General features: G+C 40.8%; 46 protein-coding genes and 1 tRNA gene (2 of these 47 running past the window's edge). 26 read left to right on the top strand and 21 right to left on the bottom strand.

The features are described 5' to 3' along the window. On the bottom strand, nt 1-2,290 hold the 5' portion of the coding sequence (locus tag ACFQZX_RS07745) for a S8 family serine peptidase (RefSeq protein ID WP_377113381.1). 1,442 nt of this gene lie to the left of the window's left edge; 2,290 of the gene's 3,732 nt are visible here — the first part of the coding sequence; it begins with the start codon at nt 2,288-2,290; the stop codon falls past the left edge of the window. A gap of 399 nt (nt 2,291-2,689) precedes the next feature. On the opposite strand from ACFQZX_RS07745, the gene ACFQZX_RS07740 reads away from it, so the two are divergent. Both ACFQZX_RS07740 and ACFQZX_RS07735 read left to right on the top strand, forming a co-directional pair. Continuing rightward, nucleotides 2,690-6,325 carry a T9SS type A sorting domain-containing protein gene (locus ACFQZX_RS07740; RefSeq protein ID WP_377113378.1) on the top strand — a complete coding sequence of 1,212 codons (3,636 nt, stop codon included), beginning with the start codon at nt 2,690-2,692 and terminating at the stop codon, nt 6,323-6,325. A gap of 19 nt (nt 6,326-6,344) precedes the next feature. Beyond that, the gene (locus ACFQZX_RS07735; protein ID WP_377113375.1) at nt 6,345-6,572 is read left to right on the top strand and encodes a hypothetical protein; all 228 of its coding nucleotides are present in this window, start codon (nt 6,345-6,347) and stop codon (nt 6,570-6,572) included. Nucleotides 6,573-6,641: 69 nt separating this feature from the next. Here ACFQZX_RS07735 and ACFQZX_RS07730 read toward each other — a convergent pair whose 3' ends face one another. Next, complete coding sequence (locus ACFQZX_RS07730; RefSeq protein WP_377113372.1) at nt 6,642-7,262, bottom strand: DUF4136 domain-containing protein; 621 nt, start codon at nt 7,260-7,262, stop codon at nt 6,642-6,644. A gap of 79 nt (nt 7,263-7,341) precedes the next feature. Continuing rightward, a complete protein-coding gene (locus ACFQZX_RS07725) occupies nt 7,342-8,991 on the bottom strand; it encodes an NAD+ synthase (RefSeq protein WP_377113369.1) in 1,650 nt (549 codons plus the stop codon). A 70-nt stretch (nt 8,992-9,061) separates the two neighbouring features. On the opposite strand from ACFQZX_RS07725, the gene gldB reads away from it, so the two are divergent. Continuing rightward, nucleotides 9,062-10,108 carry a gliding motility lipoprotein GldB gene (gldB, locus tag ACFQZX_RS07720; RefSeq protein WP_449288927.1) on the top strand — a complete coding sequence of 349 codons (1,047 nt, stop codon included), beginning with the start codon at nt 9,062-9,064 and terminating at the stop codon, nt 10,106-10,108. 75 nt (nt 10,109-10,183) lie between these two features. Here gldB and ACFQZX_RS07715 read toward each other — a convergent pair whose 3' ends face one another. The 3 genes from ACFQZX_RS07715 to ACFQZX_RS07705 form a co-directional block, all read right to left on the bottom strand. Beyond that, complete coding sequence (locus ACFQZX_RS07715) at nt 10,184-10,372, bottom strand: hypothetical protein (protein WP_377113363.1); 189 nt, start codon at nt 10,370-10,372, stop codon at nt 10,184-10,186. Nucleotides 10,373-10,441: 69 nt separating this feature from the next. Next, on the bottom strand, nt 10,442-11,437 hold the full coding sequence (locus tag ACFQZX_RS07710) for an NAD-dependent epimerase/dehydratase family protein (protein WP_377113360.1): 996 nt from the start codon (nt 11,435-11,437) through the stop codon (nt 10,442-10,444). 352 nt (nt 11,438-11,789) lie between these two features. Beyond that, nucleotides 11,790-13,274, bottom strand: coding sequence for an alpha-amylase (locus ACFQZX_RS07705; RefSeq protein ID WP_377113357.1), 1,485 nt, complete (start codon nt 13,272-13,274; stop codon nt 11,790-11,792). Between the two features lie 75 nt (nt 13,275-13,349). Between ACFQZX_RS07705 and ACFQZX_RS07700 the strand changes: the two genes are divergently transcribed. The 4 genes from ACFQZX_RS07700 to ACFQZX_RS07685 all read left to right on the top strand — a co-directional run bounded on the left by ACFQZX_RS07700 (nt 13,350) and on the right by ACFQZX_RS07685 (nt 16,140). Continuing rightward, entirely contained in the window at nt 13,350-13,706 is a 357-nt protein-coding gene (locus ACFQZX_RS07700) for an MmcQ/YjbR family DNA-binding protein (protein ID WP_377113354.1), read from the top strand. Between the two features lie 67 nt (nt 13,707-13,773). Further along, complete coding sequence (locus ACFQZX_RS07695; RefSeq protein ID WP_377113351.1) at nt 13,774-13,962, top strand: YtxH domain-containing protein; 189 nt, start codon at nt 13,774-13,776, stop codon at nt 13,960-13,962. 187 nt (nt 13,963-14,149) lie between these two features. After that, nucleotides 14,150-15,736 (top strand): sensor histidine kinase, encoded by a 1,587-nt coding sequence (locus ACFQZX_RS07690; protein ID WP_377113348.1) that lies wholly within the window; start codon nt 14,150-14,152, stop codon nt 15,734-15,736. Further along, complete coding sequence (locus ACFQZX_RS07685; protein ID WP_377113345.1) at nt 15,736-16,140, top strand: response regulator; 405 nt, start codon at nt 15,736-15,738, stop codon at nt 16,138-16,140. Before ACFQZX_RS07690 ends, ACFQZX_RS07685 begins: the two co-directional genes overlap by 1 nt. Before the next feature lie 33 nt (nt 16,141-16,173). On the opposite strand, the gene ACFQZX_RS07680 is transcribed toward ACFQZX_RS07685, so the two are convergent. From ACFQZX_RS07680 to ACFQZX_RS07665, 4 genes are read right to left on the bottom strand one after another with little or no spacing between them, the layout of a single operon-like run. Further along, on the bottom strand, nt 16,174-16,512 hold the full coding sequence (locus ACFQZX_RS07680; protein WP_377113343.1) for a hypothetical protein: 339 nt from the start codon (nt 16,510-16,512) through the stop codon (nt 16,174-16,176). A gap of 15 nt (nt 16,513-16,527) precedes the next feature. Beyond that, a complete protein-coding gene (locus tag ACFQZX_RS07675; RefSeq protein ID WP_377113340.1) occupies nt 16,528-18,504 on the bottom strand; it encodes an OmpA family protein in 1,977 nt (658 codons plus the stop codon). 18 nt (nt 18,505-18,522) lie between these two features. Continuing rightward, a complete protein-coding gene (locus ACFQZX_RS07670; protein ID WP_377113337.1) occupies nt 18,523-19,527 on the bottom strand; it encodes a PorP/SprF family type IX secretion system membrane protein in 1,005 nt (334 codons plus the stop codon). Between the two features lie 34 nt (nt 19,528-19,561). After that, on the bottom strand, nt 19,562-28,507 hold the full coding sequence (locus ACFQZX_RS07665) for a gliding motility-associated C-terminal domain-containing protein (RefSeq protein WP_377113335.1): 8,946 nt from the start codon (nt 28,505-28,507) through the stop codon (nt 19,562-19,564). A 243-nt stretch (nt 28,508-28,750) separates the two neighbouring features. Here ACFQZX_RS07665 and ACFQZX_RS07660 point away from each other — a divergent pair, with 243 nt between their 5' ends. From ACFQZX_RS07660 to lpxB, 9 genes are all read left to right on the top strand, one after another. Further along, nucleotides 28,751-29,137: a hypothetical protein gene (locus tag ACFQZX_RS07660; protein ID WP_377113333.1), complete on the top strand. Its 387-nt coding sequence runs from the start codon at nt 28,751-28,753 to the stop codon at nt 29,135-29,137. Between the two features lie 219 nt (nt 29,138-29,356). Further along, the gene (locus ACFQZX_RS07655) at nt 29,357-29,851 is read left to right on the top strand and encodes a hypothetical protein (protein ID WP_377113331.1); all 495 of its coding nucleotides are present in this window, start codon (nt 29,357-29,359) and stop codon (nt 29,849-29,851) included. A gap of 74 nt (nt 29,852-29,925) precedes the next feature. Further along, entirely contained in the window at nt 29,926-30,630 is a 705-nt protein-coding gene (locus tag ACFQZX_RS07650; RefSeq protein WP_377113329.1) for a sensor histidine kinase, read from the top strand. Beyond that, on the top strand, nt 30,627-31,286 hold the full coding sequence (locus ACFQZX_RS07645; RefSeq protein ID WP_377113327.1) for a response regulator transcription factor: 660 nt from the start codon (nt 30,627-30,629) through the stop codon (nt 31,284-31,286). Before ACFQZX_RS07650 ends, ACFQZX_RS07645 begins: the two co-directional genes overlap by 4 nt. Nucleotides 31,287-31,518: 232 nt before the next feature. Continuing rightward, nucleotides 31,519-31,776 carry a hypothetical protein gene (locus tag ACFQZX_RS07640; RefSeq protein ID WP_377113324.1) on the top strand — a complete coding sequence of 86 codons (258 nt, stop codon included), beginning with the start codon at nt 31,519-31,521 and terminating at the stop codon, nt 31,774-31,776. A 30-nt stretch (nt 31,777-31,806) separates the two neighbouring features. Then, on the top strand, nt 31,807-34,359 hold the full coding sequence (locus ACFQZX_RS07635; RefSeq protein ID WP_377113322.1) for a hypothetical protein: 2,553 nt from the start codon (nt 31,807-31,809) through the stop codon (nt 34,357-34,359). A gap of 102 nt (nt 34,360-34,461) precedes the next feature. Next, on the top strand, nt 34,462-35,235 hold the full coding sequence (gene surE / locus ACFQZX_RS07630; RefSeq protein WP_377113320.1) for a 5'/3'-nucleotidase SurE: 774 nt from the start codon (nt 34,462-34,464) through the stop codon (nt 35,233-35,235). Then, nucleotides 35,228-35,488: a hypothetical protein gene (locus tag ACFQZX_RS07625; protein ID WP_377113318.1), complete on the top strand. Its 261-nt coding sequence runs from the start codon at nt 35,228-35,230 to the stop codon at nt 35,486-35,488. Before surE ends, ACFQZX_RS07625 begins: the two co-directional genes overlap by 8 nt. Before the next feature lie 2 nt (nt 35,489-35,490). Further along, nucleotides 35,491-36,609: a lipid-A-disaccharide synthase gene (gene lpxB / locus ACFQZX_RS07620; RefSeq protein ID WP_377113316.1), complete on the top strand. Its 1,119-nt coding sequence runs from the start codon at nt 35,491-35,493 to the stop codon at nt 36,607-36,609. Between the two features lie 70 nt (nt 36,610-36,679). Here the strand turns inward: lpxB and ACFQZX_RS07615 are convergent, their stop codons facing one another. Both ACFQZX_RS07615 and ACFQZX_RS07610 read right to left on the bottom strand, forming a co-directional pair. Next, nucleotides 36,680-36,832: a hypothetical protein gene (locus ACFQZX_RS07615; RefSeq protein ID WP_377113314.1), complete on the bottom strand. Its 153-nt coding sequence runs from the start codon at nt 36,830-36,832 to the stop codon at nt 36,680-36,682. A 196-nt stretch (nt 36,833-37,028) separates the two neighbouring features. After that, a complete protein-coding gene (locus tag ACFQZX_RS07610; RefSeq protein WP_377113312.1) occupies nt 37,029-37,205 on the bottom strand; it encodes a hypothetical protein in 177 nt (58 codons plus the stop codon). Nucleotides 37,206-38,036: 831 nt separating this feature from the next. Here ACFQZX_RS07610 and ACFQZX_RS07605 point away from each other — a divergent pair. Together ACFQZX_RS07605 and ACFQZX_RS07600 are read left to right on the top strand one after the other, a co-directional pair. Beyond that, a complete protein-coding gene (locus ACFQZX_RS07605; RefSeq protein ID WP_377113310.1) occupies nt 38,037-39,644 on the top strand; it encodes a Na+/H+ antiporter in 1,608 nt (535 codons plus the stop codon). 181 nt (nt 39,645-39,825) lie between these two features. Next, nucleotides 39,826-39,899: transfer RNA gene (locus ACFQZX_RS07600), tRNA-Ala, on the top strand. A gap of 256 nt (nt 39,900-40,155) precedes the next feature. Here the strand turns inward: ACFQZX_RS07600 and ACFQZX_RS07595 are convergent. From ACFQZX_RS07595 to ACFQZX_RS07565, 7 genes are read right to left on the bottom strand one after another with little or no spacing between them, the layout of a single operon-like run. Beyond that, the gene (locus tag ACFQZX_RS07595) at nt 40,156-41,019 is read right to left on the bottom strand and encodes a leucine-rich repeat domain-containing protein (RefSeq protein WP_377113308.1); all 864 of its coding nucleotides are present in this window, start codon (nt 41,017-41,019) and stop codon (nt 40,156-40,158) included. A 13-nt stretch (nt 41,020-41,032) separates the two neighbouring features. After that, nucleotides 41,033-41,530: a hypothetical protein gene (locus ACFQZX_RS07590; protein ID WP_377113306.1), complete on the bottom strand. Its 498-nt coding sequence runs from the start codon at nt 41,528-41,530 to the stop codon at nt 41,033-41,035. Nucleotides 41,531-41,556: 26 nt separating this feature from the next. Next, nucleotides 41,557-42,327, bottom strand: coding sequence for a hypothetical protein (locus tag ACFQZX_RS07585; protein WP_377113304.1), 771 nt, complete (start codon nt 42,325-42,327; stop codon nt 41,557-41,559). 24 nt (nt 42,328-42,351) lie between these two features. Then, on the bottom strand, nt 42,352-43,449 hold the full coding sequence (locus tag ACFQZX_RS07580; protein WP_377113302.1) for a hypothetical protein: 1,098 nt from the start codon (nt 43,447-43,449) through the stop codon (nt 42,352-42,354). 2 nt (nt 43,450-43,451) lie between these two features. Then, nucleotides 43,452-44,309, bottom strand: a complete 858-nt coding sequence (locus ACFQZX_RS07575; protein WP_377113300.1) for a class I SAM-dependent methyltransferase — start codon at nt 44,307-44,309, stop codon at nt 43,452-43,454. After that, nucleotides 44,302-46,056: an FAD-binding protein gene (locus ACFQZX_RS07570; protein WP_377113298.1), complete on the bottom strand. Its 1,755-nt coding sequence runs from the start codon at nt 46,054-46,056 to the stop codon at nt 44,302-44,304. The genes ACFQZX_RS07575 and ACFQZX_RS07570 overlap by 8 nt, the downstream gene beginning before the upstream one ends. Before the next feature lie 36 nt (nt 46,057-46,092). Continuing rightward, entirely contained in the window at nt 46,093-47,139 is a 1,047-nt protein-coding gene (locus ACFQZX_RS07565; RefSeq protein WP_377113296.1) for a helix-turn-helix transcriptional regulator, read from the bottom strand. 189 nt (nt 47,140-47,328) lie between these two features. Here ACFQZX_RS07565 and ACFQZX_RS07560 point away from each other — a divergent pair, with 189 nt between their 5' ends. The 3 genes from ACFQZX_RS07560 to ACFQZX_RS07550 all read left to right on the top strand — a co-directional run bounded on the left by ACFQZX_RS07560 (nt 47,329) and on the right by ACFQZX_RS07550 (nt 50,081). Next, a complete protein-coding gene (locus ACFQZX_RS07560) occupies nt 47,329-48,783 on the top strand; it encodes an RtcB family protein (RefSeq protein WP_377113294.1) in 1,455 nt (484 codons plus the stop codon). A gap of 91 nt (nt 48,784-48,874) precedes the next feature. After that, the gene (locus ACFQZX_RS07555) at nt 48,875-49,498 is read left to right on the top strand and encodes a DUF5343 domain-containing protein (RefSeq protein ID WP_377113292.1); all 624 of its coding nucleotides are present in this window, start codon (nt 48,875-48,877) and stop codon (nt 49,496-49,498) included. Continuing rightward, nucleotides 49,491-50,081: a Swt1 family HEPN domain-containing protein gene (locus tag ACFQZX_RS07550; RefSeq protein WP_377113289.1), complete on the top strand. Its 591-nt coding sequence runs from the start codon at nt 49,491-49,493 to the stop codon at nt 50,079-50,081. The genes ACFQZX_RS07555 and ACFQZX_RS07550 overlap by 8 nt, the downstream gene beginning before the upstream one ends. A gap of 687 nt (nt 50,082-50,768) precedes the next feature. Here the strand turns inward: ACFQZX_RS07550 and ACFQZX_RS07545 are convergent. Continuing rightward, complete coding sequence (locus ACFQZX_RS07545; protein ID WP_377113286.1) at nt 50,769-51,593, bottom strand: S1 family peptidase; 825 nt, start codon at nt 51,591-51,593, stop codon at nt 50,769-50,771. Nucleotides 51,594-51,797: 204 nt separating this feature from the next. Between ACFQZX_RS07545 and ACFQZX_RS07540 the strand changes: the two genes are divergently transcribed. From ACFQZX_RS07540 to ACFQZX_RS07530, 3 genes are all read left to right on the top strand, one after another. After that, on the top strand, nt 51,798-53,381 hold the full coding sequence (locus ACFQZX_RS07540; RefSeq protein WP_377113283.1) for a TROVE domain-containing protein: 1,584 nt from the start codon (nt 51,798-51,800) through the stop codon (nt 53,379-53,381). Nucleotides 53,382-54,113: 732 nt separating this feature from the next. Continuing rightward, nucleotides 54,114-54,869 (top strand): nucleotidyltransferase domain-containing protein, encoded by a 756-nt coding sequence (locus ACFQZX_RS07535; RefSeq protein WP_377113281.1) that lies wholly within the window; start codon nt 54,114-54,116, stop codon nt 54,867-54,869. Then, nucleotides 54,866-55,939 carry a DNA polymerase beta superfamily protein gene (locus ACFQZX_RS07530; protein WP_377113279.1) on the top strand — a complete coding sequence of 358 codons (1,074 nt, stop codon included), beginning with the start codon at nt 54,866-54,868 and terminating at the stop codon, nt 55,937-55,939. The genes ACFQZX_RS07535 and ACFQZX_RS07530 overlap by 4 nt, the downstream gene beginning before the upstream one ends. Before the next feature lie 54 nt (nt 55,940-55,993). Here ACFQZX_RS07530 and ACFQZX_RS07525 read toward each other — a convergent pair whose 3' ends face one another. Then, on the bottom strand, nt 55,994-56,413 hold the full coding sequence (locus tag ACFQZX_RS07525; protein WP_377113276.1) for a hypothetical protein: 420 nt from the start codon (nt 56,411-56,413) through the stop codon (nt 55,994-55,996). Nucleotides 56,414-56,490: 77 nt separating this feature from the next. On the opposite strand from ACFQZX_RS07525, the gene ACFQZX_RS07520 reads away from it, so the two are divergent. Together ACFQZX_RS07520 and ACFQZX_RS07515 are read left to right on the top strand one after the other, a co-directional pair. After that, nucleotides 56,491-56,907 carry a hypothetical protein gene (locus ACFQZX_RS07520; RefSeq protein WP_377113274.1) on the top strand — a complete coding sequence of 139 codons (417 nt, stop codon included), beginning with the start codon at nt 56,491-56,493 and terminating at the stop codon, nt 56,905-56,907. A 145-nt stretch (nt 56,908-57,052) separates the two neighbouring features. Beyond that, nucleotides 57,053-57,671 carry the 5' portion of a tetratricopeptide repeat protein gene (locus ACFQZX_RS07515; protein ID WP_377113272.1) on the top strand. The gene runs 161 nt beyond the window's last position, so only the first 619 of its 780 coding nucleotides appear in the window; the start codon lies at nt 57,053-57,055; its stop codon lies off the right edge, out of view.

Below are 57,671 nucleotides of genomic sequence, written 5' to 3'. Positions count from 1 at the left end.
CAAAATTTTTAAGCCGCACGGTTACCGCTACTGATGCCTCACAGATAACACCCGCATCGCTGTTTACGATAGCAATTGCGCCGGCATCTTTAGCAGGTTTTAAAAACTCAATGCGGTAATCCTGCGTTTCACCTTTAGCATAACCACCGCATGCATTTATACTTTTCGGGTCTTCTGTTTCATTCAAGACTATTCTCAGTCTGCTTATGTTACCCGGTATAACACTGCCTGGCACTGTGATATTCCCCGAGTAAACACCGTTTGCACTTATTACTCCGGTTGTAGCCACAAGTTCATTTTCATCAAAAGTGCCGCTTCCATCCCAATCGGCAAATATTTTAGCGGCCTTGTTAAAGTTTGCACCACAAGTACCCAGTAAAACACTAAACGGATAAGTTTTACCTGCCTCCAATTGCAAAGCGATGCCGGTATAATCGGTATAACCAGTACACCCGCCTCCGGCTGTCTTATTGATATTTGCTAAGGTAAAGTTGACGATCTTAGAATCTGATGTCGATTTTGGAGCAGATGCACAATAAACCTTTCCCCCTGTACCAGTTGCTATCAATGAATAAGCCTGGCTCCCGGTTCTTAGTGTACCTTTATGTGAAACAGTTATAACATATTTTTTTCCGGGCACAGCATTGGCAATATATACCTGTTCTATATTATCCCTTATATTATCGCCTAATGTTGCGGCGGCGGATGGCTTATCGGGGGTTAAGACCCATGGATTATAAGTTTGCTCGCCATCGCTTATACGCAGGTCCAGGTCGTTCACCAGTTTTGGTGTACGATCATTTATAGTAGTTCCCTGGGTTGGTGTACCTTCCGGGTCTGTCCAGGAGATGGTAACAGATAAAGGGCCGTCGCCGGATGCAATTACCTCGATGGTTTTTGTCTGTCCTTGCACAAGATTATTTTCATTTATAATGCTTTTATTGCCATTATCGGTTATTGCCTGCGCCGCTTTTTTTGCGTCAAGCAATCCCCATCCATAAATATAATCGGGCCCTGTGTTTCCTGCATCAAAAGCGGTATGGCAGGCCAGGCCTTTTAAGGTAGCGGCTCTCATAAATGTTCCCGAATGCTTTTGCGCGTAATATTCCTGCAGCAGGTAAAGCGACCCGGTTATATTGGGTGCCGCCATTGATGTACCTGATAAGGTTACGTATGAGCTTGCTTTTTGCGAACCTGTAGAAACCACGTTTTCACCATCACCAACTATGTCCGGCTTTATCCGGCCGTCATCTGTTGGCCCCCAACTGCTAAAATAGGATATCTGAATATCCTGGCTACTGGCAGGCCCATCAGGCAATGGTCCAACGGCTCCAACAGTAAGTATATTTTTCGCTGTACCTGTCGTGGTAATAATATCGTAACCATTATTGCTGCTGATACCCGCAGGGCGTGGGCCTTTCTTAATAAAAGTTGGATTTGTGCGGCTTGTGAAGCCATAATAAGTTTCTCCTTCTGCAGGGCCGTTGCTTGATCTGCTGTTGCCAGCCGATTCAACAATCAGATAATACGGTGCATTATAAGCAATTTTATCCCATGCCTGCACACGCGAATCATAAAAACCAAAGTTATAATCAACCGTATCGCCGGGCAGTCCATACCACTCCCAACGGTTACTGGTGCTGTTATAATCCCATCCACCAACATCACCGTAAGAATGATTGGACAACAGCAAGCCCGATGCTGCCGCACTCATTTCGGTAACGTCATCATCAAAATCCCATGAAAGCAGGGTATTCGCCCCGTAAGCCATACCTTTTGCGGGAGCGTACACACCTTTAGCTATCATTGTACCGGCAACATGGGTGGAATGGTTTGCCACAGCCGCGGTATTTTTTAGTGTAATATTTTTACCGGCAAATTCCCGATGCGCTGCGTAAACACTGCCTCCGTCCCAAATGCCCAGTTTGTTATTTAAAAAACTGCTGCTACCTGTAAGATTAAGATTTAGGCTACCACCAGGCTGTATTGCAGTGGTACCTGTTGTAGCAGCAGCAATAGTATTATTATGGGTTATAAGATAAACAGGAAAACCGCGACCATTTACGGTTTGCAACGACAAGATGTTGCCCGATTGTGAGATACGTTTCACCGGCCAGTTATTCGCCGTTGCCAGGGATAAAGCTTTCTGATGCCTAACTGAAAAATTTTGCCGGGAGGTTTGCGACAAAGCGTTGAGTTCCAATTGCTTTTTATAATCAACCGGTATCTGCGCAAATGAATTGGATACCCCTATAATTATAAAAAGAAAGACAAGGCACCTTTTACTCATTTTACTAATATGACGCTTCTAAAATTAAATCTTTTTGAATAATAAAATCACATTATTATTTAACAAGTTAATTGGCCTGACATTTGTAATTTACTATTGGTTAACAATACTTACATTCCATACGATTTACTTCCTAATACTTTTGTTGAGTAATATTAACTTCATTCAAAATATGCTCTAAAATAACTGTAGAAAATAATCCCCAAATTGTGTATTCACTTACACATAAAGTGTACTTAAAACACTCTTAATAGCTCTAAGGAATTTAGTTTTAGATAATAAAGCTTATTTAAGGGCTAAAAAAACTTGAATAGTAAATGTAAATCATTGAAATTAATACGCTTGCATGGTTTTTGACTTCATACGCGCGAACGATTGATTGTATTTATTTCTATTGATTTGAAAACCCTGTTAATACCCTTTTTTTGTTTATTTATTTGCTGTGTAACATCATTAAATATTTTTGGGCAGGAAAATACATATAGCTCTCCCGATTATTTTTACAGCAACTTATTTAACGACGGAAGTTTGCATTCTTTCTCGCAAAGAGATACAACAACGAGTCACCAGAGCATTCAAATTTCTTCAACATCTCCACTTAGCGGAAGCGGTTCTTTAAGATCTGTTAACAGGTCTACTCCCTATGTAAATGCAATTACCGGCACGTTACTGACATCTGGTACTAACCTTGCCGATGGTAACCGGTATGAATTTGATTTCTTATATAAATACACTTCCTCTGACGCGAATGGCAGCGACGTTACAGACTTTTCTCCAAGTGGTCTTGGGAATAACAAAGGCGGATGGCGTTTTTGGATCAATGCCAGCAGCAAAACGCCATCTTCAGACAATTCAGCCAAAGGCCTTTATTTTTGTCAGGTAGGTAAATCGCTGCAGTTTTACTCAAAAGAATCGCAGTGGTATACCAGATCTGTATTTAGTTATGATTTAGATCCCGGTAAAACTTACATTATAAAGCTTGTTGTTGAATCAGGCAGATATCGGCTTTTCATAGATCCATACTATGTTTATTCAAACAAAAGTACACAGCGCGGGGGCGATGTTAACTTTAATGAGGGTTTAAGTAGCTACTCTTTTACAGTGCTTGAAATGGACGAAAGACGTGCCAGTCAAAATTTTCAGTTTGATGATCTGAAGATTTACCGCCCAACCATAAAACTAACTTCAAACGCTGCATTAAACACTAATGCGGTAGGTATCAGCAATCCTAATATTGCCCAGGGCCAAAAAGATATTATCGCTTTAGGTTACAGTATAGAGGCAAGAGGTATTTACAATTTAACCTCGTTGTCTTTTGACTTAAGCAACGGTAATATGAGTACCTTTTTCAGTTCGATAAGGGTTTACCGCTCTTATGATAATTCATTTTCAGTAACGGCCGATACGTTGGTTTATACTATAACACCTCCCGGGAGCTCTAATTTAACTTATAGCACTTCCATGGAGCTGTATGCTGCCCCTGTAACAAGCACACCTGTATATTATTTTATTGTATTTGATTTAAGAACAGATTTTGATTATAACATTAACGAAACAAATTCACTCAGGCTTCAAAATATTTCGATTAAATATAATGACAATAACGGCGGTAATAAAACACTGACTACGAATTACAGCGGCCAGCAGTTTACAGCCTATCTTGCTTACAAATGGCTTGGAAATACAAGCGACTGGAATACCAACACCAACTGGTACTACGACACCTATCGATATTACAGCCCATATGGGCCTGTCGGTACTCCGGCAACAGCCCCGCCTAATGGCTCTTATGTTTTGATACCTTCAACTGCGACCACATCCCCTATTGCTACCGCCGACCTGAGTGTGGCAGGCTTGAATATACAAACCGGTAAAACATTGACTTTGAACAACGCCTCGCTTACTGTAACTAAAGAAATGACTGGCGATGGCAGCCTTGCATTTACCGGAAATACCTCAAAATCCTTAACTCTTTCCAGCGGTGTTACAACCACAATTACAAATCTTAATATTGATAAAGGCGCTTTAAATAAATCACTGACTTTAACGTCGGGTAATGCCATGCTTAATGTTACAGGTACAATTACAGTAACAAAAGGAACCTTAAAAGTTAATAGTAATACCTTAACGCTCAAATCTTCAGCAGCAGGTACAGCGTCTGTTGCCAAAATAGATATTACCAAAGCAGCAATAACGGGCCCGGTTGCTGTTGAACGTTATGTTACAGGGGGAGGCGGCTATAACCAGACACGAAGCAATTACACAACCCGTAACTATCGTATTTTATCGTCGCCAGTATGGACGGATGTTGTTTCCGGAAACAATGTCTCCACCTTGAGCTATATGGCAACCAGCGCTATAGTAACCGGCGCTACAGGTGGTTATACATCAACGGGTAATGCAACAATTTATTTATATAATGAAAACTTCGCCGGCACAAGTTCATCATTTTCCTCCAGCAACTTCAGGCCGGTAACAGATATTTCAGGTCCTGCTTTAACCGTAGGTGGTGCGGCAAATTATTTGTATCCAGGTACCGGCTTTTTGTTTTATTATCGCGGTGATAAAATCAATAACCTTTCTGCTAAAACCGCGCCACCGTATGTAGCGCCAGAAAGCGTGGTTTTTTCAAATACCGGAACCATCAATCAAGGCCCTATTGCTATTAAAGATTTTTATGGCAACACTACATGGACAAAGCATACCACAGCATCACCAGCCTTTCAGGGCCTTACCCTTGTTGGTAACCCCTATCCATCGGCAATTGACTGGGAGAAAACCGTTGGTTTTGATACAACAGGTAAAATAAGCAACACTATCTGGGGCTTTAATTATATTACCAATCAGTATGAGGCCTATACCAGGGCGACAGGCGGTGCTACTAATGGCAATATTATTATGAGCGGCCAGGCGTTTTTTGTAAAAAACACCGGTGCCGACGGCTCTACCGCTTCGCTTACCATCAATGAAGATGCTAAAACTTCATCGCAAACCACACTTTCTTCTAATTTATTGTTAGGCTTACCCAAAGGCAGCGAATTACCTATTAGCCGCATTAAATTACAGTTATACCTTGATGCTTTAAATTATGATAATGTTTTGATAGCACTGCGGGATGGTGCTGACGAAAAATTCAACGAACAGGAAGATGGCGTGGATATAGGCGGCAGCGGCGCATATGAAAGTATGTCGGTACTGTCAAGCGATGAGGTTTATTTAGCTAACAATGCTATACCTTACCCAACACAACAGGCAAAAACAGTACCTGTTTATGTTAGCGCTACCTCTTCGGGCATCTATCAAATTAAAAAAACAGGTATAGAAAATCTGCCGAAATTATACGATGTGTGGCTGATGGATAGCTTTACAAAAGATTCGCTTGATCTGCGCGCTAACCAAACTTATAACTTCAATATAGACAAAGCCAATCCGGCAACCTTTGGTAAAGACCGCTTTAAAGTTGTTATAAGGCAGAATCCGGCAATGGCTTTAAAGCTGCTTGGTTTTGATGCTTCTAAAGTTACCACCGGTGTACAACTGGCATGGACAACCGAAAACGAAAGCAATTATACCAATTTCACCATCGAACGTAGTACCGATGGCGGTAAAAACTTTGAGATCATCGGCAGCCTGCATTCATCAGATTTAGGTAAGTATGTATTGATTGATAAAGCGCCCGTTAAGGGGTTAAACCAGTACAGGCTTAAACAAGATGATATAAACGGCACCATCAGCTACTCGGATATTGTAAAGGTGATGTATGCTTATAAAAGTGACAATGCACTTGCCACCATCAGCGTATATCCAAACCCAACCGCCAGTACCATCAATGTGGCCATACCATCAAATAACAACGCCACATCATATAGTATCCGTGTAACAAACGGCACAGGCACCATAGTAAAGTCTGTAACTACTAATAATTCCAACTGGCAGGGCAATGTAAGTGACTTAATGCCGGGAACTTACTTTGTGCAAATAACAGATAACAGCACACGGGCAACCATTGGCAATAGTAAATTCATTAAGCTATAATTGATCACACACTAACTATATGATTAAAAGAATTTTTCTTTTCCTGATTATTTTTATTTTGAATGCAGCAGTTGTTTTAGCGGACGACCCGCCATTTGAAAATCCTTGTGAAGGTCATGATATTGATGATCCTACTCCCTGCGAGTTGCCCCTTGATACCTGGGTTTATGTATTAGTTTTTGCTGCTATTATTTTTGGTGCCTATAAACTTTATCAAAAAAATAAGGCAGTAACAGCTATTCAATAATTATTATCACGATATAAAAGCAAAAGGGATGCTGTGAGCATCCCTTTTGCTTTTATATACATCTTGAAGTTATGATTTTACTGAAGGCGAGGCTAATTGTAACTGATTGATAATACCATCAACAACTTTAGGAATATCGTTCATGGTTTTCTTAGGGTTTTGCAATTCGCCAACACCATAGCCGCGCCATACTATCTGCTGTGTTCTGCTGTCTATAAGGTCAATGATGATGGTGCCTTCTTTATACCGTACTTTTTGTGCATAGCCCGGGCCGTAAAATCCGCCGTAATAGCCACCCCAGCCCCATGGGCGGTACCAGCCATATCCATAGCCCCAACCCCATCCCCAACCAGGGTAACCGTATCCATAATAAGGGTAGCTAACTTCATACTTGGTCCCGCGGCCCGTCACGGTACCATAACGCACCAATAAGTCAGGGTTTTCCTGCTGAAGGGTAAGGCCTTTGGCCGTCAAAGCCTGCCTGGTTGCCTCTTGTATCTTACCGTTCCCAATTTCATCAAGCGGTCGCCATTGTTTGTTAGGGTTTTTCATGGGTGCGGCCCAGGCAAAGGTTTTATAAGCGCTAAGGTTGGTTTTGTTGGCTGCAGCAACATAATAATTGTAACTGCTGCATGCAGAGAGTACCGACACAAAACTTACTGCCAATACTAAATAAATATATCTTTTCATGATGTCACCAGGATTTTATAACCGTTAGACTAAGATATGCGCAAAGGTTTAATTGTAAAATACTTAAATATAAAAATTCTTAAGTAAGATATTTCCCTACCAGTGGCATACGCCGCCCCATACCAAATGCCTTTGGTGATACCCTTAAAATTGGTGGGGTTTGATAACGTTTATGCTCTGCAAGGTTAACCAGCCGTAATACTTTACGTACTGTTTCCTCGTCAAAACCCTGCTTAATAATCTCTGCAGAAGAACGCCGGTGCTCTACGTATTGCACCAGTATGGCATCAAGTGTGTCATACTCAGGTAATGAGTCGGTATCTTTTTGGTCGGGCCTTAGCTCTGCTGAAGGTGGTTTAATAATAGTATTCTCTGGTATTATCTCCCGCTCGCGATTCATGTATCTGGCCAGCTGAAATACCTGCGATTTAAATACATCGCCAATTACCGAGATTCCACCGCACATATCTCCGTATAAGGTACCGTAACCTACAGCTACTTCGCTTTTGTTCGATGTATTAAGCAGGATATAACCAAACTTATTGGTCATGGCCATTAAAAGTACCGCCCTGCTTCGCGATTGAATGTTCTCTTCTGCAATATTAAAGGGAAGATTTTTAAACTGAGGATGTAAAGCTTCCTCAAACGCATTTGTTATCTTCTCAATAGCAATCACTTCAGATTTGCATCCCAGGTTTTCTACCAGGTCTTTCGCATCCTTTAAAGAATGATCTGTAGAAAATTTAGAAGGCAGTAAAACCGCCATCACATTCTCCGGGCCAAGTGCCTCCGCAGCTAATGCACATACCACCGCAGAGTCTATCCCTCCGGAAAGACCTAAAATTGCCTGCTTAAAACCAGATTTATAAAAGTAATCGCGTATACCTAATACAATGCCGTCATGTATTTGTTGTATATCGCTGTCGCGCTGCGGCTTAATGGTAGTTTGATGCTCAAAGGTAATTTCACCTGTATCGGTAAGCGTATAATAGGCTGTATGCTCCGTAAAATAAGGCAATTCGTCAACAGCGTTACCTTGTTTATCAAAAACGAGCGATCCGCCATCAAATATCAGTTCTGTTTGTGCGCCAACATGGTTTACATAAAGCAATGGCAATTTATAACGGCGTGCGTTATCACTTAAAATAGCTATGCGTTCCTCGTCGTGATTATAAGCAAAAGGCGATGCGGCAATGTTTATCATTACATCGGGGTTTTGCTCTATCAGGGTATCCATTGGCCGCGTAACGTACAACGGATTTTCAATGGTATTCCAAAGGTCTTCGCAAATAGTCAGCGCGATACGTTTACCTTTAAAATCAATGCAGTTAAACTGGGTAGATGGTTCAAAGTAACGGTATTCATCAAAAATATCGTAATTAGGTAAAAGCGCCTTATTAACTATTGCTTTTACTTGCCCGTTTTCAATAAAGTATGCAGAGTTATTAAGATCTTTACCCTCTGGCTTATTATTATGGGTTGGGATGCCTATGATACAGGCGATATCCTGGCATTCGGCGGCTATTTTTTGTGCAGCTTCATTGCACAATTCAATAAACTCATTAAACTCTAAAAAGTCGCGGGCCGGGTAACCACAAACACACAACTCGGCAAATACAACCAGGTCTGCACCTTTTTGCTTTGCATCCCGTATACTCTGTATAATTTTGTTGGTGTTCGATTCAAAATTGCCAATATGATAATTAAGCTGTGCTAATCCTATTTTCATACGTTGTTAGTAGCTGCGGTTTCGGCGCTAATGCAAATAAAAAAATTATTTTTGCCAAAACGCTATGGTGATGTTTAATTCTTATAAAACACCGGTTATTTGTATATGTTTTTTCGCCCTGGCTTTGTTAACAGCCTGCGGTCGGAAAAAAAAGGTTGACGTAAGTGATATTCCTGTTAACGTAACCATACAACGTTTCGACAAAGATTTTGATGCCATGCGCACCAAACCTATGGATCAGCAGGCTGGGTTGCTATACAGCAAATACGGGGCATTTTACCAGGACTTTATCGAACGTATTTTAAAGGTAGGCAGCGCACAGGATACCGCCTATTATAAAACACTTCGGGAGGTATTTAAGGGCAAAGCATATACCGATTTGAAACATGACGTAGATGCAGCGTTTCCGGACATGGATAAACAAAATGAACAGTTGACAGACGCCTTTAGGCGGATTAAATATTACTTCCCACAAAAAAAACTTCCAAAAGTTTATGCTTACTTTTCCGGCTTTCAGGCGCAAACATCTATTGGCGACGGCTACTTTGGTATTGGGTTGGACCTTTTTCTTGGCGCCGACTCAAGGTTTTACCCTGCGCTGGTAGAAAGTTTTCCGCATTATATTTCGCGCCGGTTTACGCCTGATAATATTGCGCCGCGCGTTGTTGAAGGCATTGCCCGCGAAGACATGTTTCCTGAAAGGGAGCAGGATAGATCGCTGCTGGCCAAAATGGTTTATAACGGTAAGATATTGTACTTTATGGACCAAACACTGCCCGATGTGCCCGACTCAACCAAAATAGGATACACTGCACAACAAATTAAATGGTGCGAGGAATTTAAAGGGAGCATCTGGGGATATTTTCTTGAAGAAAACCTGCTTTATGAAACCGACTATCAAAAGATACAAAAGTATCTGACCGAGGCGCCCTTTACTCCGGGCTTAGGGGACAAGAATGATTCTGCGCCTAAATTAGCTGTATGGACCGGCTGGCAGATAGTAAAACAATACATGGATAAACACCCAGACATTACACTCCCTCAGTTAATGGCCGATCATGATGCGCAAAAAATATTAAACGAATCTAAATACAGGCCAAAAGATATGAAAGAGTAACTAATTAGCGGATATAAGACATAAAAAAAGCGCTACCGGTAACCGGTAGCGCTTTTGTATTTTGGTTAATTAAGATTACTTTAATATAGCAAATACTGCCCTAAGCACAAGTATGGAACCAACAACCATAAGGATATTACCTATAGCAGATGCAAGGCCGAAATCGGCAAAGCGAATGAAAACACCTACTAAACCTACAACAATAGCTAATATTAAAGCTATGTAATGTTTTTCTGAATTTGCGTTTTGAGTTGATGATGCCATTGCTAATAAATTTGAGGCAAAAATATAAATGTTTACCAAAAAAGCCATTAATTTTCGCCCTAAAATTAATTATTTTTTGCTCCAGCCTTGTGGCAGGTTTTCCTCTATCTCAATATTTTCGAACTCCGCGCTTGCGCGTGAACCCACTACTTTTGCCCAGGCAGCCATCTTTGCAATACCTTCCTGCAGGCTTACATTTTTGCTGTTACCAAACACACCCGCGGCTTTTGAGTGGTCGCTATGCGCGTGCATCACCTCTTTGCGTGCTTCCAGATAGGTAACTTTTGGCTCAACTTCTAATTCTTTAGATACTACCTGTACCAACTCATTAACAGTGTAAGGCTTATCAGCGCCAACATTAAATACCTCGTTGTAAGCTGCAGGGATGTTTACTGAGTTAGCAATATGCGGTGCTACATCATCAATATAACTGAAGGCACGGGTTTGCTCGCCATCACCAAATATGGTCATTGGCTTATCCTGCATAATCTGGTTCATAAAAATACCAATAACATTACGGTACTTATCGCCGATGTTTTGGTTTTCGCCATATACATTATGCGGACGGAAGATCACATAATTTAAGCCGAACATGTGATGTGCTGCTTTAAGATCCATTTCAACAGCGTACTTTGCAACGCCGTACGGATCTTCCGGCTGTGGCACCATGCTCTCCAACATTGGCAACTGGCCCGCGCCATACACCGCAATTGAGGAGGTAAATACAAAACACTTAACTTTATATAGCACGGAAAGGTTGATAAGGTTCACCGAACCGATAAGGTTATTATTATAATTAAACCTGCGGATAAAGTGAGATAATCCTTCTGCCGCATAAGCCGCCAGGTGGTAAACATAATCAAACTGATGCTCGGCAAAAAGCTTTTCTAACAATGGCACATCGTTGATAGATCCTTTAATAAACTCGGCGCCTTCTGGTATGTGGTCTTCAAAGCCACCGCTCAAGTCGTCTAACACTATAACTTTATGGCCAAGGCCTAAACAATGTTTGGCTACATGCGAACCTATGAATCCGGCGCCGCCGGTAATTAATGAAGTGATCATATCCTTTTAGAATCTAAATTTATAATTTGCTTTAAAAATAGCATTATTCACAAGCCTTTTAAATGCTTTGGTTCACAATTTACAAAAACCAAGCCGCGTAAAGCCCGACTTACTGTTTTACAATCTATGGTTGTAGGTCGATTGTTATTAGAAACGTATAACTAAATGTTTTTCAATTAATTATCTATAACCAATAATACTATATGCCCAATATTGCAGAACAAACTAACTTTAAAAGGTGCAAAACTTAAATAAAAGGCAATGCTTTAACTTCAAGATATGCATTACGCTTGCGGCATAGCTACACCGAAACGTTGATTTAATTCCACGTATTAAAACAGAGCACTAACGGCTACCTTTCAACGCCCCATACAGAAACAGACCCGGCACGTACAAAAAATTCTGCCCAACCATCATCGCCTACGGTTATCTTGGCATCGTGCTTTCCTAAATAATCAACAAAAATTTTACCTGCATGGCGCACACCAATTTCCATGTGCTTGCTGCCTTCTTCGCTGTTTGATAAAAGAACCGCGCAACCAGAGCTATCGTGTTCATCATCTCCTTCGCGTGTCCAGCCTATACAATTAGGATGGTCAAAATAGTCGCGTTGCATACCGTAGGTTAAATGTTTTCTTAAGTACAGCAGCGCTTCAAGCTCTGCAACCGATGCAATATTTACGTTATGCTCGTTGCCATCATCGCCTTTGTCTGTATAAGAAGCCCCATAAAGGTCAGCGTAAAATACGCAGGGATACCCTTTTTCCCGCAGCAATATTAACGCATAAGCCAATGGTTTAAACCAAGCCTCAACAGGTTGCGTTAACGATTGTAATGGCTGGGTGTCATGATTCTCTACTAATGTAACAGCTTTATCAGGATTGGCTGCAACCAGCGTATTATCAAATATTTTTGTCAGATCGTACTCATTGCCTTGTACGGATGCCTGGTGAATATTGTTATGTAAGGGCGCATCAAATAACGACATGCGCGCGCCGGTAGCTTCAATATACTGCTCCAACAAAGGCAGATCGTAACTCCAGTACTCGCCAACAGTAAAAAATTCCTGCCCGGTTTCGTTACGCATGTAATCTAACCAATCATTAAAAAAATCATAAGAGATATGCTTAACAGCATCCAGCCGCATACCATTGAAGCCTATGGTATCATGATACCATTTCCCCCATCGCTTCAACTCGTCGCGCACTGCCGGGTTCCGAAACTCGATATCATTAAACATCAAGTAATCAAAATTTCCATTTTCATCGCCTACCACGTTTTCCCATGCATCGCCATACTGATTCTGGATACTGTAAATAGCAGTTTCTCCGGTTGAGTTATCAAAATCTACTCCGCTGAAGCATTGCCAATCCCACACAAACTGCGAATACTGCCCCTGCCTGCCCGGAAAAGTAAATTTAGTGAAAGCTTCAATCTCATAAGAGTCACTTATAAACTCCTCACGGTTTTCAGGGTTAACTTTTTTCACGGTAAAGCGTTCGGTTTCGTCGCCACCTCCCATGTGGTTTAGTACAATATCCACATACACATTTAAGCCTGCTTCGTGTGCCGCATTAACCGCATCTATAAGTTGCTGTTTGCTGCCATATTTTGTAGCAACAGAACCCTTTTGATCAAACTCGCCTAAATCATAAATATCATAAACATCATATCCTACCGAGTACCCTCCTGCTGCGCCCTTACTTGCCGGTGGCAGCCAAACTGTATCTATCCCTATCTGCTTTAACTTTTGTGCTTCATTTTTCAAATGCTCCCAATGGCCGGCACCTCCGGGTAAATACCATTCAAAAAACTGCATCATTGTAAAATTTTCCATAATTGAATTTATTGAAGCTACAACCCAACTTCATAATTATGGTTTTATTTACCTGTTTTTAATTACTTTAGTTTGATGGAAAATCAAACCTTTGTTCATCTGCAGTTTTTGCGCAATACCCTGTTGTCATTACCAGGTGTAACAGAAAAGAAAGCTTATGGCACCCCGGCATTTTACGCAGGTAAGAAAATTTTCTGCCGGCTTCAGGATGATTGGAATACATTGGTATTAGCCAATAACACGCGCGAAGAACTACTGCAAACACAGCCCGAAACATTTTTTATTACTGATCACTACCTTAATTACGATTATGTTTTAGTTAACATGACCAGTGTCGAGCCTGCCCAACTTAAACAACTTTTATTAGAAGCATGGAAGTTAAGGGCCAACAAAAGCTTGATCAAGCAACTTGAAACAACAGTTAATGATTAAGTAACTTAAGCCGCTTTGGCATCATACTTGTAAATATTTAAGTAACATTTACTTAAATAAAAAAATCATGGGCTTAATTAAATTTATAGCAGTTGGCGCTGCCGTTGGGTTAGGAATAAATTATTTAACCAAAAAAAGGGCTGACGGAAGATCGGTATTAGATGATATTACAGACAAAGCGCCTGAATGGATTGACAAGGCTAAAAACTTTGCAACCGACCAGGCAGACATTATTGCCGAGCGGGTAAAATCATAAAACGTTAAAGCCTTCCAATCCCGGAAGGCTTTTTTTTTGCAAATGCCCCAATACCCTGCAATTAAGTAATACTTAACTATTTATTAACCAATGTTTAACTGCTAACAGTATAATTTAAATAACGCCAATAAATTTTTAGAAGGGTATGCTAACGTATATATTAGCTGATTAAAGTAACAGCGAAATCTTGAACCCATTGACCGACAGTGTAAGTATTTGCGGAAAATACTGCGAAAAACCTCATGTTCATGTTGCTTCAAAAGCCTCCTTAAGTGAGCAGGTCACCGATTTCTTTAGTAAGCTATTTGACACTGCGGATTTCCCTGCCCGCTGGCATTGCGGCACATGGACAGATTTTCATGGCTGGTTATACATAGTTTCAGACATTGGCATCTGGGCCTCTTATTTCGCTATTCCTTTATTATTACTCAGGCTTGTACGCAAACGAAAGGACCTACCTTTTCATAAAATTTTCCTGCTATTTGTAGCATTCATATTACTATGCGGCGCAACGCATCTGATTGATGCAGGCATTTTCTGGTGGCCTGTTTACCGCTTTAGCGCACTGGTACGTTTTTTAACAGCTATTGTCTCAATTTTTACTGTTTACGCGCTTTACAGGGTGATTCCCTTAGCGTTTAACCTAAGAACTATTAAAGACCTTGAAGCCGAAATAGAAAAACGCAAAGCAGTAGAGGATAAACTGGCCGCAAGTGAGTTTTTATTATCTGAAGCTGGCCGTATAAGCCGTGTTGGTGGCTGGGAGGCCGACCTGTTAAATGATAAGCGAACATGGAGCAATACTGTGTATGATATTTTCGAGCTGCCTTATGATGCTGATCTGAGAATTTATAAGGCATCTGAGTACTTTTCCGGGCCTTACCTGCAAATGATAGATGCAGCCATTGACAACGCCCTCAGAAACGGTGTTAAATGGGACCTGGAGCTACAGATGACCACCGCAAAAGGCAATACAATATGGGTACGTTCTACCGGCGAACCTTTGGTTGACAGGATAACCCATACAACTAAGCTTCGTGGTATATTTATGGATATAGACCGTTATAAAATAAATGAGCTGGCCCTTAACAAATCTCTGGAGCTAACCACCCAAAATAATCAGCAACTAAAAAACTTTACGCATATATTATCACATAATATTCGCAATCATGCCAGTAATATGGCCCTTATTTCATCATTAGTTGATGTAACTAAACTTGATGAAGGCAATGCAGAGTTGTTTGGTAAAATGAACAGTGTAAGCAGTGCACTTAACCAAACACTTGAAGACCTTTCTGAAGCCATCCGTATAAAAGATACCGTTATTGAAAGTGAAGTGCTTGATATAAAAACAGAAATTGAACGGGTAGTAAATATCTTTCGCTCTGACCTGAACATTAATAACGCCCGTATAGATATAGATTTGCAGGTTAAAAATGTCAGCTTCCCCAAAATTTACCTCGAAAGCATACTTACAAACTTAATATCCAATTGCATAAAATACAGAAATCAGCAGGTACCTTTGCGCATAAAAATAAGTACCTATAAAAATAACAACCTTGAAACAATTATGGAGTGTACAGATAACGGTTTAGGTATAGACTTAAAACTACACGGAAGTAAGATATTTGGGTTATATAAAACCTTTCATGACCGAAAAGATGCGCATGGCGTAGGATTATTCCTGGTAAAAACTCAGGTAGAATCGCAGGGCGGGCATATTGAAGTTGAAAGTTCACCGGGAAAAGGATCCACTTTTAAAATTATATTTTAATGAAAAAAATAAGTATCGCGTGTGTAGTTGATGATGATGAGATATATACATTTTCGGTTAAGCGTATTATTGCCAAAGCAGACATTGCCGAAAAAACCATATTTTTTCATAACGGGCAGGTTGCCCTTGATTTTTTGATAGCAAACATGCAGCACACGCAGGACTTGCCAGACCTGATTCTGCTTGACCTGAATATGCCTGTGCTTGACGGCTGGCAGTTTTTAGATGAGTTTGCTGCCATAATGCCTGGTTTTAGTAAAAGGATAACAGTTTATATTGTAAGCTCATCTATAGACCAGGCAGATTACGAACGTGCAAAAGCAATTGAACTGGTAACTGGTTTTATTGTAAAACCTTTAACGGTAAATCATCTGCATGACATTCTATCCCAATTACATGCTTAAAAAAAAACCGGTGCTGGTGTGCACCGGTTTTTTTTACTTATTATCATCATAAAAGCTTGGAGCGATAGCTACAGACAAAAGTGCCTGCATGTGTTTATCCAGCAGCTTTTTCCACCAAAACTGGTAATTGCGTGGGTAAACTATCCTGTCTTCATGATCCTTTCGGCAAAGCTCCTCTAATGCAAGCAGCTTATACATAACTTTACGCGAATGATCTACAACCGCATGAGATCTTTTTGTGTACCCAAGCATCTCATTAATTTCACGGTTTGTTTTACCCCGAAGTATCAAATTAAAAATATCAATGTGGTGGGTGGAAAATCCCTTTGTTTTAAGGGTTGGCCTGGTAATAGCAATAGCATTATTTTTCATAATTGGTTCTCCTTACTACTCTAATTTTATCACGGTGAATTCTGTACGTCGGTTCAGCTGCCTTCCGGCAGGGTTATCTTTGCCATTAGGCAGTTTGTTTGGTGCTATCGGTTTGCGTTCGCCATATCCTTTAGGATATATCCGGCTTTCGTCTATACCCATGCTGATAATGTAGTTTACACAAGCCTGTGCACGCTTATATGATAGTCGCAAATTATAGCTGTCAGTTCCTTTAGAATCAGTATGGGCAGCAAGCTCAACCCTTATTTTCGGGTTATCTTTCATAATGGTCACCAATCCGTTTAAGATCGTTTTTGACTCTGCCCGCAACGTAGCTTTATCGTAGTCATAAAGCACATTCTCAATAACAATAGGCTTATCTACCTTAAACGCCTGCAGGCATATTTCAGGATTATATAAAGTATCGCCGCTCATTTTACCGGATGCAGGCACAGGCAATACCTTAGTGAAGTAACCAGCCTTCTCGAGTACCAGATTATATGGCCTGTTTGTCCTGACCTCAAAAGTATAGCGTGCTGTTGCGTCAGTTACTATATTTTTTATGGTTTGCTTGCTAAGCGAGTCCACAAAACTTACTTTAACGCCCGGTAATGCCTTACGGGTATTGCAATCAACCACCAGGCCTGTAAGTATGTACCGCTTATCAATTCCCTCAAACAGGTTAAGGCAGCAGTCAGACTCGCGGTCGGAGCTGATATAAAACTTGTTCGGATTTGAACCATCGGGTACATAGTATAGATCATCCTTCGCCGAGTTCATCGGATACCCCATATTGACCGGTGTGGCCCAACGGCCGTTTTGGTTATAACTTTCAAAAAAATCATAACCGCCTAAACCAATAAATCCTTTAGAGCTATAAACAAGCCGTTTACTCAGCACATCGTAGTAAGGTGCCTGCTCATTCATATTGGTATTTACATTACTACCCAGATTAACTGAGTTTAAAGGGCTACCGTTGTTATCCAGATCAGCCACCCAGATATCATCGCCACCCCGGCCGCCCGGTTTGGTGGACACAAAATATAATTGTTTACCATCGGCAGTTACAAACGGCTGAATAGAGTTGTAACCTTCAGCATTTACGTTATTATTTAATTTTTGAGGTGTACTCCAGGTGTCGCCTGCTTCCCTGTGGCTCCAGTAGATGGCATAAGTGCTTTTACTGCCTATTTTAAACCAGCGGGTAAAGTACATGCGCTGGCCATCCGGGGTAAAAGCCGGTGTGCCATACTCAATATCTTTTATACTTTCATCACTTTTAAATTTTACAACCTGCGGTTCGGCACTACCATCATTTTTCATGGTATAAAGCCTGTTGAGGTGTGTTTTTTCATCTTTTACAAATCTGGATGAGGTAAAGTAAGTATTACCATCTTTTAGATACATGGCATAATCAGACCCGTCCGAATTCCATGACCCGCTTCTTTTGCTCATATCAATTAGTAACGGATACTTATACTGTTCTTTTGCAAAGCGGCAGTTCATGATCTCCTTTTCGGCAACTGCCCTGTATTTAGCTTCGCCCTTAAAAGCAGTATTAAATTGTGTAAGCTGGGCGATAGCCTCATCAAAATGTTGATTAGCCCTCAGGCACACCCCATACCAAAGCCGGCTTAGCGGATACTGCGCCTCACTGCCTTCTTCCAGTACTTTGGCATACCAGGGTTCAGCCTCTAGGTAATTTTCGTACCCGCGGTAAGACTCACCTAAGCGGTAGCTGATATATGCACCGTCGGACGGTTTGGTGTTTTTTACAGCCTTTAGAGTTTTACCACCACCACTATAGGGAATAGACTGCTGGGTTATAAGACTCATACCTTCGGCAGCCCTGCGGTAATAATAGGCGGCCTCGTAAAAATCCTTGTTATCAAATGCCTTATCGCCTAACGCGCGCGGGTTATCTTTGCTATATTGCGCGTAACCCGCTGCGCTGGCCATTAGCATCAGGATAGTTAATAGTTTCTTTTTCATAATGTGTTTATCGGCAGGTTATAAGCGTGGACAAATAGGCTCGGGCTCCTGTATTCGCTTGCGGAACACATAGCTTATTGATAATTCCAAACCACCCTGCCCAAAGGTTGCCCTGTTTAATGATGATGTATTAAAATCATAGCTTGCACCTATGATCAGGCTATTTACATGGTATCCTACGTTAGCTACGGCGGCATCTTTGAACCTATACATTCCACCAAGGATCAGCCCCTTGTCGCCATCTATCTTTAATTCGCTGTAAGCGCCCGCTGCCTTTTCTTCGGCTTTTTGCTGCCTCATATAAATCGCATGCGGTACAAGGTCGAACCCGTCATTCACCTTAAAGCGTACCCCCGCGTGGGCGGTATACCGCATAGGTAATCTTGCTGATGTGCCTGTACTGGTGGCAATAGGGTCTTTAGAACGTGCAAGGTGAGATACACTTAACCCGCCAAACAAATTGGCCGAATGTGATGGATCACCGTCATAGTAAAACGCTCCGGCCCCGGCATCAAAAACTGTAGCGTTTGTATTTAGAAAGTTTTCGTTACTTGGCAGGGTTGGGTCAAAACCGCTGCTTGAGTTGAACTGGCTGCCGTATTGCGCTTTAGTAGCATCGAAGTACCGGTTGATCAACCCCGCCTGTACGCCAAAGCTTACCTTCTTATAACCGTCGTTTGATACGGCTATAGCATAAGCAAATGAACCATAAGCAGCAAAATAATTGTAACCGATATCGCCTGCAGCCTGGTTAATGATATTAAGGCCTACGCCAACTTTTTCGGTCGGTCTGAAATCTGCCGATATTGCACCGGTTTGATAAGCGTTATTGATATTAGCGTACTGATTTTTGAAATTTCCGTTAACCCGCAGGTCGCCGTTTATAACACCGGTAAGTGCTGGGTTAAGATAAAGCGGATAAGCATAGTATTGCGAAAAATGCGGATCTATCTGTGCTGAAAGGCGGTTTGCTGCTCCAACCTGGAGCAGCGCCGCTATCATAATTATTATCAATTTTCTCATGTGAGTAGTTTATTGGTGATGTTTATTGTGCCTTTTATCTTATCAGGGTTACAGTACCTTTCTTTTTAACTATCTGCCCATTGTTAAGGGTAGCTTCCAGGTAATACACATACACTCCAACCGGCTGTGCATGCCCTTTATAAGTACCGTCCCATCCACTGCTAAGATTGGTAGACCTGAATTGCTGCTGCCCCCACTGATCGTATACAGAGAAGTTGACCTTCTGTATAGTATTACCATATACATACAGCACATCATTATTACCATCACCGTTTGGTGTAAAGGCATTAGGTACAAATATTCCGTCGCCAAAAGGATTAGCTGCAGTGCCTGTAACCGCAACAGAGTTTGCACTTTGCTGGCAACTGGTTGCACCCAAAGCCCTTACCACAATAGTTACAGATTGGTTAGGATTAAGTCCGCTTACTATATGTGTAAGCCCTGTTGGGCCTGAGCTCGGAGTTGTGAATGTACTTCCGTTATCAAGGCTTACCTCGTATCCTGCAGCGTCAGGCACGGCTGCATAAGTAAAGGTTACGCTTGAGGTTGTAGTATTTAATACAGTTACTACCGGAGCCGGCAGCGGGCCAAGTATAGTAACCGTTACCGGTGTGCGCGTTGCCGATGGGCATCCTGTATTGTTTACAGCTTCAGCATAATAAGTAGTAGTTGTAGTTAATACTGGAGTAGTAAATGTAGCCCCGCTTGCCAATGCTGTACCTCCGGTTGCTGTTGCATACCAGTTGACAGTAACGCTGCCATTATTGGTTGCGGTTAACACGGTACTGTTATTAGGGCATATACGTGTCCCTTGGGTACTTACCTGTGGTGCAGCAGGGGCGGCAGAAACATTAACTGTTACTGAAGTACGTGTTGCCGACGGACAACCGGTAGCATTTACAGCCTCTGCATAGTAAGTTGCATTAGCGTTTAATACCGGCGTTGTAAAGCTTATACCTGTAAATAGCGCCGTACCACCTGTTGATGAATTAAACCAGCGGTAAGTAACCCCAGCCTGCGGATTTGCGATGCTTAGTGTTGCTTGTGTTCCGCGGCAGGTATTTAAGGTATTGTCTGTCAACATTGGCGCTGAAGGCGCTGTTGCAACAGTTACCTGAACTGTAGCTACAGAGGCACTTGTACATGAGCCATTGGCAGCTTCCACATAGAATGTAGTGTTCGCGTTGATAGCATCGGTAACAAAAACAGCACCGGTAAACAGTTTATTGGTGCGCCCTGCATCAGCATACCAGTTGTAGGTAATGCCCTGCTGCGGCGAAGATACCGATAAGGTTGCCGGACTGCCCGCGCATACGGTAACTGTCGCATCTGTAACTATAGGTGTTGCCGGCTGTGGTGTAACTACCACGTTAACGGCTAACCTTGCTGATGGGTTACAGCTTTGCGCATTGCTTGCAGTTACATAGTAAGTAGTGTTTACGGTTAATACCGGCGTTGTAAATTGTGTGCCTGTATAAACCGGACTACCACCTGCGGCTGATGTATAGAAACTATAGGTTGTAGCTGCATCAGGGTTGCTTATTGTAATGGTAGCTGATGTGTTTTGACAGATGGTTAAACCTGCTGCGTCAACCTGTGGCTGCGGTGCAGTTGAATTATTGATAGTAACCTGTATAGCTGTACGTGTGGTTGATATACAGTTGCCCGTGTTGCTCACAGCCTCTACATAGTAGGTAGTGGCTGATGTAAGCGCCGGTGTAGTATAAGTTGCACCGGTAAACAACAAGTTGCCGCCGGTTTGTGCATCATACCACCTGAAGGTAACATTAGCTGTTGTACTTGTGGCTGTAAGCGTTGCTGCGCTGCCGGCGCATACCGATGGTGTGGTAGAACCACCCTGTGCTGTTACTTCAGGCGCTTGTGGCAGTGCATTAACATTGATATCTACTTTTGTACGCGCAGATGAAGCACAACCCGTGGCGTTAACAGCTTCTGCATAATAAGTGGTATTTTGTGATAATTCACTGGTTGTAAAGCTGGTGCCTGTAAACACTGCTGTTCCACCTGTTGCTGTGGTATACCACCTGTAGGTAAAGCCGCTTACGGGGTTGGCAATGTTAAGGGTTACCTGCTCGCCTGCACAGCTTTGTACGGTATTACCGTTTTCAATTACAGGCGCCGAAGGCTCGGCCGAAACAGTTACCTGAACCATGGCCATGTTGCTACTGCTGCAGCCGTTAATGTTAAATGCCGCTACATAGAAGTTAGTTGTAGCACTTATTGGGTCGGTAACAAAGGTTGGCCCTGTGAATAATACTGTAGTTTGTGCCGGCGAATCATACCACCTGTAGGTTACTCCTGCCTGTGGTGAGGCCACGCTTAGTGTTGCACTGCTGCCTGCGCAAACGGTTACTGTGGGCGAAGCTACCGTTGGATCGGCAGGTTGGGGACTAACAGTTACTGTAACAGGGGTACGTGCAGAGGAATTACAATTACCTGCGCTTGCAGCTTCTACATAAAAGGTTGTTGTAGCGCTTATATTAGTTGTAAACTCTGTACCGGTATATAATAATGTACCTCCGGTTGATGCACTGTACCATCTGTAAACTAAATCCGCTTGCGGATCAGCAATGCTGATGGTAAAATCAGCGCCCTCGCATGCAACCAAACCACCAGCCGGTGCTTGTATCTGCGGCGGATTTGGCACTGGCAGTACAGTGATGTTTGCACGCGTGCGGGTTAAGCTGGTACAAGTACCATTTACGGCTTCAACAAACAGACTTGTGCTGGCAGTAACATTATTCAGCGTATAACTTGTACCTGTAAATACCGGTGTACCGCCTGTAGCAGCCATATAGAAATTATACTGCTGCCCAGCAACAGGATTGTTAACGCTAATGGTCACTGTCCCCCCGCTGCAAACCTCAGTATTAGCGGCATTAAGTGTTGGCGCACTTACCTGGCTTGTAACAGAAACATTTACCCTGGTACGGCCGCCGCTGTTAATACAGCCCGATGCGTTTGAAGCTTCGACATAGAAACTGGTGTTCTGTGTAAGTGCGTCAGTAGTAATGCTTGCACCTGTATAAACTACTGTACCACCGGTTGTTGCAGTGTACCATCTGTAAGTTACACCAGCCTCCGGATTAGTTACCTCAAGCGTTGCAGGACTGTTGTAACATATCTGTATATCCGTAGCATCTACCCCCGGCTTAGCAGGAATAGGATTAACGGTAACAGTTGCCTGCGTACGGGCGGGGCTTGTACAGGTTCCGTTAGATATCTCGGCAAAATAATCAGTAGTAATTACAGGCGATACGGTGAAACTTGGACCTGTGAATAACAGCGTTCCGTTTGTTGCGGCGCTGTACCATCTTACTGTTACTCCGCTAGCGTTTGTTACGTTAAGGATAACACTTTCACCTGCACAGATACTATTTGCCGTTTGTGTAATGGTTGGGTTATCCGGTGTTGCCGTAACGTTTGCGGTTACTGCTACACGGTTAGGATTAGCACATGAGTTTGATGTACGGCTGCTGCCAACATAATAAGTAGTTGTTGCATTAAGAGCATCAGTAGTGAAGGTATTACCTGTACCTGCAACATCACTACCAGTGGCAGATGTATACCATGTATAAGTTACACCAGGCCTTGGGTTACTTACGGTAAATGTTGCCTTACTGCCTGAACATATATTAATGGTAGAAGCTGTTACCGTTGGTGCATCTACCTGCTTGCTTGCATAATAAACATTTAGTGAATTGAATACAGAAACTGCGCTGTTCAGCCTTACTTCAACGCGATCATAGGCAGCGCCCGGAGCAAAACGAATAACCGCTATTGTGTTACCCCCCAGTAACCTCAGGCTGATAGTGCTGCTGCTTATATCAACACGATCACCATTATAGGTATTGCCGTTATAAGATGCAACCTGTATACGACCAAGTACTCCGGCTGCCAGTAATGTAGACGGTGCGCCGATCTTGATAGTAACACTATCGCCGGCAAGGCCACTGTCACTAAATATCAGTGTCTGGCTCACATACGAGCCTAAAACAGCCACAGGTAAATTCAGGCTGCTTGCTGTTGTAGTATCCGCGTCTATCGCGGCGTTTTCATTTGCTACAGCACAACCAACACATAGCAGGCCTCCGTTCACATCATTTAATTGTGTTGATGCAAAATCGCATGAAGTTGAAAATATTGGGTTAACGGTAACTGTTACAGATGTACGTGCAACGCTGGTACAACCGGTAGCAGTTAATACAGCCTCTACATAATAGGTAGTGGTTGATGTAAGCGCTGGTGTGGTGAACGTTGCACCTGTATAAATAGCCGTTCCGCCTGTAGCAGAAGTATACCATTTAAATATTGCTCCTGCAGTTGTAGATGTTGCAGTAAGCGTTGCTTTTTGCCCGGAAGTGACCTGGCCACCTGCAGGGTTTATTGTTACGGTTGGATTTGCTGGTGTAGGAGTTACATCTACATCAACCCTTGCCCTTGTGGCACTAACGCAATCGCCTGATGCTGCTTCAACATAGTATGATCTGTCGGCAGTAAGCTCTGGCGTGGTAAAGGTTGCGCCCGTATGCACCGGTGTACCGCCGGTTGCGTTAGTATACCACCTGAAGGTTACGCCTGTTTGGGTAGAGTTTGCTGTAAGTGTGGCAACAGAGCCCGAGCATGTTTGTACGGTGCTTTGCTGTACTGTTGGCACAAGGGGTGTTTGTGTAACGTTGGCAGTAACCTGTGTACGTGTAGAGCTTTCGCAGGCACCTGCACCTTGTGCTTCTACATAATAAGTAGCAGAGGCGTTCAGTGCCGCAGTAGTAAACGGATTGCCGGTAAACACAGGTGTACCGCCTGTTGGTGTAGTATACCATGCAAAAGTTACTCCCGCAACATTATTAGCAGTAAAAGTTGCCGGCTGGCCAGAGCATACGGTTACAGTAGGTGTATTAACCACCGGGGCTGCAGGCGTTGGCGTAACATTTACAGTTACCGGTGTGCGTACCGTTTGTGTACAACCGTCAGCCGTGCGGCTTGCTTCGGCATAATAAGTTTTTGTTGATGTTAAAACAGGCGTATTAAAGGTAACACCGGTAGCAACTGGTGTACCGCCACTTGAGGTAGTATACCATTTTACAGTTACATGATCGGGCACTGTCGCGGCCAAGGTAGCTTGCGTACCAGCACATGTGGTAACATTTGCCGCACTTATTACCGGAGCAGCAACCTCCTGAGCCGCATCATAAACGTTCAGGGCGGTTAATACACCTGCCAATCCAGAATTCAATCTGATTTCTACCCGGTCAAAATCTTTATCAGCCCTTATGGCAACGCGGAAACGGCTGGTGCCATCTAAAAGCCTGATGGTTATGAAAGAAGTGTTGATCGCACCCCTGTCGTTATTGTAGGTACTGCCATTATAGGTAGCCAGGCTTATTTGTGATAATACACCAACATTGGCCAGGCTGCCCGGTATACCAAAATCTACCAGAATGCTGTCGCCTGCACGGCCGGTATTGGCAAACCTTAGCGTTTGCTGGGCATAACCACCGGCTATGCCAACAGGTACGCTTAATTGCGAAAATGTATTGCGGTTATTGTCAATTGCACCGTTTGCGTTGCTGATACTACAAAGCGCACATAACAATCCGCCGCCAACAGTATTGGTTTGCGCTATAGCTGCATCGCAAGGTACAGGATCATCAGACACAGCGTTAACAGTTATGCTTCCCTGTGCCCGTGTGGCAGACCTTACCCCTGTTGACGAGACAGCTTCGGCATAATAAGTTACCGGGTTAAATACCGGAGGTGTATTGAAATTTGCACCTGTATAAACTACCTGGCCGCCTGTAGGCTGGGTATACCAGTTAAAGGTTACATTAGGTGTGGTTGATGATGCCACCAGCGTTGCCGATGCACCCGGATTAACCGCTTGTGTTGGCGGGGCAACGGTAACATCAGGCACTATAACCGGGTTAACAGTAACCTGTACAGCAGTGCGCTCCGGTGAGGGGCAATCACCCAGTACCGCCTCGGCATAATATGTTTTATTTGCTGATAAGGCAGGTGTTGTAAAGGTTGTTCCGGTAAACACAGTTGTACCTCCGGTGGCTGTTTCATACCACTTTACAATGGCGCCGTCTGCAGCAGTTGCCTTAAACGTAGCAGTTTGGCCAGCCGTAATAGTTGAGTTTGGCGGCACTACTGTTGGCCTTGCAGGCGGATTGTTAACGGTTACTGTAATCGGATACCTTACCGGGCTAACACATGTACCACGGTTGTATTCAACATAATAAGTAGTATTTGATGTTAAATTACCGGTTGTATATGTAGCGCCTGTTATAGATGAAGTACCACCAGTTGGTGTACTAAACCATCTGAAAGAGCCATTGGAAGGCGATGTAATAGTTAATGTTGCCGGGCTACCGCTGCATATCTCAGGTGAGTTATTGGCAAATACCGGTCTTGAATATTGCTGTATGGCATAACAAACATCCAAAGCTGTAACTAAACTTGCCGCTCCTGATTCCAGGCGTACCTGTACCCTGTCATAGGCAGCTGTCGCGGGCACATATACTGCATACCTGTTACTACCCCCTAATAACCTCAGTTTAACAATACCATTATCTAAACCATAACGGGCAACCTGTGTAGTACTGTTGTACAGCGCTACAGATATGCGCCCTGCCACATTTGCATCTGCAAGGCCAACCGGCGTATGCAATACCAGTTTAACAGTATCGCCAGTAAAACCCGGTTGTTGAAAAACAAGATTTTGCTCTGCATAACCACCGATCAACCCGGCTATAACATGTATAGTTGATGCCGTAGTGGTATCAGCATCGGTAGCCAATGCATTGTTTTCAATGCTGCAGCCTATACATATGCCATTTACATTTGTGTTTTGTGTGTTGGCAAACGTACATGGCGAATTGTTGTTAATATTAACATTTATGCTAATAGCTGTGCGGTTAGCCGACAAGCAGCCTGCTGCATTAACAGCTTCTACAAAATACGTTGCATTAGTATACAACTGCGGAGTGGTATAACTATTACCCGTATGCACTGCCGTTGATGCATTGGCAGATGTATACCATCTGTAAGTGATACCGGTTTGTGCATTAGTAACATTTATAGTAGCGGTTTGGCCGGCTGTAATAGTGGAATTATTTGCTGCCAGTACCGGGCTTGCCGGTATTGCCGATACAGTTACTATAGCCTGCGCCCTTGCTGTACTTGGGCAACCGGTTGCATTAACTGCTTCTACATAATAGTTGGCATTGCTATGCAGCACAGGGGTAGTGAAGTTTATGCCCGTATAAAGTATGGCGCCTCCGGTAGTTGTACTGTACCAATTATAGGTTTGCCCTGCAACCGGCGATGCAACTGACAGTACAGCTACGTCGCCATCGCAAATGGTTGGATTATTCAAGGTAAGCGCCGGTATAGCAGGTAATGTGCTCAAGGTTGCCGTCACCATTGTTCGTGCAGGGCTTGCACAGGTGTTACCTGTAACGGCTTCTGCATAAAAATTACTTGTTGCATTAATTACAGGGGTAGTAAAACTGTTCCCTGTACCTAACACAGTGCCACCTGTTTCTGTAGCATACCAGTTGATTGTTACACCTGTAACCGGAGTAGCTGTAAAGGTTACTATACCACCGGGGCAAACAGTTATGTTATTTTTGGCAACTATTGGGGCCGCAGGTATAGGGTTAACGGTAACTCTTATCCCCGTCCTTTCTGATTCATCTGTACATCCGGCACGCATTGCTGCTACATAATAGGTAGTGGTTGCCGGTAATACACCAGGTGAATAGGAAGCGCCTGTATGAACAGGCGAACCACCTTCCTGCTGTGTATACCAGTTATAGGTTGTATTTGGCGTAGCTGTAACAGTAAGTGTTACTGCACTGCCCAAGCAAATATTTGCATTATCGGTAACTATGTTATTATACCTAACTAACGGGCGGGGTATTAATTTTTCTGCTTCGTATAAATTTAAGGATGACAAAACACTGGCAATGCCTCCACCCAAGCGCAATTGTACCCTGTCAAATATCTTAGCCGGTGCATAAGTAACCGTAACCTTTCGGCGGTTAGCAGTTAAATCGAGCAAACGGAGGTTTACAAGCGCCGAATTAAATGACACTGCATCATTATTACTTAAATTACCATTATAAGTAGAAATTGATATGTTGGCTAATACTCCGGCATCTATCAAAGCCTGTGGAATTGATAACGTAAGCCTTACCGAATCGCCAATGGTAGAAAGTCTTTCGTATATAATAGTTTGTTGTGCATAAGACCCAACTGCTGCTATTCCCGCATTTAAAGTTGAGGCAGTATTGATATTACCATCAATTGCATTCTGCGGATTTTCTACCCCGCCAACATCAAGCCCTAAGTTGAGCAAGCCTGCAGATACACCGTGTAACTCATCATAAGCATCGTTACAGGCTACGTTGGCATTGCCATTATAAAATGCATCATACAGGTAAATGCTACCCAAGGCGCCAACCAGCCCTCCGTCAAGAGTTACTCTTACACGGTCATAGGTTTGTGCCGGCGTAATAGATAACTGTACCTGGTTGTTGTTACTTAACGTACTGACAAGGGTAGTTGCCGATAGCGCACTGCCAACAGGAGTACTGCCATTATACGCGCGAATGGTTATACGGCCAAGCAGTGCTACGTCCAGCAAGTTGTCACCAGTCCCCAACTTTATGGTAGCAGGTGTGTTGGCAGCAACCTTAGCACCCGGAAATATCAATTCCTGGTAGGTAGATGCATCAACGCCCACCGCTACATTAAGCGTTGAGTAGGTTTGCAAATTGCCATCTATGGCATTGTTTGGATTGTTAACCACACATCCAAGGCAAAGAACACTACTACGGCCATTACGCTGTGTTGTAGCAAAATTGCGCTGTGCATAGATCTTTAATGTAGAACAGAAAAGCAGCAGTAATAAGACAATTACGGTTCTGCTAAAAAAGGTAGAGGTTTTCATGCATACAGTATTAGGTAATAATGTTACCCCTAATTACGTAGATGCATATTTAATTGGATGAAAGCAGTTTGTTCACTTATATGAATGCATTTTCACACTGTTCACAAATCCATATTTCGTTCATTTTGTTCATTATAAATTTTCGCCCAATACAAGCATTTCGCTTTATTTAAATTAGGACGTTTTAAGTTAATATTCTAATTTTTACAAGCTCTTAAATAACCTGACTTTATAATCAAAATAATGAACACAAATGATCCTGCCGGCACCATACCTGTAAAAGATGCCGAAACCATGATAGCTAACTGGCAATCATTCTTAAACAGTAATAACCCAGATTTTATTGCGCAATCTTTTTTGACGCCGATTATTAGTTTTCAAAATCTTTTAAAATATAACCCCGACGCCGAAAGCGTGAGAATATACATTGGCCTTGAGAACGCGGCCGATCCGCTAAGCGCTAAACTGATGTTCATACCAGTAGTTAACGGTAAAGAAGTGCGCACCCTTACAGCACAAACCGGTACGGACACCTCCTCTGAAGAAATTGATGAAGCAGATGGAGATGCGAACCCGGATCAGAGCAACGTATACGATTTAACAAACGCCTGCCCTCCTGCTTGCCCATAATTTAAAAAATATAGGGTTTATGTTTACAGGCTTTAATATATTTAAAGCCTGTAATAATCCCTGTTAATGTTTAATATATATACTATGTATATCGTACCATCCAGTGCGCTTATACCTATAATAATTGGCTTTGCTTTATATCGTTATTTACCTGCTGCCTTTAAAATCATTAATTGGTTTGTAGTTTTTTCTTCAATAGTCAATACCATAAACCTTATAATGATTAATTATGGATTCACCTCTATAACTATCTTCAATATTTACACCATTTTTGAATTTGCGTTTATAGCGGCATTTTATGCTACATTTTATAGAGAAAATATTCGGAAAATAATTTATGTATTGATGTTTTTGTTTGGGATATTGGTTATAATAAATTATCTGTTTATACAAAACGGATACGAGTTTAACACCTATACCAGGCCTCTTGAGGCCATAATGATTATAGGTTTTGCTATAACCTTTATATTAAAACAGAACAGTGACGAGCAAAGCTGGGGCGATAACAAAAATAACTGGATAAATTCAGGCATTCTTATTTACTACTCCAGCGGGCTTGCTATGTTTATTTTTACCAATCATTTGCTTCATGCCAGCAGATCGATAAACAATTTTGTTTGGTATGTGCATGATACTATTTTAATGTTTGAATATATTTTATTTGCCGTTGGATTTTATAAATGCAAACCACAAACGATAACATCTACATATTAATAGTATTAGCTATGGTAGGGACTTTTTTATTAGTCTCTGCTTTCATTCTCTATTCCGTTCGCAGCCAAAATAGGATGCTTAAGCAAAAGCAGGCGTTTCATCAGGCGCAAATAGCTCACCAAAAAGAGTTGCTGCATGCTATAATTGAATCTCAGGAAGCCGAACGTAAACGGATCGGGCAGGATCTGCATGATGATGTTGGTACAACTATATCCGGCTTACGCTTGCTGATAGAAATGTTTAAACCCGCAATGCACGATGATAAAAAATACCTGGAGTTTAGTCAGTCAAGCAAGGCTATTATTGACAAGATAGTCAAAGATGTTCGCAACATATCCCATAATTTGTCGCCAACCACTTTACGTTATTATGGCCTTACGGCCGCCGTTACCGAACACTGTACAATCATCAACCAGTCGGGTAAGCTGAAAATTACTTTAGACAATCAGGCTGAAAACGTAGTGGAACAACTTGCCCTCTCAACCTCAACAGCTTTTTACCGTGTTTTAGAAGAGTTGATAAACAACACTATTAAACACTCCGGGGCAAGCGCTGCTGCTATTGCGTTCACTACTAATGATAATGTGCTGTGCGTTAATTATACCGATAACGGTAAAGGTATACCTGTTGATCAGGTTACCTTAAAAAAAGGTATGGGTATGCAAAATATTGAAAGTCGTTTACTTAATATTAATGCTACCTACTCCCTTGTAGCGAATACAAGTAACGGTTTTGGTATCAAAATAGAATATCCTCTAACAAATATTAAATTCAAGTGATCAATATAGCCATAATTGATGATCAGAACCTCTTCAGGCAAAGTTTGGCCTTGCTTGTTAACTCGGTCGAAAACTTCAATCTTATTGCAGAATGTACCGATGGCCAAAAGTTTATTGACACATTAAACCATGCTAAATACAAAGTAGATATAGCTATTGTTGACATGGATATGCCTAATATGAATGGCATAGACCTTAATAAGTATCTTCATAAACATTACCCGGATATTAAAGTAATTATCCTGACGGTTCATGTGAATGAAATGCTGATTACAAGAGTAATAAATGCAGGGGCAGCATCATACCTGATAAAAAACTGCGACAAAGATGAGCTGATAGAAACAATAGAGGCTGTATATAAAAATGGCTTCTATTTCAATAACGAGATTATCAAAGCCTTTCGTAATAATGGCGGCCACCATCCTGTAAATTCAGACTTGCTTGAGTTACCAGTACCGCTTTCTAATCGTGAGATACAAATTTTGCAAATGATCTGTAGGGAGATGAATAACGAAGAAATAGCCAAAGAACTTTTTTTAAGCGCCCGCACAATAGAAGGTTATCGTACCAGTTTGATTAATAAAATTAAATGCCGTAACGTTGCTGGCCTGGTTTTATTTGCCATCAAACATCACTTGATAGACCTCTCTTTATGATACGTACTTTTCCGCAATTTTAAAATTACGGAAAAGTACGCAACTGTTATTTATTAAATACTTTGAGTTAAATATTTAATTTTTGCTATTATTATCATCCTTAAAAGGATACATTAAAACCAAAAATTAACCAAAGATAAAAAACCAGTCACATTCCTAAAAGGTGTACAATTTTTCGGGGTAACCCAAAAGCTATATTTACGTATAAATTAATCATTTGTAATTTATCAGCATGGATATAGTATTTATCAGCAACCAAGTAAAATACGATATTTTAAAAACAAGCGGCATGCCGGTGACAGGTTCATATAATCTTACAACTAATACAGCACTTCATGCTTTTGGTTATGATAATGAGGACTTATGCAGGCAATTAGAAGAAAAGCTGAGTATAGTTGCAGAAGAATATAATACAGGGAGAAGAATTGCGAAGGGGGATGTATCAAAGGACTTAACCGTACGTCAATGTATCCAATTAGTTATTTCATAACAGATAAATACAAACAGATAAGTATTGCGTATGCTATCATTTTTACCTCAATACTACGATTTATTAAAAAAAGAGGTTCTTACTAAATCGGGGATACAAAACATTACCCCAGCCGATTGTAAATTAATTGCAGCAGATATATTTAATAAAACTAAACATAGTATCAGCGAGACTACTTTAAAACGCATGTATGGTTTTGCTTACAGCAAATTCAAACCATCATTGTTTACTATAGATGTTATGGCAAGGTATTGCAACTACCAAGGTTGGGAAGACTTTTGCCTGAAAAAAGATAGCCTGATCAGCGGCACAGCGCAAAAGCAAACAAACTGGGATGCGCTGAAAATAAATGCCCGTAAAATAACTAATTTTACTCTTCAGGTTTTGCGTAATAAATCCGGTATCCCATATGCGCAAACTATAAAGAGAAATTTCATTGATTTACATCTTAACGATTTTTTAAACAGCGACTGTATAGCTACTCTGATCTCTGCCCCTGCAGGATATGGCAAAACTGTAGCTCTTTGCCATTGGGTAGAAGAAAGACAGGCATTGAATAGCCAGGCAATAACAAATGATATCATATTGTTTTTTAGTACCAACGCTTTAATGAATGCTTTTTTAAGCGGGCAGGATTTAAACCATTGGCTTTTGGCACTGCTTGGCTATACCTCAAATGAAGATATTACAACTTTGTTTGACAGGCAGCATAAAACTGGAGGCAACTTTTTTCTGATCATTGATGATTTTGATGAGCATGTATACAAACCTGAGCAGTTTAGGTTACTGCTTAACCAGCTAACTGATGTTCTTTCGTTATACCAGTCTGTATCGTGGTTTAAAGTTATTTTAACCATGCGTGCCGCTACCTGGATAAACAACCGCCATGAGTTTGATAACGATAATATTAAATGGCATAAGGCTTTTATTACCGATGACAACTGGGCAATAAATGTCCCCCTTTTCAATACCCAGGAAATAAGAGAGTTAGTATTAAGCATCAACCCTGCACTGCATTACAATGTTTCATCAGATATTGCCATAAATTTTAGTCATCCATTATACTTTCAGTTTTACTATAAACAGCGTAAAGATAATTTTACCCTGAACGACATCAACCATGCATGTATATATGAGTTGGTTTCAACGTTTATACTAAATAAGATTTATATGGGTACCCATAGTGCCGAAAAATTGCTGCTGCTAACCGGCGTTGTAGAGAATATGGATATAGTAAAGGGGCAGTATGAGGTATCTAAAATTAAGGTCAACGGTTTAATCAAGCAATATCATCATGCTTATAACGAATTGCTAAGCATTGGTTTTATAAGGGAAATCAATAACAGCACTGGTCTTAACTATAATACTTCCATACAATTTACTACTAATAACTTTTTAGAATATACTATAGCAAAATTTCTACTTGATAAAAACAACCGCACCTTTGATAAGGTGCTGATTAATAACATAAACACATTATTTATTAATAACAACCGTAAATTGCCTGTATTAAAATGGTGTATAATTTATGCCATAAAAGCAGGCCAGCAAAAAAGTTTTGATCTGATATCTTCCACCCAACTTACACCAAGCGAAAAATCTGATCTGATAATTTTCATGGGCGATTTGCTCGATCAGGAATGCAACGCCACAAATAAATCAGAGTCGCTTATCCAATACTTTAAGCAGGATTGCAGCCGTGAGCTTTTTAACTACTTTTTCGGGCTGGAGTTTATTAATGTGCACTATAAAAAAACGCTGTATACTTTATTAAAATTCAATCTGGCAACGCGTAAGCAAATATTGATACACACAGCCCTTAGCATGGTTGATATTTTAAGCCTTAATCTGCTACAGCTTGAAGCCCATTTAGTTAAACTGCGCGGTTTTACTCCAGAGAATTATAATCAGTTTGCTATTAACCCGTTATACTGCATCGAAACTATTTATAGCTATCTAAAAAACGGAGAGATAAAAAAAGAGGCAGTTAGAAACATTACAAGGTTTATTTTTAATCCGCCGCTTGAAGGGAATTTTTTTGATAACAATGCATCAAATGACATGCTTTATCTTTTAGCAGGGCATACGCTGTTAATTTGCCAGAATTCTATAAAGATACTGCGCTTTATAGATGTACTCACTAAAAATTATAAAACGCTCGAACCTACAGCTACGCATGGCTATTATTTTTTCATGAAAATAATAGCCGCAGATAGTTATTTCAAATTGGGCAAAACCAAAGAGCTTGTAAATATATATAATGAGCTTAACGCTTTATACAAGAATAGCGCAAACACATTTACAGATTTCATGCTTACCGTTTTTTATGCGTTACGCATAAAAGTAGCGTTACATTTAAAAAAGTACGCACCTATAATAGAGGATGTTAAAACCTTTATGCAAATTGCTGATCAGTATACTTTTTCAAAAGTTATAACTTTACGTACAATATTAAACATTACTCAGGTTGCTAATATTTACCCGCAGCTTTACAAGCAATGCCAATATGATCATGCTAAGCTAATGCGCGAAATGGGCTTAGCAAAAGATACTTTTATAACTGCGCAGCTTGTAATTAAATAATTAATCTCTTCCTTATCGGCTATAAATTGCTTAAATGCTTTATATTCAGTGTGGTGATAAAATCTAAGGTGGCTTTGTGTTTTAATGCCTATTTTTGCCCGGATGAAACCCAAAAAACCCAATATACTTGTTGTAAATGACGATGGCATAACTGCACCCGGCATTAAGGCTCTAATGCATGCAATGAAAGATATAGGCCGGGTAGTGGTAGTAGCGCCAGATAGCCCACAGTCTGGCATGGGGCATGCTATTACTATAGGCAAACCACTGCGGTTAGATAAAATTGAGCTTTACGAAGATATTGAGACCTATCGTTGCAGTGGCACTCCCGTAGATTGTGTTAAACTGGCGGTTAATTCGGTATTTAAGGGGAATAAGCCCGATCTTTGTGTTTCGGGCATTAACCACGGCCTTAATAACTCTATAAATGTGCTGTATTCGGGCACAATGTCTGCAGCAGTAGAAGGCGCCATAGAAAGCATACCCTCTATCGGCTTTTCATTAGATGATTATACCATGCAAGCAAACTTTTACCCATGCATAAAGTTTGTAAAAGAAATAGCCTTACAGGTTTTAACGCATAGCCTACCTGTTGGCACAGTGCTAAATGTTAACTTTCCGGCAGGCGATAAAATAAAGGGCATAAAGATTTGCCGCCAGGCAAATGCTAAGTGGGCAGAAGAATTTGACGAGAGGGTTGATCCACACGAACGCCCATACTACTGGCTCACAGGCGTTTTCCAAAACAATGATAACGGCGAAGATACTGACGTTTGGGCGCTTGAACATGGCTACGCATCTGTTGTGCCAACGCAGTTTGATATGACCGCACACCATGCCATACCTGTTTTAAATAGCTGGAATTTTAATGTTTAGGCGAAATACTATCCTTATCGGGCTTTTATTAGGTTGCATTCCGCCGCTGATATTGTGGCTGATATTTGCCTTATTTTTAAAGGATGATGCGATAATCATGAACAAACCTGCTATTCCATATTTAATAGCAATTTTATTGAATTTACTGATGCTACGTTATGCTGCACGCAAACACCTTGATCAAACATCACGTGGTATCATGATCTCTACATTTATTTGCATGTTGTTGCTTGTGATTTTTAAGATGCATTAAGTATGAAATATTACCTGGTAGCCGGCGAGGCATCCGGCGATTTGCACGGTGCAAACCTCATGAAAGCTTTAAAAGAGCTGGATACTGAAGCCCAATTCCGTTATTTTGGAGGTGATCTTATGCAGGCCGAAGGCGGCACCCTGGTAAAACACTATGCTGAAATGGCTTTTATGGGCTTTGTTGAAGTGGTGATGAACCTGAATACTATTCTAAAAAACCTAAAGCACTGCAAACAGGATATCGCCGCTTATCAGCCTGACGTTTTGGTACTGATCGATTTTCCGGGATTTAATTTGAAGATAGCAGAGTTTGCTAAACAGCATGGCCTGTTAGTTTGCTACTATATATCTCCAAAAGTTTGGGCTTGGAACCAAAAACGTGTACTAAAAATTAAACGCATTGTTGATCATCTGTTTTGTATCCTGCCTTTTGAAGTTGATTTTTACAAAAGCTGGGGCATGGATATAGACTATGTAGGCAACCCATTATTAGATGCGGTTGATGCTTTTAAACCCGACAACCAGTTTTTGCAAAAATACAATCTGAACACTAAAAAGATCATAGCACTATTACCAGGCAGCCGCAAGCAGGAAATAAGCCGGCTACTGCCAGATATGGCATCTGTAATTACTAATTTTCCAAATTATCAGTTTGTTATTGCCGGTGCCCCATCTTTTGCGCCGGCCTATTACGATACATACATCGGCGATACAAAAACTCAGGTGATTTTTAATGCTACTTACGATATATTGGCTAATGCTCATGCTGCAGTAGTTGCCTCAGGCACTGCTACCTTAGAAACCGCTTTGTTCAAAGTGCCGCAAATAGTAGTTTACAAAGGCAACCCTTTAACAATCAAAATCGCGCGGTCACTCATAAAAATCGGGTTTATATCGCTTGTAAATTTAATTATGGATAAGCTTGTGGTGAAAGAGCTTATTCAGGAATACTGTACCCCTGTAAACATTTCTGAAGAATTGAATAAGCTGATTGACGATAATGCTTATCGGAACAAGATGCTCGCCAACTATGATTTACTACTGGATAAGATGGGCGCGCCCGGCGCATCGGGCAAAACAGCGGGCCTGATAATTAATTACGCCAAAAAAAATAAGGCTTAGCTATCTGGTAGCCAAGCCTCATTTCCCTCAAAGGTGTAATGTTTAAATAGTATAGATGATATATGATTGATCAGGCAGCTGACAATTGCTGTGCAGCCTTCTGTTTGTTGCTTGAAAACTGAGTGCGTTCCCTAAAAGCTTTTAAGTCTTCCATTAACAGATTTTTTAAATCGTTATCAAAACGCGCCACTAATTTGCTTGTAGATATTTTATAAGTTTTCATAGGTAGGTGTTTAGTATTGAAGTTTAGTTGAGTTTAATTATGCAGCCTGTTTTTTTGATTTTAGGGCTTTCAGATCACTCATTAATATATTCATTAGTTCTTTGTCGAAACGGTTCACTAATTTGCTGGTAGCTGGTTTTTGATAAGTTTTCATGTTGAAATATTTTAGTTATTGATTCAGTTAATATTGATTTCCTTATTCGTTGTTTTCGTTATCCTGATTTTCGCTTAAATTATCGTGCCTGCGTTTTGCTTCCTTATATTGTCTTTCTATCTGTTCTTTATCGCGGGCATCTGATGTACTTTCAGGCGCTTGTGGATTGTCCCACTCTTTTTGTTCGCCTGCTTCATTATTTTCTGGGTCGATCATCATTATAACCTCGTTTGATTAATTGTATTCCAATTGAATGCCAAAAACATCATTTTCCACAAAAAAATTCAAAATTATTTCCCAACTCTATTTATCAACTCAAAATTAGCATTTAATAGATGATTTTATACCACTTTTAAATTTGGTCTGCGGATATATTTTAGATTAATATGTTCAAACTGTTTGAGATTATGGTCGGTTTAATACCTATAAAATAAAAAAGCGTCCGTTTACAGACAACAACCGTTCTATTTTTAGAAATCAGATTAATGAAGCATTTTAAAGGAGCCAAATGGATTCAAAAAACTTTTATAGGTGCTTTATAATCATTTAACATCACTATTACATTTATTTTACAGTGCATTTATTCTAAAATTGTCAAATAATGTAAAAAACTACTTACGATATAGCTAATTTTACATACTCAAGCGCTTATTTAGCATGTTTTTCATTAAAAATTAAAATATTTTACAAAATAAAGTACAATAATTATTAATAAATTATGTTTTGTTCATACATTTGCGTTGAGGGAGCTTGAATAAACAAATAATCAACTTGCATCTCAAATTGTTACAATTAAATTACAAAATAAATTTTGGCAATTTAAAACATAGTGTTAATTTTACACTATCAAAAAACGATAAAAAAGTCTTCTCATAATTTAGGTTTATAATTGGTTAGTAAAGGCCCCTGCCCATCAGGGGCTTTACTTTTTTAAAGCCCTGTATACTTTTTAGTTCAACGCAATTTTATTCATCCTTACAATTCATTTCTCAGGCAATAAGTAAACCGCTATCTTTAGTCAAATCTGTAACATCAATCTACTCCCTGCAAATGCACTCTGTTATCATATTATGTTTAGGACTTGTTTTTAGCGTATCCATTCTGGCTATTATCGCTCAAAAGTTAAAAATTGCTTATCCAATATTCCTGGCGCTTGCCGGCTTGGTAATAAGTTTTATACCAGGCATACCTAAGATACACATCATCCCAGACCTGGTTTTTCTGGTTATTTTGCCACCGATATTATATGATGCGGCTCAAAACATGTCGTTAAAAGCACTCTGGAAGTGGCGACGCATTATTAGTGTTATGGCTATAGGCTTTGTTTTGTTTACGGCTATAGCAGTAGCTTTTGTAAGCACGTGGCTTATACCAGGCTTTACGCTTGAGCAAGGGTTTTTACTTGGCGCTATTATTTCTCCGCCAGATGCTGCTGCTGCTACAGCCATATTACAATATACCAAGCTTCCAAAAGGTTTAACAGCTATTTTGGAGGGAGAAAGCTTACTGAATGATGCTACCAGCTTAACGGTTTTCAGGTTTGCGCTTGCTGCAATCATATCAAACCATTTTGCCTGGCATGAGGCTGCCGGTGGTTTTATACTGGTGGTATTATCAGGAGTGCTAATAGGCCTTGCTATAGGCCTGGTTTTTTATGCTATATATAAATGGCTACCCACTACAGCAAATTTGGATATTGCCATATCATTGGTTATACCTTATATATTATATATATCTGCCGAGGCTGTAAACTCATCGGGCGTGCTTTCCGTAGTAAGCGGCGGTTTATTTATTGCTTATCAAAATCATTTCGTATTTTCTCACAGCAGTCGTTTAAAGTCAGGCGCCCTATGGCCGTCTATCGTGTTTGTGCTCAACGCAGTAATTTTCTTTTTAATCGGCCTGCAGCTTCCGGATATAATCACCGGCATTAAAAACATGAGCATATCATCAGCATTATTTATTGCCTTGGTTATTACCCTGATTATCATACTTACACGCATATTATCAGGTTTGTTCTCTGCCGTATTTACACGTTTTATAAGCCGGTACATCACAGTAGCACAAAATAACCCGGGCTGGCGCAACCCACTTACCATAAGCTGGGCCGGTATGCGTGGTGTAGTTTCTTTAGCTTCGGCCCTTTCTATTCCGCTGCTTCTGCCGTCCGGTCAAACTTTTCCTCATCGCAATCTGATCTTGTTTATCACCTTTGTGGTCATTATAGTAACACTTATTGGCCAGGGCCTGGCCCTACCCTGGGTAATACGCAAAGTTAAACCGGAGGGCATGCCTGAGCAAAAGCCCGACAATCAGCAAATAATGGAAATTGAATACAAGCTGATATGCAGTGCTGTTAATGAATTACAGTCTAAATATGGCCAGGAAATAGATGGAAACGATTTGTTAAAGCATAAACATGAATTTTTGAAACATAAAGTAGATCTGCTAAGAAAATCAAGTGAAGGAGACGGCGCCAGGAAAAAAGCAAATAAGATGATGAGCGAATACCGGAATATTATGACCCAGGTAACTGAAAAGGAACGTACAGAGCTGCATAAATTCAGGAAAAAGGACGGTTATGACGACGATGTTATACGGTATATTGAAAACAGACTTGACCTTGAAGAAGAGAACATGCAGGATGATATTGAATAATCAGCCTCAGGTTACATTGTAAGTACGACAGGTGAAAATTAGAAATTGCAAACTTGCCATTTTGAAGCGTCTGTATTTGGGTGCCGTAAGATTAAAGGCAAACGCTTACTGCTTCACCGCAATTAAATGAAATTTAAATTTCATTTAATTGCGGGATATAATATATTTGCATCCCGCAAAAGGGGGATTAGCTCAGCTGGCTAGAGCGCTTGCATGGCATGCAAGAGGTCATCGGTTCGACTCCGATATTCTCCACACACTAATTGACAATCAGGCTTTTAGAATTTAATCTAAAAGCCTGATTTTTTTTTGGGTACAACACTTTGCTTAAATTTCATTGAGATTTTCCAGTCACAATCTGCGTGAAATGCGAAATTTTAAGATTTTTTGGACAAAAGGTTGTTGTGTAGCAGATAGCGTCTTGTCATTCGTTTCGTTAATAAATTAATTGCAGATGCCCCTAATTGATGCTAGCGGCACAAGGACATTAATTTTCACATATCAATCACTTCTATCTGGTTTGAAAATGAATTTCACAATTCGGTAACCATTGCTTTAATTGTTTCTTATCGTTTCTTGATAAATAATTGTCATCTAATCTTATCTCTTTCAATTTTGTTAACTTTTTGATTTCAGGAGAAATGTAACGGAGTGGGTTATTCCAAATTTCAAGTTTTTCGAGATTAACCAAAGAACCTATACAGTTGGGTATACTATCTATTTGGTTATCAAAAATTAGTAATTCTCTAAGATTAGACAGATAGCGAACTTTATCAGAGATGCGTTTAATCTTATTTGTATAGACCTGCAATGTTCGAAGCCCACTTAAATTTCTGTCTACGAACTCCAAATCTTTAAATTCATTCTCTTTAATTGAAAGCCATTTCAGATGAGGAATCGTCTTGATTTTTTCAGGAAACTTTGACAATTTGTTGCCAGAAATATCAAAGTCCTCTAAACTATCAAGATTTGAAAGATCGGTTTTAATTTCGCGTATTTCTGTTTTTCCTACTAATAGGCTTTTTAGGCCTCGCATTTTATACAAATCATTTGGAAATGACTTTATGGGATTTGCACCCAAATAAATACTATGAAGTGATTTAATTTTATAAAGCTGTGGGGGAATCGTTGTAAATTTATTATCTGCGAGGTAAATTGTGTTAATCGGTAATGTGCTGACTGCATCAGGCAGATAAGCAAGTCCAGCACCTTGAAGAGTTAGATACGCCCCCTCTTTAGCCATTACAATCGACACCCCTGAAGACGTATAAAAGGTTTTTAATTTGCCTGCATCAATTTTGTTCACAAGTTCTACTATACGCTTCTGCGCTAATGAATCGGATTGCTCTCTTTTGCTAAACAACCATGCCTTCACTATTCCCTTGTTTTTAATACAGGGAAATTGAAAGTTGGGGATTCCATTCAATGTCATTTGTTTCAACTGCAGATCCATCGGAGTATTGGTATCGTTGCCAGGTTGGCATATCTTCCTCCTTTGTGGACGTAATGACAACACCTCTACTAGGGATTGTGAGAGTTTTAGTCCATAGAAAAGTTGGGGGCAGCGCAGGATAACCTGGAATGCCAAAAACTATCCCTACCGTTCCTTTGGATGTTTTAGAAAAGATAAAAGTTGTATGTTCCTGCCATTTAAAAACATAATAGGAAACAGTAAAAACATACACCAACGAAACTCCGATCTGTATTATTTTAAAATTTTTAGTCTTGGAAGCAAAGTAATTAATGAGATAGAGTAATATTGAACTTATCATCATCAATATTCCTATTCCAAGACCAAACCCACCGGTGAAGTAAATTATCGCAAGGCCTAAACAAATAGTTAATACGGAAAGGGCCTTGAGGGGAGTAATGTTTGATCTTTTCAATTTTGTCAAGCTTGGAATCATAAATACTAATATGGCAACAACCAAGAATCCTTCCGTGTAATCAGATCGTAATGATAAACTCCCGCGCGCATGCCTGCATACATAATATTATTTCTGATAACCATTGAATTAGGATAAAGAGCCGCGTACCATAATCCTTTATCAACTAAAAAAGATATTTGTGCATTTCGATCTACTCGTAACAAACTTTTAGAAGTGATAATGATAAAGTTACCTTGACTATCTAATGCAATAGCTTCTGGTGCTGTTGGTAGTTTTAAGTGTTCGCTTACAGCCCATCTATCGTTTGATTTATAGATTTCAATAATGCTTCCTTCCGACATCCCTAAATGTGCAAGCCCTTCAATGGCGTATTGTTTGCCTCCTCTATTAATAAACTGCACTATCTCATGATTTGATATTTTATAATAATTCTTACCATCACTTGAAACCCAGTATAGAGCACCGCCCCATTCACCTCTGTAAAAACCTACTAAATAACCATTATCTACGTTCAAGATTGAAGCCCTTCCTAAAAAGTCACGACTATCCGCTTTCTTAACTTTAATTTTAAAGGGTAATTGAGGGTATGGAAGTTCTTTCTTATCTACCACAAAAACAGAATCGTTTTTCTCATAGACAGCCCATTCTTGTAAAGAGAAACCATATTTTCTAAGGCTGTCCGGATTAGTAGGAATTGGATGCGTATTCCAATTACTGATTAGGTTTTTATCATTTTGGCCTAAACAACTTTCGAGATTAAATACTATTATTATGATAAGTAGGTTAAATTTCATGAGTTGTAGTTATTAAAGAATTAATTAATAATCATAAATATGCTCTATATTCACCCCTTTTAGTTTAAGTGTTCTTACTAGCGAGCTAAGGTTTTCCACCGTTGTCACTAAAGCAACTCTACTTAAGCCCGATTTGGTAAAGATCGGCTGAGTAAATAGCACTTTATAATTGCCGGTAACATTTAAAGACTTGTCGGTTAAAACAGTAAGCATAATAGCGCCTTTATTTCCGGCAATCTCATTAAAACCAACACCATTTTCAGCCAGCCTATTAACCGCCGTATTAAATTCAGCGTAACGGGGTAAATTAGCCAGCACCTTACCGTTGGGCAATACTTTTATGTTATGCACAAATCCGATTGTATCCACCCCTGAGGGTAGCCTATCCATGACTACTGCGGTTTGCAACGAGGCTGTTTCATAAGCCGATTTTGTGCCTAAACCAATCAGCCAGCCATATGCACTTTTAACCAATAATTCGGTAGTAAGATAATAGCGCCTTTCCAGTTTTCGCAGTAAATGCGGGCCGGAGAAAGAGGTATTGCTCCATAACGATTTGAGCTGATGGTTAAAATCATACTCGTACCATGGCAATGCCTCAATAAATTTCACGTAACTATGCTCATAATCGGCGTTGAACTTATCCTCGGTGGTCATTTTTTCATTGGGGTTGGTATCGGTTACCCGGCCAATAATGGTTTCGTAAAATGATTTGATACCGTACTCAACTGTTGTACTGCCGGCTATTACCCATATCATAACATGGTAGCCGGTATTGAATGGGAAATTACCTTTGATCTGATTATACACAACGCCATAGCCACCCCACATCTGGTCGACATGCTTTAGGTATGGAAATGTGGTTGAAGTGTGTGTTTTAAAGTAACCCGCCTGTTCCGCCGGACTAAACACAAGGAACCACTCGGGGTAAGTCAGGAAAGTTTGATCAGGCGGACGTATCGCTGCCTGAGGTGTTAGCGGATGCTGATTGGTTGCCAGCCAGGCTTTATCAACCAACAAACCTTTCCCGGCAGCCACAGTGGATGGCTTCCTGTTTTTAACAGCAAACGTTATGATGGCGAGCAGCAGGGCAATTAATGTCAGTATCCTCAGCCTTTTCATGCTTATATTTTGATGAACAACATTAAGGTGTTATCGGATGGATCTTTATCCTGTAATATGCGTTTACCCACATCTTTAAAACCGGCCTGTTCTATAATAGCTGCCCAGTCGTCTGCCGGTTTAAAATTCTTAAAATCTTTGGCTTCAAACTCCCAGGTTTCATTCAGACCTACGTTGAACACTGTATGCACCAAAGAAACAAAGGTGGCCATCTCGGGCGTTTTAACATTATGATCACGGATAACAAAAGAGCCGCCGGGCCGAAGGATGCGGTTAATTGATTTTACAAATCCATCCAGCTTTGTCACCGGGCAATGGTGTAAACCAATATAGCAGGTCACAACATCCAGGCTGGCATCTGAGATAATTGAACTGTTGATAGGGGCATAACCATTAATATCCACAAAAGTGCCCAGCTTACCTAACTGCCCCCGTTCCATAATATCACTAGGTGAGTTGGTTGGCGCGAGATCGTTAATAAGATATATCGGACCGGTAACCTTTGCTTCTTTTCTTAGCTGACTAATATAACGGCCGGTGGAACCGATCTCGGCATAACCGTTGATCTGATTTACACCGCCCAATAACTCCAGCGTTTGCCTAACAATCTCTTTTTTTTGTTTTTTAAGCGCAGGCAAAGCATACGTCAATTCCGATAAAAATGGCTTAATGCTTTTCAGCTTGCTTTGTACCGATTTGTAAATCTCTTCGTCAGTTTTACCGATAGCCGTTTCTTCTTTTATCAGTTGATGAAATTTATCCTCAGGATACAAATGAAATATCACCTGCAAAAAGCGGTAAAAATCATCACTCCATTTGGTATCGTTAAATACTGCTTTAAATTCGGATATATTAGCCATTGCTTTTTAGTTTTAATGGTTGATAATAGGTATCCCAAAAAATGTTCCTGAATTTATTCTCAGGGTCAAGCTTGGTTTTCAAGTCAAATAACTTTTGCGCGTTGGGATAAGCTTTATGAAACTGCTCGGCGGTTGGATGTACCTGGTAGGGTAAATAATAAGCACCGTTTACAGCAATTACGGCATCGGCCAGTTCACGGGTCCATACAGCAACAGCATGTTTAGATGCCGGGTCTGTGCGTTGCTTATAATAAACTACAAAAGCAAATACCTCTTCACGCGCCCAGGCCAGGTAAGTACCCGGATCGGCTTTGGCATGGCGGATAGACACATTCAATACGTTTACATTAAACCGGATAAATATTTCGGCCATGGCCTGTTCAAATTTCTCAAAACGATCAACCGGCACAAAGTATTCCAACAATACATAAGTGCTGTTAAGGCGTGATTTAGGCTCCAATTCGGCAACATCGTAACCGGCTTCGTAGTTGCGCCAGTGAATCTTTTTGCTCCTAAACAATAAAGGGTCAATGATAAACTCCCGGTAGGGTTTACCCCAAGGCCTTTCTGTAAACGCCCATAGGAAATACCGTTCCAGCGGATAAGATTCTTTTAACGGCATCAACCGGGTTTTAACAGTTGGTTTTTCGGTGGTTTCTATCCAACTGACAGCTCGTAAACGCTTGTATTTAGGTGGGTAGATATCGCTATTATGGAAAACTACCTGTGGATTATCGCGTATGGTTTTGAAGAAGTAGTCCTTGTATTCTTCCACCTTCATTTTTTTATCGATTCGTTTAATAGCCAGGTTATCGGCCAGTTCTAACTCGGCCTGAACAATAATGCCAATGCCATTATAACCGCCAATGGCGCCAAAGAATATTTCCGGGTTTTCTGTTTTGGTAGCATGTATCAACAAGCCATCGGCCAGTACTACATCTATCGAGCGAACGGATAACACCACCGGCCCCATGCCCATGTACCGTCCGTGTGCATTAACACTCAACGCGCCGCCTACCGTGAAGTTGGCATAGGTTTGCATGATTTTGATGCTCAGATTATACTCATCAATATACTGCTGAATATCGCACCAGCGGATCCCTGTTTGCACTTTGATGAGTTTCTCTATTATAGAAAACTCCAGCACCTTATTCATTCCCCGCATATCAATATGCAAACTATGCGGGCTTGCTGTTTGCCCGCCCATGCTGAAACGCCCACCGCCTACGGAGATAGCTCCAGTAGCGTTTTTTACAATTTCGCAGATCTCCTCAACTGAAGTTGGACGCACAATCTTGCTAACCAGTACCGGGTTCAATCGGGTTACATCATCAATAATGCGCTCATCTGTTTTAAGGTGTGGGATCTCTTTACCTTCATCATTTTTCAAATAATCGGGCGCCGAACCGGGTACCGAGCCGTATTGATTTGTCGTATAATTCCCTTTCTTGAAACCTAATCGCCACAATAACCATAACGGCCCAAGCACAGGTATTAAAACAGTAAACAGCCAATAGCCTGAATAACCCTGATCATGAAGGCGCTTAATGGAAGTAGCTATGATAATCCAGAATAGTAAAGGATATAGGATAAACGTAGCACCTTTGCCTGTAAGGGATAACAAGTTGTATAACACGTAAAAAGTGCACCAGTAAAAGAGGGAAGCCAGCCAAAAAGCTCCTTTTGATAAGCGGCCGTTAAAAGTAAACAGCAGATAGGTTACAGGTAGCTTTTGTTTAAGGCGCATAGATATTACAAGGACTTTTATGAAACTAAGATATACTTATTCAGGCAAACTATCCGAAGATTGTGTTTCCGGCGCCTTATAACTCTCCAGCGTTTCATACAATTGTTTTTTGATTTGTTTAACCAATATTCTTGGGCCAAGCACACGAAGCTTGGATCCAAAACCCAATAGCTCGCGTTCCAATTCAAAATTCATTATTACGCGTATGCTAAAAATTTTACCAGATACATCTTCGCTCAACAGTTTTTGCGTATGGTGCAATGGTTTAGTAATTACATAAGGCGCATTTTTAGCATCAATCCAAAACACTACTTCCACATCGCGCTGACCGGGTGATTTGGTTACTCCTATTACATCGTTATAATAAGTTGAAAAATCGATAGTGGTATTCTCAATATAATCCTCATCATGCGCGGTGATGGTTTGTATCCTGTCCAGCGCCAGGTTAAGCAACGGTTTATAACGCTGGTGCGATATTCCCAGCACAAACCAACGATTGCGATATTCCTTCAGCAAATATCCGCTAAAGCAAAATGTACTGGCCTCGCGTGCTTTGAACGATTGATAGGTTACGCACATGGTTTTCTTAGCTACGATATACTTACGGATCACCTCTATCCACTCCAAGCCTTTCAGGTTATCGTTCTTCTCAAAATCAATTACCGGCGCGCTTTGTGTTTTTTGCGAATAGATCTTGTCTTCCAATTTGCTCACCATTTCATTTAGATCAATAAAATGGTTAAAGCCCTTAAACTGCTTTAATAAACCAGATACTTCGCTCAAAACCTGCATATCCTGTTGATTTAAAGGACTATTGGTAATGCTATAATTCTTATCGCTGTACGTGTAATACTTTTTATCAACCACTACGATTGGAGCTTCGTAACCCAGCTTATTGCTACGCATCATTTCTAAATCGGCCTGTACGGTACGGCGGCTCACGCCGGTATCAATGCCCTGGTATTCGTAAATAGCATCGCTGCAGGCGTCTATTAAATCATCCAGCGTCCATTTTTTGAAGCGGTTTTGTAGGCATTGGTCAATAGTGCGGTAGCGGATTAGTGCATTGCGGTTAACAGGCATCGGTGTGAAAATATTTATGATGAATTTATAAATTATTTTTCACTGCGCAAATACGCTGCGCACTTGATATTTCTCTTTGTACTGTCGAAAGGCTAAACCTGTTCACAAAATGCCCCTCTCCTAATCCGGGGAGAGGGGTTTTGGCCCGGAGACTTTTAAATTGTTAAATGATACCTTTAGTGTAATATTATGGAAAAGGAAAAAATAGGCAACAACGAGTTAAAGGCATTAGGCATTAACGATGTGGAAGTATTGGTAAACTTTAGCCGCGTGGCGAATGGTTTGCTAAAGCACAACGTAATGGCTAAGGCCGAGATATTGGCCAATTTAGAAGCCTTAATTGATGACCCGATGCCTTACGCGTTAAAGAAAGGCGGCAAGTTTAAAAACCTGGCCGAAGACGTAATTGCCCTACGTAAAGAGGGGAAGTTTGTGAAGCAGGAACGCAGCAACTTTAAGCTGAAAGAAGAAATAGCAGACTTCCCGGTATGGGGTTTGGAAAACATTGAGGTAGGTGCTTTAGCACAAATGCGTACAGCCGTGCAATTGCCCATTGCCATTGCCGGCGCGTTAATGCCCGACGCGCACCAGGGTTATGGACTGCCTATTGGCGGGGTGCTGGCTACCACGGCCAATACTATAATCCCTTTCGCTGTGGGTGTGGATATTGCCTGCCGTATGTGTTTAAGCATTTTTGATCTGCCTGCCGAAGCTATTGATAATGAAACCGATAAATTGAAAAATATATTGGTGGATAACACCTACTTTGGGATGGGATGCACCACCAAATCATACTTTGATAGTTCTTTGTTTGATAGCAAAAGCTGGGGTGAAACCAAATTGATCCGCTCGTTAAAAGATAAAGCGTATGCGCAGTTAGGCACCAGCGGTACAGGTAACCACTTTGTGGAATGGGGCGAGTTGGACATTGCCGAAGGCACTTTGGCTGATATACCTACTGGTAAATATTTGGCTTTGCTTTCTCACTCAGGCTCGCGTGGATTTGGGGGTAGCGTGGCCGACTATTACAGCCGCATAGCTATGACCAAAACTAAACTCCCTGCTGAGGCTAAGCATTTGGCCTGGTTAGATTTGGATAAGGACGAAGGGCAGGAATACTGGATTGCCATGAACCTTGCCGGCGAATATGCCAGCGCCAATCATCACGAGATCCACAACAAAATTGCCCGCGCTTTGGGTGTTAAGCCTATCAGCATGATAGAGAACCACCACAACTTTGCCTGGAAAGAGCAACTGGCCGACGGTACCGAAGTAATGGTGCACCGTAAAGGTGCTACCCCGGCCGGCGAGGGCGTGCTGGGTATTATTCCCGGCAGCATGAGTACGCCCGGCTTTTTAGTCCGAGGTAAAGGCGACGCGGCCAGTATCAACTCTGCCAGTCACGGTGCTGGCAGGGCCATGAGCCGTAGCGCAGCCTTTAAAACGTTGGATAAGGCTGTAATTGCCGCCAACCTGTTGGACAAGCGTATTACTCTGATGGGTAGCGATATGGACGAAGCGCCAATGGCGTATAAGGATATCCATACGGTTATGGCCGCGCAAAATGACCTGGTAGAAGTGTTAGCCAAGTTTGAGCCAAGGATTGTTAGGATGGCGGATGCGAGGGAGAAGCCGGAGGATTAGATTAATAACTAAGGCATAACATTTACAGATTGATAGAATATGAAAATAATATTATTATGGTATATTTAACTTAAGAACTAACCTCAAACTTATGTCAACTAACTTACCTTATATTCCCACGCCAGGAGTATTACCAAAAATCTTAAATAAAATTTGTGAGGCTACGGTCCCTGAATCATTTAATGCAGATTTTTTAGGAACAAAATTGGGGTTTCCAGGAGGCAACCAAAGAGCTTTTATTTCTTGGGCTAAAAAGTGCACTTTTTTAAATAGTGATGGAACCCCAACACAATTATATAAAGATTTCAGAAATCCGAATTATAGAGGTACGGCTATGGCTGAAGCTTTGAAAAAAGGTTACTCAGAAATATATGTTCGAAATGAGTATGCTCAGGATTTATCAAGAGCCGAGTTGACGAAAGTTGTATCGGAAATAACAGGATCACCACATGATAATAGCACAGTAAAAGTAATAGTTGGGACATATATTTTTGCAAAAGAATTTGCAGATTTTGAAACCAAGAAAGAAAATGTTGCCGTAAAAGAAGAGCAAATTAAGCAGGAAAGGACCTTACCGGATGATTCTACAAAAACAATTAAAAAACTAAATCTTGGGTTGAGCTATACTATAAACTTGGTATTACCTAAGACTGATGACCCGGCCATTTACAGCGCCATTTTTAAATCACTTAAAGAAAACCTATTAGATGACTGACGAAAGCATAATTCCAAAGATTAAATTATTTTGCTTGGCCAATTCATTGGTTGAAAACAAACTCAATTCCATTGAAGAAGAATTGGGTGTTGATTTAGGCCGCGACGATAAAATTGAAACAAAAAAGAAAGATTTTTATTTGCAATTCGAAACGGAGTTTAGAAACGAGGCAAAAATAATGTCGGAACACTACGAGGTTTTCTATTGCCTTGAAAAATCAATCAGAAGGCAAGTTATGCTTCTAATGAAAGAAAAATATGGAGAAAATTGGTGGTCAGAAAGAATAGATGAAGAGTTAAAAAAGAATGTCGAAAAAAACATTCAAAGGGAAGAAGATTCGGGTTTCACAATTCGATCAGAGGAAAAAATTGATTATACAACCTTTGGCGAACTTACACAAGTTGTAACTAAAAATTGGGACGCCTTTGAAAACCTTTTCAAAAGAGGACAGAGATCTTTTCAAAAAATAATGACTAATTTAAATCAATTGAGAGGCCCAATAGCACATTGCTGCCCTCTCGCTGAGGATGAAATCGTAAGACTTGAATTAACAGTAAAAGATTGGTTCAGATTAATGGAATAATTATTATGGAATATATAATATGCTATCAAAAGAATTTTTAAAAAAAGTAAATTCTACGATATCGACTAACGGGCAAGAACTTATAAGCGAATTTTTTATCACCTTTTCAAGGTTCGAATGCGCTTTAAAAACCAGTATAGAATTTGCAAACGGTAATGAATCTAGGGTAGATCCTAACTGGGATAAATTTATTAATTCGATATCAAAAGATTTTAAATTCGATAGAGACCAAGATTTAAAATCATCAGTTGAGTACCTTTTACAAGAACCTCCAAGAATTCAAAGTTTGAACAATAATCGTTTAACTTGGAGAACCCGGGTATTCGAACCCAACACACCCGATGTATGCAAATTGTGTTTACATGTAAGAGACGTAAGAAACAATTTATTTCACGGCGGGAAATTTAATGGGAACTATGAGCGCGACGTTTCTCGAAATTATCTTTTGTTACAGTCATCATTAATCGTTTTAAATGATTGGCTAACTTATAACCCAATAGTCAAAGAGATTTTCATTTCTAACTTTATATAACAAATACACTAATCTCATTCCTCTGCTAGCACACGCGTGCCACGTGTGGTTTCAAAATCCCCTTAACGCATACATCCTTCGCTTGAGATCAACAGGATAGATATATCGAACGAATCACAAACCGGGCGACTTGCATTAATGCAGTTCGCCATCCTTCATGGTTTATGCTTATCAATTAACGCGTATACGGCATCCATAGGTACGCATATTGAATATCCAGAATTAGTATACTCCTTATTAACTATATGCTCCCTAGGATTGACCCATTCTACAATGTAAGGTATGTATCGGGAAACAATACCAATTACTCTATAATAATCATCTTCACCGTGTTCAATCACAGGTCCGCCACTGTTTCCAAAATATGCAGGACAATCTACGGTAAATGTATTTTCCTTCGGGTAAGTAGCAGCCGTTATTCCTTTCCGAAGTAACGGTTTCGAATAATCGAAAAACCTCTCCTCCTTTAGTCTTAACGACATAGGATACCCTAATAAAAAAATATCGTTTCCAACTCTAATTTCATCTAATTTTCTAGTAGCCTCACTATCCACTGATGTGACAAACTTATTACCGGTAGAGGTGATATTCACGTACTTCTCCAATTGCAAGAATGCCACTCTTTTGTGTACCGCCTTGTCGTTCTTTAATGGAACCTTGGCTTTAGATTCCAATTGATTAGTTCCGATAAGTAATATCGCAACATCGTTGGAAGCCGAATAGTGCACTTTGGCCTTGTCTAATTCGATTTCCATTATTAAGGGATCTAAATCAAAAGCTCTTGCACTTTGACATGTGACTGTTAAAAAATCACTTCTTAATTTAAAATCATCATTGTATAAAACGTGTCGTGCAGTAACAAGGTAATTAGAGTTTTGATATTTTAATCGAAAACCGGAACCGAATGATTCACCATGATTCAAGCTAAGTAAAACTGCATATCCTAAATTGTCTTGTGGAATATTATTTAATTTTCTCATTTTCTTTGTCAACTATAAAATTTCGCCAATCCCGGCGTGAATTATGAGGCGTTGGCAAAAGTACGGCGTAGCCGTACCTAAGGTATTATAAAAGTATCATCTCTGTAAATATCTCAAAAAAATCAAATAATTTCATCTGCGCAAATACACTGCGTACTACCCTTATTTCTTTGTATCGACATTAAGAAATAAAGGAGGTTCGCAATGAAATTCAACCTGTTAAGCAAACTGAAAAACCAGACCGTTAACCACGCGGGTGCTAAGGCGTTTACGCTATCGCCCGGAATGGAGTTGTACACCGCCGTGGTTACCTGGAGCTTAAACGACTCCTTTTATGAGAAAGACGAAAAGCGTATGGATCGCCTGCGCACATTGATAGCCGCGTGCAACCCTGTATTTGTGGGTAAACTGGCTGTCTATTCCCGCACTAAAATGTATATGCGTTCGGTACCGCTGGTGCTGGTTACCGAATTGGCTAAGCTGCACTCGGGCGATAATTTGGTCGCCCGAATTACCGACGGCGTAATTGGCCGTGCTGACGAGATCACTGAACTGTTGGCTTGCTACGAATTGCTGAACGAGCGTAAAGGCGCTAAAAAGCTGAACCGCCTGAGCAAGCAATTGCAAAAAGGTTTAAGCACAGCGTTTAACCGTTTCGACGAGTACCAGTTTGGTAAATACAACCGCGACGGCGCTATCAAACTGCGCGATGCCTTGTTTTTGGTTCACCCTAAAGCGAAGGACGATGCACAGCAAATACTGTTCAACAAAATAGTGAACGGCGACCTGCAAACGCCTTACACCTGGGAAACCGAGCTGTCGGCATTAGGTCAGCTAAATTTTGACAGCGAAGAGGCAAAGGCCATAGCGTTCCGCGCTAAATGGGAGGAACTGATAGACAGCGGCAAACTGAGCTACATGGCCCTGCTGCGTAACCTGCGCAACATACAGGAAGCCGGCGTAAGCTACGCGCACTTTGAGAAAGTGTGCGCCCGTTTGGCTGATGCCGATGAGGTGGCCAAGGCAAAGCAGTTTCCATTCCGTTATTTGGCCGCTTACCGCGAGCTGATCAATCCGGTGGTAACCCAAGTGCCTGCGCAAAGCCTGGTTAAAAAGCTGACCGCTTTAATGCAAGGCCAAAACAAAGGTTACACCGGCGATTTGCTGGATGCTTTGGAAAAAGCCGTGCAGGCAAGTGCAGCCAATATCAAAGGTTTTGGTTATGAAACCCGTGTGCTGTTAGCGTGCGATGTTTCGGGGTCGATGCAGACACCGGTATCTGCCAAAAGCAAGATACTTTTGTACGATGTGGGCTTAATGCTGGCCATGCTGTTGCAAAGCTGTTGTAAAAACGTGGAGGTAGGTATGTTTGGCGATAAATGGAAAACAATTATAGTGCCTCGTAACAACATCTTAGGTAATGTACAGGCGTTTTATCGCCGCGAGGGCGAGGTGGGTTATGCCACTAACGGCTACCTGGTTATCAAAGATATCTTACAGCGTAAGGTACAAATGGACAAGGTATTTCTATTTACCGATGCCCAGTTATGGAACAGCAATAACACTGCCGACCATATCCAAACACTGTGGTTACGCTACAAGGCAGAGGTATCGCCAAACGCAAAACTCTACCTGTTCGACCTGAAAGGTTACGGACAAGCGCCATTGCAAATATTGCGCAATGATGTTTACCTGGTAGCCGGCTGGAGCGACAAAGTTTTTAAAGTGTTAGCTGCTTTGGAAAACGGAGGCTCGGCCCTGGATGCTATTAATAACATACAACTATAAAACCAAGTGTGGGGAAGCTAACGCCTCATACTTTTAAAAGAAATTAAAAAAATAAGGATGCCGTAGAAACGGGATACTTCGCGCCATTGAGGGGGTGGGCAGTGTGGTTAAACATGCTGAGGGTTCGAGTCCCTAAAGCGTTCCCCCGGCCCGCGTTCGCCTGTTGCTCCTTATAAAATATAAAGAAGGTGCCGTAAATAAGTCTTACTTCGACCGGGACCTATTGGCGGGCATAGCTACGCGCAGGTAATGAATGGATTATTGCTATTAGCCCTTCTTTTTAAAGAAATTAAAAAGAAAAAAGGTGTCGTAGATGAGTGTTACTTCGCATTTAACGTCCAGGTCGCCAGTTCAAGTCCGGCCATTGGTTTATGCCAATGTAGCTCAGTTTGGTTAGAGCAGGAGCACCGCAAGGTGTATTTCATTTGTTGCTTTTTACCCTTTTTTAAGAACTAAAATATTAAGGTGCCGTAAATTGGTGATACTTCGATTAGAATATCCCGATGATATATCTGGAAGGATGTTGGTTCAAATCCAGCCAGTGATTAGTTTCACAAGTAGTTCAGTAAAAACACACCTGTTGCTTTTTTCCTTTTTTAACATAATGAAAGATGTCGTAGGCGGGTGATACTTCGCTGGTGAAACCGCGTAAGCGGTGGGGTTCGACTCCCTGAAGCCACCTGCCGCTTGTTGCTCTTTCATTTATATTTTGTAATCTTATATTATTAAATCATGACTGAGACTATCCTTCAAAAGCTGATCGAACTAGAGTTGGCTGAAAATATAAAAGTACTGTACGCGTGCGAATCAGGTAGCAGGGCTTGGGGTTTTGCCTCGCCCGATAGCGATTTTGATGTTCGCTTTATATATTCCAGGCCAATAAACGATTATCTGGGCATAACAGAACTGCCCGATAATGTAGGATTGCCTGTCAACGAGGTGTTGGATATAGGTGGTTGGGATATCAAAAAAGCACTAAAACTATTCCTTAAATCGAATAGCACACTTTATGAGTGGCTGCAATCGCCAATAGTGTACCAAGGAGATTCGCTCTTTGCTAATGATCTGCGTAAGCTAATGCCGGAATACTTTTCGTTACGTGCAGGCGCCAACCATTATCTATCAATGGCGCACAATACGCTTCGCGATGATCTGCAAACCGAACAAGTAAAACTGAAGCGTTACTTTTATGCACTTCGCCCGGCATTGGCTTGCTTGTGGATAGTTGAGAAACAATCGGTACCACCCATGGAGTTTCAACATTTAAGGGTTATGATATCAGACAATAAAATTCAAAGCGCTATAGATGAACTGCTGGAAAGGAAAAAAATAGCTGATGAAAAAGCGTTGATAGCACCTGTCCCTCTCCTTAACCAATGGCTAAGTAACACGCTTGACTGGTGCAAAGAGCGCATACCTGAACTTCCATCGGAAAAGAAATACCCGAATGAGTTGAATAATATCTTTAGAAAATATATCCAGCCATGACCTACAAGCAGCTCAAACAACAAAAAGAACTGATCCTGCTGGATTGTATTAGCGGCAGCACCGCTTATAACCTGAACGTAGCCGGCTCCGATGTGGATAAGAAAGGGATATTCATTATGCCTCAACAGCAGCTATATGGTTTTGAACGGCAAGATCAGATAGCTAATAAAAGCAACGATGAGGTTTACTTTGAGATAGGCCGTTTTCTGGAATTATTGACAAAAAACAATCCTAACATACTGGAGCTATTAACCACACCAAAAGAGCATGTGTTATTTCGCCACCCGTTAATGGATTTGATCAAACCGGAAGATTTCCTATCCAAACTTTGCCTGGATACATTCGCCGGATATGCGCAGACACAGATCAAGAAAGCCAGGGGCCTAAATAAAAAGATCAATAAGCCATTGGATGCTGAGCGTAAGTCGGTATTGGATTTCTGTTTTGTGATCTACAACAATGGTAGCGTTCCGTTAAAAGAATGGTTAAAGGATCATAGTTTCAATCAGGATGAATGTGGCTTGGTTAATCTCGAGCATTTTAGGAATGTATATTTACTATACCATCAAAGGCAATTGACCGATGGTTGGTTTAAAGGACTTATATCTGGTCCTGACGCTGATGATGTGCAGTTAAGTTCTGTCCCGAAAGGTTTAGAAAATATAGCGGTAATGAACTTTAATAAGGATAGTTATTCTATCTATTGCCGGGAACACAAGGAATACCTGGAATGGGAAGAAAAACGAAACGAGCATCGTTATCAAAGCACGTTATCACATGGCAAAAGTTATGATGCTAAGAATATGATGCACACCTTCAGGCTACTAAGCATGGCCGAAGAAGTTGCGCTATATCAACAAGTTATAGTAAAACGTGAGGACCGTGATTTTTTGTTAAAAATCCGTAACGGGATGTTTGAATTTGATGATTTGATGCAGATGGTTGAAGAAAAGATGGAACAAATAAAAGTGGCGTATGAAAAGTCTACTTTGCCTGATAGGCCTGACATTCATATAACTGAAAGCTTGTTGGTTCAGATACGGGAAAAATTTTATGTCAGAAAGTATTAGTTATTATATTAAGTTCTCATTACAAATTAATATGTAATTAAAATCTCCTATGTATTATACAGAGCCACGTAGTATATCCAACCTATTAACTGGAGCATTGGGAGACAAGAAATCAGGGATGGTTCGAGAGGTTCTTCTGGGGCGTTTGAGAAACTCAACAGGCCATTCGGTTAATCGTTCTCGTTTTACATGGATATATGCGCCTGGTTCACGCTCATCTATATATTCTTTTTGAAGAATTAGCGCCAAAGGATCTTCTGTTCCGGGATTATTTTGCGAATAGATACAAGCCTCTTCGTAGGTATCAAACACGTAATAATAGTCGTTCCCATCGTCAGTATTAGGTGCGCCATCATGCGGATGACACCATACTCTATATTCTAAAACTTCATCCCATACATAGCCACCACCTGAGTTTACTACAGCAGGATAGGAACCGACTAAATCAACATCTTTAACAAAAGGATAATTCATCAAACAAAGATAGTAATGCAATTTATTAAGTTTTTATATTGCATTACTATCTTTATACATTACTATATCCGTATCACATGACTTTTAATTTAGGTAGTCTATTTCCTAAAAAACCGATAAATGAACCCTGTTTGGAATTAGATGATTCACGCTGGGCAGAATTGGAAGGTGGCTATAGAGGTTCACCGTACGATGCTTCAGTAGCATTAAGTCGATTGAAAAACGCAAATACATTTGTAGAGGTTACTGCTATATATCAGATATTGTGGGATGAGCTGCACCATCAAGGTGATGTAGGATTAGCTTCATATTATGCAGTTCCTCATATGGTATCTGCTGCAAAATCAACTCAGATAATTGATTATAACGTATTGGGACTGGTATCGCTAATAGAGATACAACGCCATAAAAATAATCCTGTAATACCTCCGCTACTGTATCCAGCTTATTCTATGGCCTTAAACGAACTAGGCTCACTTGCGATAAGCATATAGTAAATAATGATTGGAATTTAAGTATAGCCTCAGCGGCATTAACTGCTATAGCGATAGCAAAGAAGCAAATAAAGCTTGCCAACGCTATTCAAAACATGGACAGCAAAGATGTAATAGAAGAATTCTTAGAAACTTATTGAACTATATGAATAATAACGATGCCTCAAAACAATTAGAGCAGGCTAGCGAATTTGAACAAGCTGGTAATAAAGAGCAAGCTATCAATTTATATAATGTCATCATAAAGGAAAATCCAGACTGGTCAGTGCCTTATTATAACCTGGGATTGCTATATAAATATCAGTGTGACTGGAAGCAGTCGTTTCATTACAACAAAAAAGCAACTGAACTCAATTCTCATAATGAGGCGGCCTGGTGGAATTTAGGAATTGCTGCAACAGCTATAAACAATTGGGTAGTTGCCCGAGAAGCTTGGAATCATTTCGGACTCAATCTTGAAATCTCTGACTCGGAACCAAACCTGAACTTGGCTAAGGCACCGGTCAGGCTAAATCCAGATGATGATGGTGAAGTGGTTTGGTGTACAAGGATTGATCCGGCGAGGGCAATAATAGATAATATTCCATTGTCATCTTGCGGCTATCGTTACAGAGATTTAATTTTAAATGATGGAGCACCTGTTGGACATCGTATAAGTGAGGGAATCGAATATCCTGTTTTTAATGAGCTTCAATTACTAAGCCGATCATCATTTCGTACTTACTCAACAACTGTTTATACTAATGACCAGCAGCACATAAACA

Source organism: Mucilaginibacter litoreus, assembly GCF_042676805.1.
GTDB classification, from domain to species: domain Bacteria; phylum Bacteroidota; class Bacteroidia; order Sphingobacteriales; family Sphingobacteriaceae; genus Mucilaginibacter; species Mucilaginibacter litoreus.
The sequence above is the reverse complement of the archived record's forward strand: the minus strand, read 5'-3'. Positions and strand labels throughout refer to the sequence as shown.

Coding starts and splice junctions, on each gene's coding strand:
- ACFQZX_RS07735 (WP_377113375.1), top strand. CDS start 6,345: ATGATTAAAAGAATTTTTCTTTTCCTGATTATTTTTATTTTGAATGCA.
- ACFQZX_RS07730 (WP_377113372.1), bottom strand. CDS start 7,262: ATGAAAAGATATATTTATTTAGTATTGGCAGTAAGTTTTGTGTCGGTA.
- ACFQZX_RS07725 (WP_377113369.1), bottom strand. CDS start 8,991: ATGAAAATAGGATTAGCACAGCTTAATTATCATATTGGCAATTTTGAA.
- gldB (WP_449288927.1), top strand. CDS start 9,062: ATGTTTAATTCTTATAAAACACCGGTTATTTGTATATGTTTTTTCGCC.
- ACFQZX_RS07715 (WP_377113363.1), bottom strand. CDS start 10,372: ATGGCATCATCAACTCAAAACGCAAATTCAGAAAAACATTACATAGCT.
- ACFQZX_RS07710 (WP_377113360.1), bottom strand. CDS start 11,437: ATGATCACTTCATTAATTACCGGCGGCGCCGGATTCATAGGTTCGCAT.
- ACFQZX_RS07705 (WP_377113357.1), bottom strand. CDS start 13,274: ATGGAAAATTTTACAATGATGCAGTTTTTTGAATGGTATTTACCCGGA.
- ACFQZX_RS07700 (WP_377113354.1), top strand. CDS start 13,350: ATGGAAAATCAAACCTTTGTTCATCTGCAGTTTTTGCGCAATACCCTG.
- ACFQZX_RS07695 (WP_377113351.1), top strand. CDS start 13,774: ATGGGCTTAATTAAATTTATAGCAGTTGGCGCTGCCGTTGGGTTAGGA.
- ACFQZX_RS07685 (WP_377113345.1), top strand. CDS start 15,736: ATGAAAAAAATAAGTATCGCGTGTGTAGTTGATGATGATGAGATATAT.
- ACFQZX_RS07680 (WP_377113343.1), bottom strand. CDS start 16,512: ATGAAAAATAATGCTATTGCTATTACCAGGCCAACCCTTAAAACAAAG.
- ACFQZX_RS07675 (WP_377113340.1), bottom strand. CDS start 18,504: ATGAAAAAGAAACTATTAACTATCCTGATGCTAATGGCCAGCGCAGCG.
- ACFQZX_RS07670 (WP_377113337.1), bottom strand. CDS start 19,527: ATGAGAAAATTGATAATAATTATGATAGCGGCGCTGCTCCAGGTTGGA.
- ACFQZX_RS07665 (WP_377113335.1), bottom strand. CDS start 28,507: ATGAAAACCTCTACCTTTTTTAGCAGAACCGTAATTGTCTTATTACTG.
- ACFQZX_RS07660 (WP_377113333.1), top strand. CDS start 28,751: ATGAACACAAATGATCCTGCCGGCACCATACCTGTAAAAGATGCCGAA.
- ACFQZX_RS07655 (WP_377113331.1), top strand. CDS start 29,357: ATGATTAATTATGGATTCACCTCTATAACTATCTTCAATATTTACACC.
- ACFQZX_RS07650 (WP_377113329.1), top strand. CDS start 29,926: ATGCTTAAGCAAAAGCAGGCGTTTCATCAGGCGCAAATAGCTCACCAA.
- ACFQZX_RS07640 (WP_377113324.1), top strand. CDS start 31,519: ATGGATATAGTATTTATCAGCAACCAAGTAAAATACGATATTTTAAAA.
- ACFQZX_RS07635 (WP_377113322.1), top strand. CDS start 31,807: ATGCTATCATTTTTACCTCAATACTACGATTTATTAAAAAAAGAGGTT.
- surE (WP_377113320.1), top strand. CDS start 34,462: ATGAAACCCAAAAAACCCAATATACTTGTTGTAAATGACGATGGCATA.
- ACFQZX_RS07625 (WP_377113318.1), top strand. CDS start 35,228: ATGTTTAGGCGAAATACTATCCTTATCGGGCTTTTATTAGGTTGCATT.
- lpxB (WP_377113316.1), top strand. CDS start 35,491: ATGAAATATTACCTGGTAGCCGGCGAGGCATCCGGCGATTTGCACGGT.
- ACFQZX_RS07615 (WP_377113314.1), bottom strand. CDS start 36,832: ATGAAAACTTATAAAATATCTACAAGCAAATTAGTGGCGCGTTTTGAT.
- ACFQZX_RS07610 (WP_377113312.1), bottom strand. CDS start 37,205: ATGATGATCGACCCAGAAAATAATGAAGCAGGCGAACAAAAAGAGTGG.
- ACFQZX_RS07605 (WP_377113310.1), top strand. CDS start 38,037: ATGCACTCTGTTATCATATTATGTTTAGGACTTGTTTTTAGCGTATCC.
- ACFQZX_RS07585 (WP_377113304.1), bottom strand. CDS start 42,327: ATGAAATTTAACCTACTTATCATAATAATAGTATTTAATCTCGAAAGT.
- ACFQZX_RS07580 (WP_377113302.1), bottom strand. CDS start 43,449: ATGAAAAGGCTGAGGATACTGACATTAATTGCCCTGCTGCTCGCCATC.
- ACFQZX_RS07575 (WP_377113300.1), bottom strand. CDS start 44,309: ATGGCTAATATATCCGAATTTAAAGCAGTATTTAACGATACCAAATGG.
- ACFQZX_RS07570 (WP_377113298.1), bottom strand. CDS start 46,056: ATGCGCCTTAAACAAAAGCTACCTGTAACCTATCTGCTGTTTACTTTT.
- ACFQZX_RS07565 (WP_377113296.1), bottom strand. CDS start 47,139: ATGCCTGTTAACCGCAATGCACTAATCCGCTACCGCACTATTGACCAA.
- ACFQZX_RS07560 (WP_377113294.1), top strand. CDS start 47,329: ATGGAAAAGGAAAAAATAGGCAACAACGAGTTAAAGGCATTAGGCATT.
- ACFQZX_RS07555 (WP_377113292.1), top strand. CDS start 48,875: ATGTCAACTAACTTACCTTATATTCCCACGCCAGGAGTATTACCAAAA.
- ACFQZX_RS07550 (WP_377113289.1), top strand. CDS start 49,491: ATGACTGACGAAAGCATAATTCCAAAGATTAAATTATTTTGCTTGGCC.
- ACFQZX_RS07545 (WP_377113286.1), bottom strand. CDS start 51,593: ATGAGAAAATTAAATAATATTCCACAAGACAATTTAGGATATGCAGTT.
- ACFQZX_RS07540 (WP_377113283.1), top strand. CDS start 51,798: ATGAAATTCAACCTGTTAAGCAAACTGAAAAACCAGACCGTTAACCAC.
- ACFQZX_RS07535 (WP_377113281.1), top strand. CDS start 54,114: ATGACTGAGACTATCCTTCAAAAGCTGATCGAACTAGAGTTGGCTGAA.
- ACFQZX_RS07530 (WP_377113279.1), top strand. CDS start 54,866: ATGACCTACAAGCAGCTCAAACAACAAAAAGAACTGATCCTGCTGGAT.
- ACFQZX_RS07525 (WP_377113276.1), bottom strand. CDS start 56,413: ATGAATTATCCTTTTGTTAAAGATGTTGATTTAGTCGGTTCCTATCCT.
- ACFQZX_RS07520 (WP_377113274.1), top strand. CDS start 56,491: ATGACTTTTAATTTAGGTAGTCTATTTCCTAAAAAACCGATAAATGAA.